Origin of the sequence: Nonomuraea polychroma (genome assembly GCF_004011505.1) — a bacterium.
GTDB classification, from domain to species: Bacteria; Actinomycetota; Actinomycetes; order Streptosporangiales; family Streptosporangiaceae; genus Nonomuraea; species Nonomuraea polychroma.
In genome coordinates this window covers 2,512,702-2,570,372 of record NZ_SAUN01000001.1, presented here as the reverse complement: position 1 = coordinate 2,570,372, position 57,671 = coordinate 2,512,702, and the positions used below count along the sequence as shown (strand labels likewise).

The 57,671-nt window shown below is 68.4% G+C and carries 38 protein-coding genes; 12 read left to right on the top strand and 26 right to left on the bottom strand.

Annotated features, from left to right (window positions below; translation table 11 throughout):
• Positions 1 to 19: 19 nt before the first annotated feature.
• From EDD27_RS11320 to EDD27_RS11305, 4 genes are all read right to left on the bottom strand, one after another.
• Positions 20 to 1,381 carry an ABC transporter substrate-binding protein gene (locus EDD27_RS11320; protein ID WP_127932368.1) on the bottom strand — a complete coding sequence of 454 codons (1,362 nt, stop codon included), beginning with the start codon at positions 1,379 to 1,381 and terminating at the stop codon, positions 20 to 22.
• 177 nt (positions 1,382 to 1,558) lie between these two features.
• Entirely contained in the window at positions 1,559 to 3,724 is a 2,166-nt protein-coding gene (locus EDD27_RS11315; RefSeq protein WP_127932367.1) for an alpha/beta hydrolase, read from the bottom strand.
• A 182-nt stretch (positions 3,725 to 3,906) separates the two neighbouring features.
• Positions 3,907 to 4,896: a LacI family DNA-binding transcriptional regulator gene (locus tag EDD27_RS11310; protein ID WP_206641358.1), complete on the bottom strand. Its 990-nt coding sequence runs from the start codon at positions 4,894 to 4,896 to the stop codon at positions 3,907 to 3,909.
• 245 nt (positions 4,897 to 5,141) lie between these two features.
• A complete protein-coding gene (locus EDD27_RS11305) occupies positions 5,142 to 6,185 on the bottom strand; it encodes a LacI family DNA-binding transcriptional regulator (RefSeq protein ID WP_127932365.1) in 1,044 nt (347 codons plus the stop codon).
• A gap of 270 nt (positions 6,186 to 6,455) precedes the next feature.
• Here EDD27_RS11305 and EDD27_RS11300 point away from each other — a divergent pair, with 270 nt between their 5' ends.
• The gene (locus EDD27_RS11300) at positions 6,456 to 8,093 is read left to right on the top strand and encodes a GH39 family glycosyl hydrolase (protein ID WP_127932364.1); all 1,638 of its coding nucleotides are present in this window, start codon (positions 6,456 to 6,458) and stop codon (positions 8,091 to 8,093) included.
• 41 nt (positions 8,094 to 8,134) lie between these two features.
• On the opposite strand, the gene EDD27_RS11295 is transcribed toward EDD27_RS11300, so the two are convergent.
• The 5 genes from EDD27_RS11295 to EDD27_RS11275 all read right to left on the bottom strand — a co-directional run bounded on the left by EDD27_RS11295 (position 8,135) and on the right by EDD27_RS11275 (position 15,883).
• Positions 8,135 to 10,855: a glycosyl hydrolase family 95 catalytic domain-containing protein gene (locus tag EDD27_RS11295; protein ID WP_241563974.1), complete on the bottom strand. Its 2,721-nt coding sequence runs from the start codon at positions 10,853 to 10,855 to the stop codon at positions 8,135 to 8,137.
• Positions 10,856 to 10,938: 83 nt separating this feature from the next.
• Positions 10,939 to 11,961: an ABC transporter permease gene (locus tag EDD27_RS11290; RefSeq protein WP_127932362.1), complete on the bottom strand. Its 1,023-nt coding sequence runs from the start codon at positions 11,959 to 11,961 to the stop codon at positions 10,939 to 10,941.
• The gene (locus EDD27_RS11285) at positions 11,954 to 13,432 is read right to left on the bottom strand and encodes a sugar ABC transporter ATP-binding protein (protein ID WP_127932361.1); all 1,479 of its coding nucleotides are present in this window, start codon (positions 13,430 to 13,432) and stop codon (positions 11,954 to 11,956) included. The genes EDD27_RS11290 and EDD27_RS11285 overlap by 8 nt, the downstream gene beginning before the upstream one ends.
• Before the next feature lie 28 nt (positions 13,433 to 13,460).
• Positions 13,461 to 14,528, bottom strand: coding sequence for a sugar ABC transporter substrate-binding protein (locus tag EDD27_RS11280; RefSeq protein WP_127932360.1), 1,068 nt, complete (start codon positions 14,526 to 14,528; stop codon positions 13,461 to 13,463).
• Positions 14,529 to 14,569: 41 nt separating this feature from the next.
• A complete protein-coding gene (locus EDD27_RS11275; RefSeq protein ID WP_206641357.1) occupies positions 14,570 to 15,883 on the bottom strand; it encodes an L-fuconate dehydratase in 1,314 nt (437 codons plus the stop codon).
• 310 nt (positions 15,884 to 16,193) lie between these two features.
• On the opposite strand from EDD27_RS11275, the gene EDD27_RS11270 reads away from it, so the two are divergent.
• The gene (locus tag EDD27_RS11270; protein ID WP_127932358.1) at positions 16,194 to 16,940 is read left to right on the top strand and encodes a FadR/GntR family transcriptional regulator; all 747 of its coding nucleotides are present in this window, start codon (positions 16,194 to 16,196) and stop codon (positions 16,938 to 16,940) included.
• A 179-nt stretch (positions 16,941 to 17,119) separates the two neighbouring features.
• Here EDD27_RS11270 and EDD27_RS11265 read toward each other — a convergent pair whose 3' ends face one another.
• A complete protein-coding gene (locus EDD27_RS11265; protein ID WP_127932357.1) occupies positions 17,120 to 17,890 on the bottom strand; it encodes a FadR/GntR family transcriptional regulator in 771 nt (256 codons plus the stop codon).
• A gap of 132 nt (positions 17,891 to 18,022) precedes the next feature.
• Between EDD27_RS11265 and EDD27_RS11260 the strand changes: the two genes are divergently transcribed.
• The 5 genes from EDD27_RS11260 (at position 18,023) to EDD27_RS11240 (ending at position 25,343) form a co-directional block, all read left to right on the top strand.
• A complete protein-coding gene (locus EDD27_RS11260) occupies positions 18,023 to 19,291 on the top strand; it encodes an ABC transporter substrate-binding protein (RefSeq protein ID WP_127932356.1) in 1,269 nt (422 codons plus the stop codon).
• A 4-nt stretch (positions 19,292 to 19,295) separates the two neighbouring features.
• On the top strand, positions 19,296 to 20,279 hold the full coding sequence (locus EDD27_RS11255) for a carbohydrate ABC transporter permease (protein ID WP_127932355.1): 984 nt from the start codon (positions 19,296 to 19,298) through the stop codon (positions 20,277 to 20,279).
• Complete coding sequence (locus EDD27_RS11250; protein ID WP_127932354.1) at positions 20,279 to 21,106, top strand: carbohydrate ABC transporter permease; 828 nt, start codon at positions 20,279 to 20,281, stop codon at positions 21,104 to 21,106. Before EDD27_RS11255 ends, EDD27_RS11250 begins: the two co-directional genes overlap by 1 nt.
• A 1-nt stretch (position 21,107) precedes the next feature.
• Positions 21,108 to 22,292, top strand: a complete 1,185-nt coding sequence (locus EDD27_RS11245) for a mandelate racemase/muconate lactonizing enzyme family protein (protein WP_127932353.1) — start codon at positions 21,108 to 21,110, stop codon at positions 22,290 to 22,292.
• Positions 22,293 to 22,385: 93 nt separating this feature from the next.
• Positions 22,386 to 25,343 carry an NEW3 domain-containing protein gene (locus tag EDD27_RS11240; RefSeq protein WP_127932352.1) on the top strand — a complete coding sequence of 986 codons (2,958 nt, stop codon included), beginning with the start codon at positions 22,386 to 22,388 and terminating at the stop codon, positions 25,341 to 25,343.
• Positions 25,344 to 25,416: 73 nt separating this feature from the next.
• Here the strand turns inward: EDD27_RS11240 and EDD27_RS11235 are convergent, their stop codons facing one another.
• The 4 genes from EDD27_RS11235 to EDD27_RS11220 all read right to left on the bottom strand — a co-directional run bounded on the left by EDD27_RS11235 (position 25,417) and on the right by EDD27_RS11220 (position 30,333).
• Positions 25,417 to 25,572, bottom strand: coding sequence for an RICIN domain-containing protein (locus EDD27_RS11235; protein ID WP_127932351.1), 156 nt, complete (start codon positions 25,570 to 25,572; stop codon positions 25,417 to 25,419).
• Between the two features lie 66 nt (positions 25,573 to 25,638).
• The gene (locus tag EDD27_RS11230; protein ID WP_127932350.1) at positions 25,639 to 26,886 is read right to left on the bottom strand and encodes a CE1 family esterase; all 1,248 of its coding nucleotides are present in this window, start codon (positions 26,884 to 26,886) and stop codon (positions 25,639 to 25,641) included.
• 212 nt (positions 26,887 to 27,098) lie between these two features.
• On the bottom strand, positions 27,099 to 28,955 hold the full coding sequence (locus EDD27_RS11225; protein WP_241563973.1) for a family 43 glycosylhydrolase: 1,857 nt from the start codon (positions 28,953 to 28,955) through the stop codon (positions 27,099 to 27,101).
• A 46-nt stretch (positions 28,956 to 29,001) separates the two neighbouring features.
• Positions 29,002 to 30,333 carry an extracellular catalytic domain type 1 short-chain-length polyhydroxyalkanoate depolymerase gene (locus EDD27_RS11220; protein WP_127932349.1) on the bottom strand — a complete coding sequence of 444 codons (1,332 nt, stop codon included), beginning with the start codon at positions 30,331 to 30,333 and terminating at the stop codon, positions 29,002 to 29,004.
• A gap of 528 nt (positions 30,334 to 30,861) precedes the next feature.
• Between EDD27_RS11220 and EDD27_RS11215 the strand changes: the two genes are divergently transcribed.
• The 5 genes from EDD27_RS11215 to EDD27_RS11195 all read left to right on the top strand — a co-directional run bounded on the left by EDD27_RS11215 (position 30,862) and on the right by EDD27_RS11195 (position 40,644).
• Positions 30,862 to 32,322 carry an endo-1,4-beta-xylanase gene (locus tag EDD27_RS11215; RefSeq protein WP_127932348.1) on the top strand — a complete coding sequence of 487 codons (1,461 nt, stop codon included), beginning with the start codon at positions 30,862 to 30,864 and terminating at the stop codon, positions 32,320 to 32,322.
• Positions 32,323 to 33,225: 903 nt separating this feature from the next.
• Positions 33,226 to 35,940 (top strand): beta-L-arabinofuranosidase domain-containing protein, encoded by a 2,715-nt coding sequence (locus EDD27_RS11210; RefSeq protein ID WP_127932347.1) that lies wholly within the window; start codon positions 33,226 to 33,228, stop codon positions 35,938 to 35,940.
• Positions 35,941 to 35,945: 5 nt separating this feature from the next.
• Entirely contained in the window at positions 35,946 to 37,958 is a 2,013-nt protein-coding gene (locus tag EDD27_RS11205; RefSeq protein ID WP_206641356.1) for an RICIN domain-containing protein, read from the top strand.
• A 15-nt stretch (positions 37,959 to 37,973) separates the two neighbouring features.
• On the top strand, positions 37,974 to 39,428 hold the full coding sequence (locus EDD27_RS11200) for a non-reducing end alpha-L-arabinofuranosidase family hydrolase (RefSeq protein WP_127932346.1): 1,455 nt from the start codon (positions 37,974 to 37,976) through the stop codon (positions 39,426 to 39,428).
• A gap of 193 nt (positions 39,429 to 39,621) precedes the next feature.
• Positions 39,622 to 40,644: a LacI family DNA-binding transcriptional regulator gene (locus tag EDD27_RS11195; protein ID WP_127932345.1), complete on the top strand. Its 1,023-nt coding sequence runs from the start codon at positions 39,622 to 39,624 to the stop codon at positions 40,642 to 40,644.
• Between the two features lie 44 nt (positions 40,645 to 40,688).
• Here the strand turns inward: EDD27_RS11195 and EDD27_RS11190 are convergent, their stop codons facing one another.
• The 12 genes from EDD27_RS11190 to EDD27_RS11140 all read right to left on the bottom strand — a co-directional run bounded on the left by EDD27_RS11190 (position 40,689) and on the right by EDD27_RS11140 (position 56,744).
• Positions 40,689 to 41,384: a DedA family protein gene (locus EDD27_RS11190; protein ID WP_127932344.1), complete on the bottom strand. Its 696-nt coding sequence runs from the start codon at positions 41,382 to 41,384 to the stop codon at positions 40,689 to 40,691.
• 160 nt (positions 41,385 to 41,544) lie between these two features.
• Entirely contained in the window at positions 41,545 to 43,008 is a 1,464-nt protein-coding gene (locus tag EDD27_RS11185; protein WP_206641355.1) for a sensor histidine kinase, read from the bottom strand.
• Positions 43,005 to 43,685 carry a response regulator transcription factor gene (locus EDD27_RS11180; protein ID WP_277750702.1) on the bottom strand — a complete coding sequence of 227 codons (681 nt, stop codon included), beginning with the start codon at positions 43,683 to 43,685 and terminating at the stop codon, positions 43,005 to 43,007. The genes EDD27_RS11185 and EDD27_RS11180 overlap by 4 nt, the downstream gene beginning before the upstream one ends.
• 87 nt (positions 43,686 to 43,772) lie before the next feature.
• Positions 43,773 to 45,719, bottom strand: a complete 1,947-nt coding sequence (locus EDD27_RS11175) for an ArnT family glycosyltransferase (RefSeq protein WP_127932342.1) — start codon at positions 45,717 to 45,719, stop codon at positions 43,773 to 43,775.
• A complete protein-coding gene (locus tag EDD27_RS11170; protein ID WP_127932341.1) occupies positions 45,716 to 46,957 on the bottom strand; it encodes a bifunctional glycosyltransferase family 2/GtrA family protein in 1,242 nt (413 codons plus the stop codon). The genes EDD27_RS11175 and EDD27_RS11170 overlap by 4 nt, the downstream gene beginning before the upstream one ends.
• A 159-nt stretch (positions 46,958 to 47,116) precedes the next feature.
• Complete coding sequence (locus EDD27_RS11165; RefSeq protein WP_127932340.1) at positions 47,117 to 48,376, bottom strand: glycosyltransferase 87 family protein; 1,260 nt, start codon at positions 48,374 to 48,376, stop codon at positions 47,117 to 47,119.
• A 142-nt stretch (positions 48,377 to 48,518) separates the two neighbouring features.
• Entirely contained in the window at positions 48,519 to 49,685 is a 1,167-nt protein-coding gene (locus tag EDD27_RS11160; RefSeq protein WP_206641354.1) for a sensor histidine kinase, read from the bottom strand.
• The gene (locus EDD27_RS11155; RefSeq protein ID WP_127932339.1) at positions 49,682 to 50,386 is read right to left on the bottom strand and encodes a response regulator transcription factor; all 705 of its coding nucleotides are present in this window, start codon (positions 50,384 to 50,386) and stop codon (positions 49,682 to 49,684) included. Before EDD27_RS11155 ends, EDD27_RS11160 begins: the two co-directional genes overlap by 4 nt.
• Entirely contained in the window at positions 50,358 to 51,545 is a 1,188-nt protein-coding gene (locus tag EDD27_RS11150) for a glycosyltransferase (RefSeq protein WP_241564796.1), read from the bottom strand. The genes EDD27_RS11155 and EDD27_RS11150 overlap by 29 nt, the downstream gene beginning before the upstream one ends.
• Entirely contained in the window at positions 51,446 to 52,435 is a 990-nt protein-coding gene (locus EDD27_RS56425) for a DMT family protein (protein WP_241563972.1), read from the bottom strand. The genes EDD27_RS11150 and EDD27_RS56425 overlap by 100 nt, the downstream gene beginning before the upstream one ends.
• Positions 52,432 to 53,088: a DUF998 domain-containing protein gene (locus EDD27_RS11145; protein ID WP_164903573.1), complete on the bottom strand. Its 657-nt coding sequence runs from the start codon at positions 53,086 to 53,088 to the stop codon at positions 52,432 to 52,434. Before EDD27_RS11145 ends, EDD27_RS56425 begins: the two co-directional genes overlap by 4 nt.
• Positions 53,089 to 53,267: 179 nt before the next feature.
• Positions 53,268 to 56,744, bottom strand: coding sequence for a ThuA domain-containing protein (locus tag EDD27_RS11140; RefSeq protein ID WP_127932336.1), 3,477 nt, complete (start codon positions 56,742 to 56,744; stop codon positions 53,268 to 53,270).
• Between the last annotated feature and the right edge of the window lie 927 nt (positions 56,745 to 57,671).

The following is a 57,671-nucleotide window of genomic DNA, read 5'->3' as shown; positions in this document are numbered from 1 at the left end:
AGACGGCCCACCCTTTCCGTCACTGAACGGTGAAGCCTTGCTCTTTGGCGTAGCTCGCCACGTCCTCCTGAAGCCGGTCAGCGGCCTGCGCACCGGTGACGGAGCCCTCGATGAGCGCACTGACCTGCTTCGTCATGGCGTCGAAGTAGTACTGGCCGAACGGGCTGTAGGTGACGCCCTTGTAGGCGTTGGCCGCGGGGACGTAAACCTCCTTGTTGGCCTGCTGGCCATCGAAGAACGCCACCTTCAAGTTCACGAACTCGGGGTCGTTGAGCGCCTTGAGGTTCAGCGGGAAGATGATCTGGTTGGTCCAGCCGTGGGTGAGCGACTCCTTGTCGGCGTAGAGGCCGTACGCCACCTTCGCCGCGAGTTCGGGGTTCTTCGCCTGGCTTGTCACGGAGAAGGCAGACCCGCCCCAGTTCACCTGCACCGGGTTGGCGGGATCCCACTGCGGGAGCGGCGCCACCGCGAACTTGCCGGTGTCCTCGCCCTTGCCGACGCCGGCGCCGGTGAGGTAGCCGGGCGCCCAGGCCGCCGAGATGTACGTCGCGTACTTACCGTTGATCACACCGGAGATGTACTCCGGTGTGAACTGGTCCTCCGTCCCGACCAGTTCCTTCCGCGCGAGACGCCCCCAGTAGTCGAGCACGTCCTTGGAGGCCTGGTCGTTCAGCTTGACGCCGATCGAGCTCTGCTGCGCCGGGTCGTAGGTGAACGGGGCCGCGCCCTTCTGGATCTGCAGCGCCATCGTGAGCGCCGACACATTCGCGGCGAAGTCGCCGAACGCCGGACCACCCGCGTCCTTCATCTTCTGGGCCGCCTGCTCGTACTCGGCCCACGTCTTCGGAGGCGTGATGTCGTACTTCTCGAAGATGTCCTTCCGGTAGATCATCGCCATCGGACCACCGTCGACCGGCACGCCGTAGACCGCGTCACCGACCGAGACGTCCTTCCACGCGCCCTCGCTGTAGTCGGCCTTGACGGCGTCGAAGCCGTACTTCTTGATGTCGACGAGCGCGTTCTGGATCTGGAAGGTCGGGATCCGGTCCATCTCGATCATGATCACGTCGGGTGCGCCAGTGCCCGCCGAGATGGCCGTCTGGAACTTGTCGTACTCGTCACTGCCCTGGCCGACGTTGGTCCAGCAGACCTGCACCTCGCCGTTCTGCTTGTTGAAGTTGTCGACGACGAGCTGCATGTTGGGGTACCAGCCCCACATCGTCACGACCGGCAGATTCTTCTTGGGGATCGTGTTCGTGCAGTTGCTCGCGCCGCTGCCGCTCGCGGTGTTCGCGCCCCCTCCCCCGCCGGAGGAGCAGGCCGCGAGCGCGGTGGCGGCGGCGAGCATGGCCGCCGCAGCAGAGAGCCATTTCTTGTTCATTGGCATGTTTCCCTTGGGGATCGCGGCGCACGAAGGTTCATGCGCCGCCGTTGGAACCGAGCGATCGGCCGGGACGGGGCACGGGTGACGCGACGCGCGCCCCGTCCTTCGGCCGATCCACATGTGAGCGCTAACGCAGCCCGCATCCCTCGGCGAAGGCCGGGCGGACGGGCTCGCCTAGCGCTTGAACAGGCGTGGCGCCAGGTCGATGAGGTTCTTCTGCCACACGTCCCAGCCGTGCGGGCCCGGAGTGACCCCGTCGAACTCGTAGCGGATACCGAGGTTGTTCAGGGTGGTCAGGGACGTCATGAACGACGGGTAGACGAAGTCCGTCTGGTCGCCGACGTACAGGCGCAACAGCTTGGTGCCGCTGTTGATCGCCTCCGCGTCGACGCCGGCGGCACTGCCGAACCCGGCCGAGAACGCCGCGACGTAGGCGAACCGGCCCGGGAAGGCCTTCAGCACGCCGAACGTCTGCCCGCCACCCATCGACAGGCCGGCGAGGGCCTGCTGCGAGGGGTCGTCGGAGACGTTGTAGCGGGCGCGGGCCGCCGGGACGATGTTCTGCAGCAGTTCCTTGTTGAAGTCGGACACGTTGCCGTTGCCCATCACGACCACCATCGGCACCAGGTCCCCGTCGAGGAACTGGTGGTCGAGGATCTGTTTGGCGCGTCCCATCTCCACCCAGTCCGTGTAGCTCTGGCCGCCACCGTGCTGGAGGTAGAAGACGGGATACGGCTGCGCACGGTCCGGGTCGTACCCCGGCGGGGTCCAGACCAGCGCGGTCCGGTCCTGGTTCGCCACACTGCTCCGGTACGTCATGCTCTCGACCTTGCCGCCCTGACCGGCGGGAACGTCCGTGAGCAGGCGTGCCTCGTCCCCCTTGACGAGGAAAGTGCTCCAGGTCGGCTCGGAGGTCACCTTCGTCGGGTTCGACGCGTCCTTGACCGAGACCCGGTCCACCATCAGCCGGTAGTAGTAGAACCACGGGTCGAGCGGGCCCACGGTCGCCCGCCACCGGTCGCCCTCACGGGACAGCCGGATGCGCAGCCAACTTCCGTTGGGCGCCCAGTTCGCCCACACCTTGACGCGCTCGGCGGCAGCGAAGTCCGTCGTGGTCTCGAAGGTGACGAAGCCGTCCTCGGTGACGAACGGCGTCGGGGTAGTGCCGGGGGCCGGCGGGGTGAACTCGCCCTTCAGCTTCCCGTGCCCGGCGCTCGGACCGTGATCCGAGACCCTGCGGAACAGCCGCGGCGCGAAATCGATGAGGTTCTCCTGCCAGGCGTTCCAGTTCGCCCCGGCGTCGGGGTTGACCCCGTCGAATTCGTACGTGATCCGGGCGCGGTCCAGCGCCTTCGTCAGGCGGTAGGTCGCGTTGTACGCAGGATCCGTCACGTTCCCCGTGTACAGGCGCACCAGCTTGACGTGGCGGTTGATCGCGTTCGCGTCCACCCGGCCGACACCATCCGTCAGGAGACCGGAGAACGAGCCGGCGTAGGCGTACTGACCCGGGTGGGTCAGAGCGGCGCGCAGCGCCTGCGTCCCGCCCTCGGCCACCCCGGCGATCGCCTGATGCGCCGGATCGCGATGGACCCGGTAGCGGTCGGCGACCGCCTTCCGGAGATCCTTCAAACCGTCACCGTCGCTGATCACGACCACCATCGGCTCCATGGCCTTCTGGAGCGACAGGTTGTCGAGGATCTGCTTGGCCCGGCCGAGGTCGAGCCAGTCGGTGGCGCTCCCGCCGTCGCCGGACTGCAGGAACAGCACCGGGTAGGCCTTGGGGCCCTCGGCCGCGTGCCCCGGCGGCGTCCATACCTGAGCCGACCGTTCCTCGTGCTTGGTCCGGTAGGTCAGGGTCTCGACCTTGCCGCCCTGCCCCTGAGGGGCGTCCGCCAGCAGGCGCACCGCGTCGCCCGGCACGAAGAAGGTGCTCCGGAGAGGTTGGGACGTCACGCTGGTGCTGTTGGTCGGATCTTTCAGACCCTTGGTGTCATCGCCCGTGACCTGGTAGGAGTACAGGCCCGGCTTGAGCGGGCCGAGAACCCCCGACCAGACGTCGCCCCGGCGGGTCAGGCCGAACTCCGCCCAGGCGAAGGAGGGACCGAAGTTGCCCTCGATGACGACCTGTGAAACCTGGCCCGCGTTGGCCTCGACGTAGGCCGCTGGGACGCTGAACGACGCGTAACCGTCCTCGGAGACATTCAGCCACGGCGTGTCCGCCGCCGCCGGCCGCGGCGCGAGCAACACTGCCGCGATCGCCATGACGCCGGCGGCGATCGCCGCTGCGAGCCGGCGCGCGCCCTGAGGGCGTGACCTGCCGTGATAAAGTAAAGAAGGCATGCGAAAACTCCCTTAATGGCCGGCCACGGTTGATGCCCGACTGGCCGGCCTGATTCATGCGGTGGATAGTTTGTGGTTGGTGTTCGCACCTCCATCCGTCGAGGGGTCGGCTTGCCCACCTGACGTTCGTTGCCGCGAACGTCAGGTGCGATGGGACGCCGTGCCTGTGAGTGGCGCCACGGTCACATAGGGCTCCTCGGCGCCGCGGTGGAGCCGCGAACCACCAGGCGGGTCGGGAGCACGATCTGGCGCGGGCCCTCCCAGTCGCCGCACACCAGCGACTTCAGCATGCGCGCGGCCTCGTACCCGAGCCGGTACATCGACTGGTCCACGGTGGTCAGCCCCGGCTCGGCCAACGCGGACTCCGGAATGTTGTCGAAGCCGACCACCGACAGGTCGCCGGGCACGCTGAGCCCCAAGTCGTTCGCGACCTCCAGGGCCTTCAGCGCCATTCCATCGCTCGCCGCAAAGATCGCCGTCGGACGGTCCGCCCTGTCCAGCAGCGCCCGCGCGAGCGGTGCCGCAGACTCGGGATTGAAGCTTCCTCTTGCGATCAGCTGCGGATCGATCGGAACGCCGGCCTCGGCCAGCGCCCTGCGGTAACCCGCCTCACGCGACCACGCGGCCTCCAGGCTGGCGCGGCCCGCGATGAAGCCGATGCGCCGATGCCCCAGGCCGAGGAGGTGCTCGACCACCGCGGTGGCGCCCGCGAAGTTGTCCGCCGTCACCGACGGCACCGTCGAGCCCCTCGCCGGATCGATGACCACGACCGGAGTGCCGCTCCGCACCTCGCCCGAGGGCGTGACCACGATGCACCCATCGGTGAGCGTGCCCGACAAACGCGCCAGGTGCCGCTGCTCCCAGCCGTCCGAGTACGTCCCGTAGAGGTCACTGTTGGCGTAGATGATCAGGTCGAAACCCGACTGACTCAGCGCATCCATGACCCCCTTGAGCACCTCGGCCGTATAGGACTGGAAGCTGTGGGTCACCAGACCCAGGACGTTGGTACGGCTGCGCCGCAGGCTCGTCGCCACCAGACTCGACTCGTAGCCGAGCTGCTCGATGGCCGAACGGACTTGCGCGATGGTGCTCGCGCTGACGCCGTAACGCCCGTTCACCACCCGCGACACGGTCGCGGTGGAGACGCCGGCTAAGCGTGCGACATCACTCATCGTCACCGGCGCGCCGCCCTGGGCCATGCCGCCTCACAGGTTGCAATCGTTATCGGTTACGTTTGCAGCGTCACGGTAAGCGATGACGATGGCAGAAACAAGACCTTTTCGGCCGACCGTTCATCAGGTAGAAACGTTGGCCGGATCGCGCGGTCCGGGCCAGGTTCGCCGCGCCATGACCCCGAATACCGCTGCTGAGCTGGAGGTTCGCCGGGGCGATCAGGCCGCTCTGCGGTGCTCGCGGATCAGGATGACGGGACGGGGCCCGTCGAGTCGCGGACGCTGAGGGTCGTCGCCAGTTGGAGGTGCCTGGAGGCGGGCTGGACACCGTCCGCCATGCTGAGGACGGTCTCGACGGCCATCCGGCCCATGCCGACGAGAGGTTGCCGGACGGACGTGAGCCGGGGCGTCGTCCACTCGGTCTGTGGTGTGTCGTCGAACCCCGTGACCGACAGCTCGCTCGGGACGGTGATGTGAAGCTCCTTGGCCGCGGCGAGGACCCCGACGGCGATCTCGTCGTTGCCGGCGACGATCGCGGTCGGCCGCTCGTCGAGCGCAAGGAGGCCATGGCCGTGCCGGAGTCCCGCCTCGACGGAGAACGCCTCGTGGCGGATCAGTGCGCGGTCCAGCGTGATGCCGGCCGAGTCGAGCGCGGCTTGGTAGCCGTGGAAGCGTTCAAGTGAGGGGGCAGAGCCCAGGGGGCCGCCGATCCAGGCGATCCTGCGGTGGCCGAGCTTGATGACGTGCTCGGTCGCCGAGCGACCGCCCGCCCAGTTGGTGGAGCCGATGCTGACGAGACGTGATTCGGTCGTATCGATGGGGTCGATCGTCACGACGGGCACCTCGAGATCCTCCGCGGCGAAGAGCATCGAGTCGGGCACGGCGACGGCGAGCGCGATGATGCCGACGACACCGGACGCTTTCTGCTCCTCCATCCAGGCGCGGGCCGCCGTACGGCTCGTGCTGATCGGCTCGTCGGGCGGCAGGCGAAGGAGGAGCTCGGCCTGCGCCGAGGTCGCGGCCACGAGGATGCCCCTGAGCACCGTCCCGGCGTAACGGGACTCCACGATGTCGACCACGGTGACGAGGGTGCGGTCTCGCGTTTGCTCGTGTCGCACCGCCGTCGGCTTGTAGCCGAGCTCGGCCATGGCTCCTAGCACCAGGTCGCGCGTCTTCGCCCCGACATCGCTGCGTCCGTTGAGAACCTTCGAGGCGGTCGCCGGCGAGACGCCGGCCAGTCGGGCGACATCCGCCAAGGTGGCTCGCTCGGAACGACCTCGCCGTCGCATGAGGGCTCCCTTCGGGCTTCGAAATTATTTCGAAACCTACCACGAACCCTTCTCGCCAGGCCTTCCCTCTCGTCCCCCCGTTGACACAGAACAGGCACGACACCTAATGTCCTCACAACAACGAACAAGTTGCGAAATATGTTCGTAATCAGCTCAGGACGAGAGGCAGTCTGCAGCGGTACTGGCAGTCGGGCCTGTCGCTAGGCGCCGTGAAGGGCTAGCACCGCCCTCCCCCATCCCTTGAACGATTTCGTGAAGAGAAGTGAGACCATGAAGAGCGACGGTGCGTTCGAACCCCGGTTCCGGATCGACGGTGAGCTGCGTGACGAGAGTGCGCTCCCGCACATCTGGAGCGAGTGTGTCGGCGCCGGGCGGGCGAACGAGGCACTGCGCGCGGACTGGCAACAGCAATTCGCCGAGGTCGTCACCGCCTTGGGAATCCGGTACATCCGCTTTCATGGCGTCTTCCACGACGACATGTTCGTCTACCGGGGCAGTTACGGCGGCGGTTTCGGCCCGAACACGCCCCTTGCCTCGCCCGTGTACACGTTCAGCTATGTGGACAAGGTGTTCGACTTCCTGGTGGACCGCGGTGTCCGTCCCTTCGTCGAGCTGGGTTTCATGCCGCGCGAGCTGGCGACGGCGACCGAGACCGTGTTCTGGTGGGGCGCCCACTGCAGCCCGCCCAAGGACATGGCGCGCTGGGTCGAGCTGGTCACGAGGTCGGTCGAGCACTGGATCGACCGGTACGGCCTCGCCGAGGTGCGGGAGTGGCGCTTCGAGGTGTGGAACGAGCCCAACTTGGTCCCCCACTTCTGGACCGGCACGAAGACCGAATACTTCGAGCTCTACGAGCAGACCGTGCGGGCGATCAAGAAGATCGATCCGGCCTTGAAGGTGGGCGGGCCCGCGACGAGCGTCTTCGTGCCCGACGACCGCTACAAGGGCGAGACCGAGGACCGCTCCGCGATGCTCGAGACAGCCGGCGCGGCCGACGTGGACGCGCTCGACTGGCGCCCGGTCTGGATCGAGGACTTCATCGCCTGGTGCGCGGAGCGCGAGCTCCCGATCGACTTCATCTCAACCCACCTGTACCCCACCGACTTCGCGTACGGCGCCGACGGCGAGGGCGTGCACATCACCCGGTACGCCGATGCCACGTTCGACGACCTGACCCTGCTGCGCAAGCTCGTGCAGACCAGCGCGTATCCCGATGCGGAGATCCACATCACCGAGTGGTCGACGTCGCCGTCGGCCCGCGACTTCATCCACGACACGCTGTTCGCGGCGACCTACATCACGCGGGCGTACCTGAAGTGCGCGACCCTCGCCGACTCCATCGCCTACTGGACCTTCACTGACGTGTTCGAGGAGGGAGGCGCCGGCATCGGACCGTTTCACGGCGGATTCGGCCTCGTGAACGAAGGGGGCATCCACAAGCCCGCCTTCCACGCGTTCACGATGCTGGAACGGCTCGGCGACCGGCTGCTCCTCACGACGTCCGACGGGGTCGTGACCCGTGACAGCCGGACGTCGGCCGTGTCCGCGGTGTTCTTCAACTACCCCGAGGACATGGCCATGAGGGGTCTCGGCTCGGAGAACGCGTACGCGGCGACACGCGCGCTGGCGGAGATGGGGCCGAGCCGGAGGATCCACCACTCGATCGGCGGCCTGGAGCCTGGCACCACGTTCCTCGTCGAGGTCCTGGACTGGGAGCACGGGAACGCCGCCGAGGCCTGGTACCGGCTCGGGTCCCCCCTCAACCCGTCCCGGGCCGAGAGCAAGTACCTGAGCAAAGTCGCCGACACACTCCTCAGGTTCACACTGACCGTGCCCGACAACGGTGTGCTGAACCTCGATGTCGAACTGACGCCCTGGGCGGTGATGTCGTTGAGTCAGTCGGCATGACCGCGTCACGGGCTCTCCGCCGGCGTCTTGCCGACGCTCTCCTACGGCGTCGTCTCCCGGCCGTCCGACACCCGGACCGTGGCCTTCGCCGACGTGCTCCAGTCACGGCCGCCGGCCTTGCCGGTCAGGACCGTGGCGCCCGTGGGCTCGTCCGCGCCCGGGGTGACCTTGAACTCGGCAGTGCGTTCCGAGCCGGGACTCAGGGGCCCCAGCACGACCTGGGCGGGCGTGACGCTCCACCCGTCCGGAGCCTCGACGGACACCGTGGCCGAAGGAGCCAGCGGCATCTCGATCGCCCGGACGGTGACGGTGACCTTGGCCTCCTGACCCGGGATCACCTCGGCTGGTGCGCCGAGCCGGACCTTCTGCAAGCTGTACGCGCGATAGGTGTGGCCGGCCTTCCCGGCGAGCTCGATCAGGTCGGGACCGACCTTCCTGGTGCGGGCCTGGCCGCCGCGCACGGCGTCGACCACCTTGTAGCGCCCGGTGAACATCTCGGCGCGTACTCTCACGGTGCCGTCGCGATCGGGCGTGACCAGGAACTCGTCGGCCTGCCCTTCGCTCCATGCCGCGCCGACGGTGTGACCACCACGACCCCGAAGGCCCGCCACCCGTCCCTTCGGCCAGGCCGCCGGCAGCGCCGGCAGCAGGTGCAGCTCACTGTCGTGGCTGTGCAGCAGCATCTCCGCGATGCCGGACGTGGCGCCGAAGTTGCCGTCGATCTGGAACGGAGGGTGCAGATCGAACATGTTCGGCGCGAGCCTGGCCGGTGTGACGAGGGCGCGGACCAGGTCGTGCGCCCGCGTACCCTCCTCCAGCCTGGCCCAGTAGTTGATCTTCCAGGCCAGCGACCAGCCCGTCCCGTCGTCGCCGCGCAACTCCAGCGTCCGGCGCGCGGCCTCGAACAGCTCGGGTGTGTCGCGCTTGGTGATCTGATGGCTGGGATGCAGGCCGTACAGGTGTGAGACGTGCCGGTGGTTGCGCTCGGTCTCCACCCAGTCGTGGAGCCATTCCTGGATGTTGCCGCGGGAGCCGATCTTCATCGGCGCCAGCCGCTCGCGGGCGGTCTCGACCTCGGCCCGGAAGTCCGCGTCCACGCCGAGCACCTTGCTGGCCTCGGCGCAGCCGTCGAACAGGTCACGCAGGATCTGCATGTCCATGGTGGGGCCGGCGGCCACGCTGGCATTCGGGTGGTGGCTGAGCTCGGGTGAGTTGGACGGGTTCGTGACCAGCCAGCCGAGTTCCGGCTCCGGCACCAGGGTGTCGAGGAAGAACTGGGCGGCGCCCTTCATGGCCGGGTAGTTCGCGCGCAGGAAGCCGGCGTCGCCGGTGAACAGGTAGTGATCCCAGATCAGGGCGGCCAGCCAGGCGCCGCCGGTCTGCCACATGCCCCAGAACGCGCCGTCGACGACCGAGGTGGCCCGCCATGCGTCGGTGTTGTGATGGGTGACCCAGCCGCCCGCCCCGTACTGTGCCTCGGCGGTGCGGGCGCCGGTCACGGTGAGGTCCTTGATCATGTCGAACACCGGCGCGTAGCACTCGGACAGGTTCGTCGAGTCGGCGGGCCAATAGTTCATCGGCAGGTTGGCGTTGATGGTGTACTTCGAGTCCCACGGCGGGCGCATCTGGTCGTTCCAGATGCCCTGCAGGTTGGCCGGCTGGGTGCCGGGCCGTGAGGAGGAGATCAGCAGGTATCGGCCGAACTGGAACAGCAGCGCGGCGAACTGCGGGTCGTCGGTGTCCGCATGCTGCGCGATGCGGACGTCGGTCGGCTGGTCGGCCGCCGCGGTGCGGCCGAGGTCGAGCGTCGTGCGCCCGAACAGGCGCTGGTAGTCGGCCACGTGCCGGCCGCGCAGCTTGTCGTAGGGCCGCTTCATGGCGGCGTCGAGGTGCTTCCGCGCGATGCCCTGGTAGTCGCCGCCGACATCCTGGTAGTTCACGTAGCTGGAGCCGATGGAGATCAGCAGTGTCACGCTGTCGGCGGCGGACACCTGCAGAGTGCCGCCGGAGCTGGTGACACTGCCGCCTTCGGCGACGGCCCGGGCCAGTGCCAGGAAACGGACCGAGCCGGTCACTCCGTCCATGTCCCCCGAGACGCCGTCGAGTGCCACGGTGGTCGCGTCCGGGCTGGAGCGTGTCGTCCGCTGCGGGCTGTCGAACGTCGCGGAGAACGTGATGGAGCCGGGCCGGTCGGCGGTCAGGCGGATGGCGATCACCTGGTCCGGCGCGCTCGCGAACACCTCGCGCCGGTACCGCACGCCGTTCAGGACGTAGGTCACGGAGGTCGTGGCGGTGGTGAGATCCAGCTGGCGATTGTACTCCGACACCCCGGCTGCGCTGCCGAAGCCGAGCCGTAGATTGCCGACGGGCTGGTAGGCCAGCTGGCCTGCGGGCTTGCCGAGCATCGTCTGGTTGATCAGGTCCTGGGCCTGGATCCACTGGTTCTCGAAGACCAGCCGCCGGATCTCCGGCAGCGCCTGCGCACCCTTGGGGTTGCTCTGGTCGTACGGTCCGCCCGCCCAGACGGTGTCCTCATTGAGCTGCAACCGTTCGGTATCGACGTTGCCGAACACCATGGCGCCCAGGCGGCCGTTGCCGATGGGGAGAGCGCGGAGCCAGTCGGTGCCGGCGGCCTCGTCGTACCAGAGCGCCAGGTCGTTGGCGGCGCGCACCTCAGGGGGTGGCGTCGAAGCGGCTCGGGCGACCGCCGTCCATTGCGTCGGCAGCAGGAGCGCGCCGGCCCCGGCTGTTCCGGCCTTCATCAGCTGCCTTCGTGTCAGGTGGTGTTCGGACATGGCTGTTCCCAATCGGTCGGGGGGTGCGGTGCTCGGGACGCCGCGGCGAGCTATTCCTGGACCTTGCCTCCGGTGAGGCGGGACAGGACGAGAGCGACGATGATGATCGCGCCGTTGAGGGCCTGGATCCACTGGGCGGGCACGCCGGCCAGGGTGAGGACGTTCTGGATCATGTAGAGGAGGAGGATGCCGGTGAACGCGCCGAACATCGTGCCCTTACCGCCGTTGAGGCCGACGCCGCCGATCACGGCCGCGGCGAACACGGTGAAGATGGCGCCGTCGCCCTGCGCGGCCGCCACAGAGGCGAGGTGTCCCGACATCAGCAGGCCGCCGAGCGCGGCCAGCAGGCTGGCGCCCACCAGGGCGGTCCACAACACCCGGTCGGTACGGATGCCGGCCGCCTTGGCCGCGTCCACGTTGCCGCCGATGGCGTACAGGGCGCGGCCGTACTTGGTGAAGCCGAGCAGCACGATGCCGGCGGCGAACAGCAGCAGGCAGAGCCAGATCGAGGCGGGCACGCCGAGCCACAGGGCCGAGCCGAGATAGAGCATCGACGCCGGCAGGTTGAAGAAGGTCTGGCCGCCGGAGATGCCGGTGAGCAGGCCGCGCAGCACGATGAGCATGCCGAGGGTGACGATGAAGCCGTTGAGCCCGAACCGTACGATCAGCAGCGCGTTGATCGCGCCGATGAGCACGCCGACGGCCAGGGTGACGGGGATCGACCAGACGCCCGGCAGCAGTCCGAGCCCGGCGCCCGAACCGGCGGCCACGGTCAGCCACGCCGCCACGCCCGGCGCGAGACCGAACGTCGACTCCAGTGACAGGTCCATCTTGCCGGCGACCAGCACGATGGTCTGGGCCAGGACCAGCAGTGAGATCTCCGACATGGTCTGCAGGATGTTGATCAGGTTGTCGCCCTGCAGGAAGATCGGGTTGACGATCTGGCCGACGACGGCGATCGCGATGATCGCGGGGATCAGGGCGAAGTCGCGCAGCCGGGCCAGTCGTATCCGTGGCCGGTCCCGCTCGGGTGCCGCGCTCTCGGTGGCGGGCGTGAGAGTTTTCTCAGGCATCGAGCCGGACTCCTTCCATGGCCGCCACCACGTCGTGGTCGTGCCATCCGGCGGCCATCTCGGCGACGACACGGCCCTGGAACATCACCAGCAGCCGGTCGCACAGCCGCAGGTCGTCGAGTTCGTCGGAGGCGATCAGCACGCCGGTTCCTCTGGCGGCCGTTTCCTCGACCTTGCCGAGCAGGAACTCCTTGGACTTGACGTCCACCCCGGCGGTGGGGGTGATCAGCACGAGCAGCCGGGGATCGGAGGCCAGCGCCCTGGCCATGACGACCTTCTGCTGGTTGCCGCCGGACAGGCCCATCACGGGCAGGCCGGGACCGGGGGTCTTGATCGCCAGGTTGGCGATCAGGGTCCTGGCCAGCCGGTCGCGCCGCCGGTTGCTGATCAGGCCGGCCTCGCCGAGCTGGTCGGGGACGGTCATGGTGGCGTTGTCGGCGATCGACATCATCGGGACGAACCCCTGGTGGTGCCGGTCGCGGGGGACGAAGCCGACACCTGCGGCAAGCGCGTCGGGCACGCTGCCGGGACGGGGAGCGCGCCCGGCGACCTCGATCGCGCCCGAATCGGCCGCGCGCAACCCGACGACGGTCTCGGCCAGCTCGGTTCTGCCGCTGCCGGCCGCGCCGGCCAGGCCGACGATCTCGCCGGACCGGATCTGGAAGTCGATCTCCCGGTAGGCGTCGCCGTACGTCAGGCCGCGCACGCCGAGCACCACACCGGCGCCGCCGGGCACGGCCGTCCGGGAGGACGCCTCTGCCAGGCCGGCGGCCTCTCCCGCCATCGCCGCCACCAGCTCCGCGTGCGGCAGATCCGCCACCATGGTGGTCAGGATGTGCCGGGCGTCGCGGAAGACCGTGACCGTGTCGCAGATCTCGTAGATCTCCTGCAGGTGGTGGCTGATGAACAGGAAGGTCACTCCCTGTTCCTGCAGGGTGCGGATACGGGTGAACAGCCGGGCGATGGCGGCCGCGTCGAGCTGGGCGGTCGGCTCGTCGAGGATGATGAACCGGGCGCCGAACGACAGCGCACGGGCGATCTCCACGAACTGCCGCTGCTCGACGTCCAGTTCGCCGGCCGGCAGGCGCACGTCGACGTCCACTGACCAGGTGGCGAGCAACTCGGCCGCTTTGCGCCGCAGGGCGGCCCAGCGGACCAGTCCGAGCCGGTTCAGGTCGTGACGGTGCAGGTAGAGGTTCTCCGCCACGGTCAGCTCGGGGATGATCGTGGACTTCTGGTAGACGCAGGCCACCCGTTGCCGCCAGGCATCACGGTCGGCCAGGCGCGGGGCAGGCTCGCCGCCGAAGCGCACCTCGCCCTCGTCCGGCGCCTGGAGCCCGGTGAGGATCGATACCAGAGTGGACTTCCCGGCTCCGTTGCGGCCGACGAGCGCGTGGGTCTGGCCGGGCATGATGCGGATTCCGGCGCGGTCCAGCGCGACGGTCTCCCCGTATCTCTTGGTGACACCCATCGCCTCGACGAGAGGCGTGGCCGCCTGGTCACCCGCCAAGGTTGTTGCCCCAGAGCGAGGAGTCGCCCGGCTTGACGCTCGCCACGCCTGCGTAGGTCCCGCCGTCGGCGGTGACCAGGGGCGCGGAGAGCTGGTCCTCCAGCAGGCCCGGGCGCACCTGGATGATGGTGCTGTCGTGGTCGGTCGGGCCCGGCTTGAACGTCTTCCCGTCGATGGCGGCCTTGGTGTACTGCAGCGCGTACTTGGCGTACTGGTCGGCCGGCTGGGAGACGGTGGCGTCGATGTTGCCGGCGGCGATCTCCTTCAGCTCCTGGGGGATGCCGTCGTTGGAGATGACGAAGACGTGCTTGGGATCGTCCGGCGGAACCAGGAGGCCGCGCTGCTGGAGCACCTGGAGGGTGCCCGACAGGGCGAAGCTCGACTGCATGTAGACACCCTTGATGTCGGGGTTGGCGGTGAGCTGGGTCTGGAGCTTCTGCGAGGCGACCGCGCCGTCCCAGTTGGTGGCCTCGCCGAACACCGTGATGCCGGGGTAGCTCGCCTTCATGCAGGTGTTGAACGCCTCGGTGCGGTCGCGGCCGTTGATGGAAGCCAGGTCGCCCTGGAGCATCACGACCTTGCCCTTGCCGGACAGCTTCTCGCCGAGGAACTTGCACGCCTTCTCGCCGTACGCCCGGTTGTCGGCGCGTACCACCATGAAGGCGTCGCCCTGCTCGGGACGGGTGTCGACCATGACGACGGGGATCTTCTTGGCGTTGAGCTGCTGGAGGGTGGGGGCCACGGCGGCGGTGTCCTGCGGCGCCAGCACGACGCCCTTGACGCCCTGGCTGATGAAACTCTGCACGTTGGCGGTGAGCTTGGAGATGTCGTTCTGCGAGTTGGAGGTCTTCAGCTCCAGGCCGGTCTCGGCACCGAACTGGGGGACGTACTTGATGAAGGAGTTCCAGAAGTCGGTGTCGGAGCGGGGATAGTCCACCCCGACGACCGGCTTGCCGCCTCCTGAGGCGGCCGTGCCGCCGCCTCCGCCGCCCCCGCAGGCGGTGGCCAGGCCGGCCGACAGGGCGACGGCCGCACCTAAGGCGAGTCCTCGTTTCATGACTGTTCCTTCCCTGTGCTGGGTGGGGGCTGGGGAGCGCATCACACCGCACCCGCCGCGACGGCGGCCCACTGGGGGCCGTGCGGGTAGGCGTACTCGGCGCGGGATGCCGGATGCATCTCGGCGCCCCCACCCGGACGTGCGGGGGCGAGGTATCGGCCGTCCCGGATCACGACCGGGTCGGTGAAGTGGTCGTGCAGATGGTCGATGTACTCGATGACGCGGTCCTCGGCCGTGCCGCTGACGGCCACGTAGTCGAACATCGACAGATGCTGGACCATCTCGCACAGGCCGACGCCGCCCGCGTGCGGGCACACCGGCACCCCGAACTTGGCGGCCAGCAGGAGGATGGCGATGTTCTCGTTGACCCCGGCGACTCTGGCGGCGTCGAGCTGCAGGATGTCGAGCGCGCCCGCCTGCAGGAACTGCTTGAACATCACCCGGTTGTGGGTGTGCTCGCCGGTGGCGACCTTGATGGGCGCCACCTGCTTGCGGATGGCGGCGTGGCCGAGCACGTCGTCGGGCGAGGTGGGCTCCTCGATCCAGTACAGGTCGAACTCGGCGAGCGGGGCCAGCCACTCGATCGCCTGGCCGACGTTCCATGCCTGGTTGGCGTCCACGGCGATGCGCACATCGGGGCCGACCGCCTCGCGGGCCAGCCGTACGCGCCGGACGTCCTCGGCCAGGTCGGCGCCGACTTTCAGCTTGATCTGGCGAAACCCGTCGGCGACCGCCTCCTCCGCCAGCCGGACCAGCTTGTCGTCGGTGTACCCGAGCCAGCCGGGAGTGGTGGTGTAGGCCGGGTAGCCCTCGGCCAGCAGGCGTGCGCGGCGCTCGGCACGGCCCGGCTCGGCGCCGCGCAGGATGGCCAGCGCCTCCTCCCGGGTGAGCGCGTCCTCCAGGTAGCGGAAGTCGACGACGTCGACGATCTCCTCCGGCGGCAGCTCCGACAGCAGCCGCCACAGCGGCTTGCCCGCCCTGCGCGCACGAAGGTCCCACAGAGCGTTGAGCACGGCTCCGGCCGCCATGTGAATGACGCCCTTCTCCGGGCCGAGCCAGCGCAGCTGGCTGTCGCCGGTGAGCCGGCGGGACACCCCACCCAGATCGCCGAGCACCTCGGCCACCGGCCGCCCGGTGACCAGCGGCGCCAGCGACTCCACGGCGGCGACGGCGATCTCGTTGCCGCGCCCGACGGTGAAGGCGAGCCCGTGCCCTTCCTGCCCGTCACCGGTCCGCACGATCACGTACGCGGCTGAGTAGTCAGGCTCGGGGTTCATGGCGTCGGAGCCGTCGAGGTGCCGTGAGGTGGGGAATCGGATGTCGTGGGCCTCGATGGCGGTGATCAGCTCGGCCACGACGGCCGCCCTTGGTGATGTAAACGCACGAAGGTGTCCCTCCATGGGATGTTTCGGGCAGGTGAAGCGGCCTTCACCACACCGACATGGGATGTCTTTGTAATCCTCGCGAGGGCGGCGTGTCTAGACCTCCCAGGGAATATCTGCAAAATCGCGCATCAACCGTCCTGGCAGCGCCCGATATGATGAGCAGACAACCCATGTCTGCTCATCCATAAGTCCAAATCTTCCTCGGACATAGGATGTCTGTTATGTTTCCCAGCGTGACGCCTGTGCCGATCGAGCGACTCCCTGCCTGGAGGTCGCCCGCATGTCCCTGACCGACGAGGCGATCTCCCGCATCCGGGCCCTCATCCAGTCGGGCGAGCTGCCACCGGGGGCGCGGCTGCCGCCGGAGCACCAGCTCGCCGCCCAGCTCGGCGTCTCCCGCAACCCGCTGCGCGAGGCGGTCAAGGCGCTGGTCGTGGCCCGGGTCCTTGACGTACGGCGGGGCGACGGCACCTTCGTGACCAGCCTGGAGCCGCGGCTGTTGCTGGAAGGGCTGGGACTGGCCGTCGAGCTGCTGCGCGACGACACCCTGCTGGAGATCGTCCAGGTACGGCGGATGCTCGAGCCCGCGGCGACCGCCCTCGCCGCGTCCCGGATCTCCGCCGAGCAACTCGACGAGATCGGCGAGCACCTGAACGCGATGCGCGCCGCCTGCGATGACGTGGAGAAGCTGAACCACCACGACGCCGCCTTCCACCGCGCCGTCGTGCGGGCGACCGGTAACGAGACGCTGTCCACCCTGCTCGACGGAATCTCCGGCCGCACGCTGCGGATGCGGGTGTGGCGCGGCACGGTGGAGGCAGGCAGCTCGCACAAGACCGTCGCCGAGCACGAGGCGATCTACCACGCCCTGGCCGCCGGCGACGCGACGCTCGCCCAGGCCGCGGCGCTCATGCACATCGGCACGACCGAGACCTGGCTGCGCTCGGTGTTGGGAGACGTCGAGGACTCCCGTGACCGGGGTGTGAATGTCGAGGGCGCCCAGCTCGGCGAGGAGGAGACACGATGAAGGCCGGTTGCTGCCGTCGGCCACGATGAGGGGCGGGAGTAGCGACCAGGCCCCGGCACATGGTGCGGCCAGGGCGATCGCGCCGGTGAAGGGTGCTGCCAGGCGGTGGAGGCGGCGATGAGCAGGGCGCAAGGCCGGGACGGCCGAGGCCCGGCGTCGGGCGAGAGCGCGACGGCGCGCTAACGTTGCAGGCGCACGGGGGCGCTGGGTGCGTTGCGCCGGACGAGCCAGGCCTCGGTGATGTGCGTGAACATCGCTTCGCTGGCGCCATCGGGGTCATGGGCGGCGATGCGTTCATAGATCCGGCGATGGCCCTGGTTGGACGCCACGCACAGGGCGCGTTCCGTCTTGCCCATGTATCGGGCGGTGTTGATCACTTGGCTCTCCAGCGCTCGCACCACGCCCCGGGCGATGCGGTTGCCGGACGCCTGCATGATCGTGTCGTGGAAGGCGCGGTCGTGGTCGGCATACGTGACGTGGTCGTCCACGAGCTCGTCCATCCGGTCCACCAGAGCACGCAGCCGCTCGGTGGTCTCCTCGCCCGCCACGCGGGCGGCGAGGTAGGCCATGTCGGACTCGAGCAGACGGCGTGTGACGACGAGATCGTCGAGAATCCCCAGGCTCTCGTCCATGTCGATGGTCGCCGCGAGCACGAGCTCGTCGAGCATGTCCCACATCGTGCGCGGGGTCACCATGGTCCCCGCGCCCTGGCGGACCTGCACGAGTCCCTTCTCCTGGAGGATCTTCACGGCCTCGCGGACGACGGTCCGGCTCACCGAGAAGGTCTCGCACAGCACGGGCTCGGGGGGAAGGGGCGTGCCGGAGGGGTGCACGCCGCGGACGATGCGCTCGACGAGCTCCGCCGTCACCGCCTTGGCGAGACTGGCCGGCCGTCGGACCCATGCAGGCGACGCGGAGACGCTGCCGGGCGATTCCTGCGATGCCGTCATATCCCCTCCAGTGACCTGCTGGGACAGCGCCGCGTCAGTATATGGCATTCCTGTTGACGTCATACGTCATACGAGTTACGTTTCCCGCAAGACGGCCGAGGACACCGGCCGCGTTCTGGAGAGTGATCAGCCATGAGGCAGCGAACACTATGGTCGGTCGTCCTCGTCACGGGACTGGCCGTGGCCGGCTGCGGAAGCGCCGCACCGACGCAATCCTCCTCCGGGGAGTCCAGGAGCAGGATCGTGGTCTGGGACTGGAAATCCGGCGAACCGGCCGTGGCCTCCTACCTTGAGAAGGCCAAGGCCGACTTCGCCAAGAAACATCCCAATGTCACCGTCGAGTTCGTGGCCCAGCCGTTCGATCAGTACTACACGCTCTTGGGCGCGGCGACCCAGTCGGGAAAGGGCCCCGACGTCATGCTCTTCAACGGCGGCGGCCAGCTCCGCGACCGGGTGGACACGCTCCTGCCGCTGGACCAGTACGTTGCCGAGGACAGGCAGCGGCTGGCGGGCTGGGACGCCTTCAGCAAGGACGGCAAGATCTACGCCGCCCCGGTGACGCTGCAGGGCCACCCGATCTACTACAACAAGACGATCTATCAGAAGGCGGGGCTGGATCCGGCGAACCCGCCGAAGACGTGGAACGAGTTCGTCAGTGGCTGCGCCGCCATCAAGAAGACGGCCGGCGCCAGGTGCTTCGCCCTCGGCAACAAGGAAGGCTTCGGGATCCAGTTCTTCATGTCGGGACTCGGACCGGGCATCCTGACGCCCAAGGAGTACGACGACTGGATCTCCGGTAAACGCGACTGGACCTCTCCCCATGTGAAGGAGATCTTCGCCCTGTGGAAGAAGGTCAACGACGACGGCCTGAACAACGACGGGGCCAACTCCACCGCGCTGTTCAACGACGCCTTCGCCGTCTTCAACACCGGTAAGGCCGCCAACATCATCGGGCTGATGTCGGATATCGGACACTGGAAGGACTTCGGCGAGTTTCTGGGCGCCGACCAGGTCGGCGTCATGACCGCCCCGGTGGTCACCGACGGAGCCGCATCCGTGCTCCCCTACGACGGCGGCATCGGTTACGGGGTCGCCAAATCGACCAAGAATCCCCAGCTGGCCGCGGACCTGGTGCGATCGCTGACCTCGACCGGCGCGCTGACCGCCTTCTACACCGGCGCCGGCGCGATCACCTCCGACACCACGATCGACGTGTCGCAGGGCGCCCCCGCCGTGGCGGCGATCGTGCCCCAGATCAAGAGCGGCAAGCCCGCACTGCACGTCGCGTTGTCCAGCAAGACCCTCGACCTGATGGGCCGGCTGTCCCAGCAGCTCCTGAGCGGGTCGGCGAGCGTCGATGACGTGGTGAAGCAACTGGCCGCTTCCGACAAGGCGAGTTGATCGCGTGCCGATCGGAGGCTCGTCACCGGCTGTCCGCTCGGCGCAGGCGGAGCGGACCGCCGGAGCAGAGGTCGAGCAGCCAGGGCGCCACGGCACCGGGAGGACCTCGCGGCGCGTCCCCCGCGGGGCGCGGGCCGAGCGTCTCGCGCCCTTCGTCCTGGTGGCTCCGGCCGTACTGATCATCGTGGCGCTGCGGTTGTGGCCGCTCCTGCTGGGCGTCAACTTCTCCTTCACCGGCGACGGCGAGCGCAACGGGACCTTCGTCGGCTTCGACAACTACGCCGAACTGCTGAACGATCCGTTGTTCCGCACCGCGCTGCGCAATGTCGGCTTGCTGGTGATCCTGCTTCCCGTCGCGGTGGCGATCCCCGGCCTGCTGGCGACCTTCATCTACCTGCGGGTGCCCGGGCATCGGGTCTTCCGCGGCGTCTACTTCTTCCCGGCCGTGCTCTCGCCGGTGATCGTCGGTGCGATCTTCAACCTGATGCTCGGCTTCGACGGCCCGCTGAACACCGCCCTGGCGCAGATCGGCCTCGGCCCCATCGACTGGCTCGGCGACCCGGGCATCGCCATGTTCACGGTCGTCGGCGTGCACATCTGGGCGACGTTCGGGATGGCCCTGGTGGTGTTCCTCGCCGGATTCTCCACGCTGGACGCCGCGCTCCTGGACGCCGCCCGGATGGACGGCGCGTCACTGCCCCAGATCATCTGGCATGTCATCGTCCCGGGCCTGTCCCGCACCATCCAGTTCGTGTTCGTGACCACCATGATCGGAATGCTGACGTCCATGTTCGGCCTGCTGTACGTCATGACCAGCGGCGGCCCTGAAGGTTCGACATACTTGCCGGAGTTCTACGTCTGGATCCAGCAGGGACAGATGAACCGCCCGGCACTCGCCTCGGCCGCATCGACGGTGCTGTTCCTCATCATGCTCGTGGTCGGAATCCTGCAGGTGAGCGTGCTCCGCCGTGCGGGGAGGGAAGACTGATGCCCGGCAAGCGCTTGGGCAGGTGGGTGGCCGCCGTCCCGATGGCGCTCCTCGCGCTGGCGACCATCTATCCCCTCGTGTTCACCACCAACGTCGCCATGAAGACCCGGCGGGAGTACATCCTCGACCGGTTCTCCCCCACGACCTCCCTGCACCTGGAGAACATCGCTGCGGCGTGGAACAGCGTCGGCATGGCGCGCTACTTCGCCAACTCGCTCATCGTGGTGACGGTCTCGGTGGTCCTGCTGCTGCTCTTCGGGTCGATGGCCGGCTTCGCGCTGAGTCAGTTGCGGTTCCGCGGCTCCTCGGCGTTGTTCCTGGGCTGCCTTGCGGCGCTGTTCGTCCCGTTCCAGGTGATCATGGTGCCGCTGGCCCGGATCATGACGGACAGCGGCCTCATCGACACCTACCCGGGACTCATTCTGGCCTACGTCGCACAGTTCCTCCCGTTCACCATCTTCCTGATGACGAGCCACTACAGGACCATCCCGGTGGAGATCATCCACGCGGCAAGGATCGACGGGAACTCCACCTACGGCGTCTACCGGCGGATCATGATCCCGCTCGGTGCTCCGGCCCTGTTGTCGGTCGGCATCCTCGATGCCCTGTTCTGCTGGAACGACGTGCTCATCGCCCTGCTGATGATGCCCTCGCCAGAGCATCGCACCCTCATGGTCGGGGTCACCTCGCTGCGCGGGCAGTACTCGGACAACATCCCCCAGTTCGCCTCAGGAGTTCTGATCGCCGCGATACCCGTCCTGTTGATCTATCTCTTCCTTCAGCGTCAGATCGCCGACGGTGTCACCGCCGGCTCCACGAAGGGCTGACATGCGTATTTCGGGGTATCGCACGCTGACGACGGTGCATGAATGGGGCCGCCCCGTCGGTGACGCCAACGGCGTCTACGCCGACGGGAACGTGCCGGTGCCGATCATCATGGTCGACACCGACGAGGGGATCACCGGGGTCGGCCTCGGGCCGCACACGCACCTCGACACCATCTTCGCCGCCGTCGAAGGCGAGGATCCGCGCGGCGTGACGGCGCTCTACGACCGCATGCTGCGGCAGACCTTCAAGGCCGGCCACGCGGGCGCCGTGTTCGGGACCATCGGCGCGCTCGACACCGCTCTGTGGGACATCAAGGCGCAGGCCGCCGGCGAACCGCTCTGGCGCCTGCTGGGCGGTCGCGACCGGCGGGTTCCCGCCTACGCCTCCGGCCTGGACATCAGCCTGACCGACGAGGAACTCCTCTCCCTTTACCAGGTCTACGCCCGGCACGGGCTGCGGGCGGCCAAGATCAAGGGCGGCCTCGACATCGACCGCGACCGGCACCGCCTGACACTGGTACGAGAGGTCCTGACCGAGGCCGGGCACGGATCGCGACCGGGCCTGATGCTCGACGTGAACGAGGCCTGGACCCGCAAGCAGGCGGTCCGGCACGTCCGCGAGCTCGAACGCACACTGGATCTCACGTGGATCGAAGAGCCGGTCCGGCGGTGGGACGCCGAAGGCCTGGCCGTCGTCGGCCGCGGGGTCCGTGCCTCGGTCGCCACGGGGGAGAATCTCACCGGTCTCGAGCAGTATCGACCGCTGCTGGCCGCGGGAGCCGTCGACATCGTCCAGATGGCCGCCGTCTGGGGGATCACCCATTTCCTGCGAGTATCCGCTCTGGCACACGCCCATGACCTGCCGGTCAGTCCGATCGGCACCACCCCGATCGCCCTGCTGCACGCCGCGACGTCGGTACCGAACCACCTGATCAGCGAGCTGCAGGACCTGCAGCCACCACTCGGCGTGTCCCTCGACCTGACCGTCGAGGACGGCGCGTTCATCCTCGGAGACTCCGCGGGCCTGGGCGTCACGATCGACGAGGACGCCGTCACCTCGTTCACCCGTCGGCCGGACGACGGCATGACGGCCGAGACCCCCAACGTCCGGCCCGAGCACGCCGGACGGCGACTGCTGGCGGTGGCCGATCACGGCGCCGCATCGCATCGCCAGCTCACCCCCTAGTCGTAGACCCTCACGACCGGACGGCGAGGTGAACTCGCACCGTTCGCCGCCTCCCGTCCTTGCCACCTACGTGCCGGAAGAAAGGGAACACGCGTGCGTCCGTCACTCGTGCTGCACAGACGAACATCGGCTGCGGCGTCGGCCGCCTTACTGATCGCGGCCGGACTCATCGTCGGCCCGGTCGCCGCCCGGGCGGAGGCCACGGCCCGGGGAGACCAGACGATCGTGGTCGCGCCCGCCGGGGCCAAGAACGCCGACGACAAGGGCCCGGCCAGCGCCGGACGGCCGCTGGCGACCCTGGAGGAGGCACAACGGCGGGCGCGCCAGGCGGCCGCGGAGGGCAACCGCGACGTCACCGTCGAACTCCTCGACGGCACCTATCGGCTGACCGCACCGCTGCGGTTCGACGCCGCCGACTCCGGCCGGAACGGGCACACCGTGACCTGGAAGGCCAGGCGCGGAGCCAAGCCCGTGCTGACCGGCGCCAAGCCCGTCACCGGCTGGGTGCTCGACGACGCCGCGACGGGCGTCTACAAGGCCCAGGTCGGCACCGGATTCGACAGCCGGCAGCTCTACGTCGACGGCGTCATGGCACAGCGGGCACGCACCAAGCTGGCCCGCGACGACATCAAGCTCAACGCGACCGGCTTCACCGTCAACAACCCCGGTCTCGCCTACCTGGCCACGCTGCCCGACCAGAAGCGCATCGACTTCCAGGCGATGTTGTCGTTCACCAACCGTTTCGCGCCCGTGCAGAGCATCTCCGGCTCCACGGTCGTCATGCAGCAACCAGCCTGGGACAACAACACCTACGGTTACGACACCATCCAGTCTCCGTTCCGCACGCCGACCTTCTTCCTGCTGAACTCCAGGAAGTTCCTGGACGAGCCCGGCGAGTGGTACCTGGACACGAGTGCCGGGACGCTCTACTACAAGCCGCTCGCCGGGCAGGATCTCTCACGTGCGCGCGTCGAGCTGCCGCGGCTGGAGTCGCTGCTGCAGGTCGGCGGGACGTACGACGAGCCTGCCCGCAACCTGCGGTTCGAGGGCCTGACCTTCACCGGCACCACATGGATGCACCCCAGCACTGCCGACGGATACGCCAACCAGCAGACCGGCACGTTCATCAGCGGCGTTCAGCCGCACCGGCCGACCGACGCGTTCACCTCGTGCGCGGTCGGCTGCAAGGGATTCGAAGGAGCGCGCAACGGCTGGGCACAGGCACCCGCCGCGGTGCAGGTGTCAGCCGCGGAGAATGTCAGCTTCGCCGGCGCCACCTTCGTGAACCTCGGTTCCGTCGGGCTCGGCATCGGCAACGACGCCAACGCCCACGCCAGCGGCGTGGGATTGGGCGCGCACAAGGTGACGGTCACGGGAAGCACCTTCACCGCGAGCGCCGGCGGCGGCATCGTGGTCGGCGGTGTACGGCCCGACGCCCACCACCCCTCCGACCCGCGCATGGTCAACAGCGACATAAAGATCAGTGACAACCGGGTCTACGCGACCGCGCTCGAATACCAGGACCAGGACGCGATCTTCGCCAGCTACGTCACGCGGCTGACCATCGAGCACAACTACGTCTCGGACATGCCCTACACCGGCATCGGCGTCGGTTTCGGCTGGGGCGCCAACGACCCGGGCGGCAGCCCCGAGTACATCAACCGCGGGCTCTACGACTTCCAGCCGATCTACGACACCCCGACGACCTCGAGCGATGTCCGCGTGGTGGGTAACCACGTGCGCAACGTCATCCAGACGATGAACGACGCCGGCTGCATCTACACCCTCTCCGCGATGTCCCGCAGCACGATCGACGAGAACTACTGCGAGAACAGCGGGCAGCTCGGCCTGTACTTCGACGAGGGCTCGCGGTACCTGTCCGCGAACCGCAACGTGTTCGTCAACACCGCGGGGCAGTGGGCGCATGCCAACAACCAGAACGGCAACCACACCGGCAACCTCACACTGACCGGAAACTTCGCGACCAACCCGGCCATCACCGGCATCGTCAACGGCCAGCGCGGCAATGTCACACGCGACAACACCGCCATCACCTCCGGCAATCTCCCGATCGCGGCCAGCGAAGTGATCCACAAGGCGGGTCCGACCGGCCAGTACCGCGGTCCAGCCGACCCGCAGCGCCCGCCGGTCGGCGCCTACCTCGTGGCCGAACCGGTCAGCGTGAGCGCCGGTGGTACGAGCACGGTCACCGCCACGGTCGCGAACATCGGTGACAGCCCGGCTTCCGGCCTGCGTGCCCGGATCACCGTCCCCGAGAGGTGGCAGGCCGTGCCCATCGGCGAGCCGCTGAAGCCGGACCTCCCCGCGGGCGCCTCGGCCACCGTGTCGTGGAAGGTCACGGCGCCCGGGTCGGTCACGACCCCGGTCGACCGCGCGCCGGTCACGATGTCACTGACGTTCCAGGCAGGCAGGACCGAGTACGCGCTGAAGAGGTCGCTGACACTGACCGCGCTCAACCCGCTGACGTCCCTGAAGGGGTACGGCTCGGTGCCGAGCCGGTTCGCCGAAGCCGGATCCGCGTACGCCATCCTGACCTCCGGCACCGACATCTGGCAGGACGGCGGCGGGTCATTCGACGAGTACGGCGCCATCTACCAGGACGACGCGGTCGGAACCACCGCCACGGTGACGGCCCGGGTCACCGAGATGGACAACACCAACTCCTGGGCCAAGGCGGGTGTCGTCATCCGCAACGATCTCACCGCCGCCGCGTCGTCGCCCGGGTACGCCGTCATGGTCGTCACCCCCGGCAACGGGGTCGCCTTCCAGTGGGACTCCAACGGCAACGGTTACCTCGACTCGTTCAGCGCAGTCTCTGGGACCAAGGCGCCGGCCTGGGTCCGCCTCGTCCGCTCCGGCAACGAGGTCAGCGGCTACTACTCCACGAACGGCACCGATTGGATCAAGGTCGGCCCGACCGCCACCCTGCCCGGCATCGCCGGAACGCAGGACGCGGGGTTGATCGCGACCTCTCACGCGGCCGGCGTGACAGGCCAGTTCAGCTTCAGCGACTTCAGAGTGAGCACGTAGGGAGTGCACCTCGTGGACACCTTCGCCGGAAGCGGAGGACCGCCTCCGGCGAAGGTGTTTCTCGCCATGTTCCTCAGGTCCGGGTCCAGCGCTGGTCGACGCCGCCGTCGCAGTCCCAGATCTGCGCCTGCGTACCGTTGGTCTGCGAGGCGCCGGCGACGTCCAGGCACCGCCCCGAGACGACAACCGGGTCAGGCAAGGCTCCGGCGTTGGCTGGCGCCGCCGTCACAGGACCAGAGGCTGAGCTTGGTGCCGTTCGCGGTGGCGTCCGGCCCGTCCATACGCCCTCACCTGATCAGGAGGCGTCGCAGGTAAGGGTGGGTGTGGCCGCGGCCCCATTGGCGGTGAAGCCGAACGTGGTGGTGCCGTCGGGGGCGATGGAGCCGTTGTAGGCCTCGTTGCGGACGGTCACGCCGGCTCCGGAGCCGGAGCGGACGCCGTTCCACAGGCTGCTGATCGTCTGCCCGCCCGGCCAGGTCCAGCCGACCGTCCAGCCGTTGACGGGGGTGTTGCCGGCGCGGACGGTGACGGTGGACTGGAAGCCGCCGGACCAGGAGTTCACGGTCTGCATCGTGGCCGTGCATCCACCGGGGACCGGCGTCGGACTGGGCGACGAGCCACTCCCGAACTGGGAGAAGAACTTCCACACCTCTGCCTTGGTCCAGGTGTTGACGCCGCTGTCGGTGTAGGTGCCGTCCACCGGGGCGGGCGTGTGACCGTTGTCGTACGCGGCCCAGACGACCGGATAACCGGCCCGGCACCCCGAGTAGGTGGTGACGATGTGGCTCCGGCTGCCCGAACTCGGCTCGGGCGGGTTCTGCGCGGTACAGCCGTTGTTGCGGACGAACCTGTCACGCAGCGCCCGTCCCTGCGAGATGTTGAGCACCGTGTCCCCGATGCCATGCAGCCCCATGTACGCGATGGGCTGAGTCCCGCCGCTGCACCCGCTGAGCTGCGCGCCGGAGAAGACCGCGACCGCCCGGAAGACCGTCGGCCGCGAGCACGCGAGAGAGAAGCTCATCCCGCCGCCGTAGCTGAAACCGGTGGCGAAGCGCTGCGAGGTGTCGACACAGAGATCCGACTCGATGAGCCGGATCATGTCGTCGACGAAGGTGACGTCCTCACCGTTGGTATTCGCCCAGCCGTTGTTGAAGCCTTGGGGCGCGACGAAGATCGCGCCGTTGTTGGACAGCTGCCTGAGTCCGTAGAAGGACCAGGGGTACCCGCTGCTTCCGCCCGAGTCGACGTCGGCGGCGGTGCCGCCCCGCCAGTGGAAGCCGAAGATCAACCGGTAGGGGGTGTTGTTCTGGTAGTTGTCGGGAAGCCGCAGGATGAAGGAGCGGTTCTTGCCGCTGGTCTGGATCGACTGCGTGCCGCTCCTCAGCGTCGGGGTCTTGCCGCATCCGGCGGTCGTCGCAAGGGTGCCGGCACCCGCGGATGCCGTGGCTCTGCCGACGTCGTTGCTCATCGCCGCACGACCCGTGACCAGAACGAGAAGTGCCGCGACCGCGATCGCTCCTAAGAAGAATCTGTGCCTTGACATCACATGACCTCGCTCGTGGTGCGGATACCGATGCATCTGGACAGAGAAGCCATTCACGTCCTCCTGATGAGGCGGGAGTGTCGGTCGGCCGGCATGCGCGGGTCGGAGCCGAGTCGTGACGGCCCTCACCCGGGCGATCGCGCCGCCTCCTGCCGCGACCGCGTGGTCGGTGGTCGTGCCGGAGCGGCGCGTGCGCGACAGCCGGCTTGGGACTACTGGAATGAGGCGTCGTCGATGGAGAAGCCGTCGGTGCCCGCGGCCGTCTCGACGTAGAAGGTGGCGCCGGTCAGCGTTCCGCTCCATGACACGGTCGCCGTGCCGGTGAGCTGGGTCCAGCCGCCGGAGTTCACCGCCGTCACCGGTGTGAGCTGGAGATAGCTCGTCGTGCCGTTGGCGGTGACCGCCAGGGTCGCCTTCGCGCTGGGCGTGCCGCTCTGCGACCGCACCCAGACGCTCGTGGTGTAGCTCTTGCCGTTGGTGAGCTTGGTGGTCACATCCTGGGTGGTGCCATTCCATGACGCCGTGCGCCCGGTGATGGACAGCGCCCGCGCGCCGCCGTGCACCGGGTCGGTGACGGACGACAGGGCTCCGCCGGACGCACCCCAGCCCGTCGTGCCGCTCTCCATGTCGCCGTTGGTCAGCAGGTTCCCACCGGTTGCGGGGCCGCCGGTGAACTGCCACCAGTTGACGTTGAACAGGTTGCCGCTCCCGCCGGTGTACTTGAAATACAGGTCGTGGGTGCCCGTCGCGCCGTTCACCGGGCAGGTGACGGTCGTCCACGTCTGCCAGCCGCCGGTCCCCGGCACGGTGCAGGTCCCCACCAGCGTGCCGTTGACGCCGTCGAGGTGGAGCTCGATCCGGCCGCCGCTGGTCGCGGAGGCCACCCGTGCGCTGAAGGACGTCGCGCCGGAGCCGAAGGCGACGCCCTTGACCTTGATGTAGTCGCCGTTCTCGATCCAGCCGACGTTCATGCCGCCCTCGCTGGAGGGTTCGGTCTCCACGCCGGACTCCCAGGCGATCGACTCGGCCTCCTGGCGTACGTAGGGGTTCAACGTGCCCACCTGGGGCGCTCCGGTCGTGGTCATGTTGATCGTGGGGATGGTTCCGTCGGCGTTGTAGCTGAACTTCTCCACGGCCACCGAGCGGGTGAAGCCGCCACCGCCCGGCAGGGCGCCGTTGTGGTAGAAGAAGTAGGACCCGCCGTTGAAGTCGATGATTCCGGGGTGGTTCGTGAAGCTGCTGCCCTGCGTGGGCATGACCGTCCCGCGGTAGGTCCAGGGCCCGGTGGGGCCGGGGGCCGTCGAGTAACCGATGAACTCCGAGCAGCATTTCGCCGCGAAGACGTTGTAGTAGAGGCCGTTGCGCTTGTAGACCCAGGGCCCCTCTTCGTACAGGGTCGGACGGCTCGTGTTGCCGGTTCGGGTGCCGAAGCCAGCGGTGGTGAGCGGGATCTGGGTGGGGCTGCCCGAGTACGAGATCATGTCGGCGTTGAGCCTGACGTACCACAGATTCGGATTACCCCAGTACAGGTAGGCCTGCCCGTTGTCGTCGATGAAGACCGTGGGGTCGATCTCACCGTTCCTGACCAGCGGGCGCCCGATGGCGTCGGTGAACGGCCCGGTGGGGCTGTTCGAGACCCCGACGCCGATGGCCATCTGGCCGCTCGCCCGGTCTTTCACCGGTACGTACCAGTAGAACTTGCCGTTCCTGTAGACGGCCTGGCCCGCCCACGCGTCCGCGCTCGCCCAGCTGAAGGTGGCGACGCTCATCGGCGAGCCGTGGTCGGTCCAGTTCACCATGTCCGCGGACGACCAGACCCGCCACTCCTTCATGGTGAAGTACGTCGAGCCGTCCTCGTCGTGTCCCGTGTAGAGGTACACCCGGCCGTTGTGCACCAGTGGAGCGGGGTCGGCGGTATAGATCGTCTGGACGATCGGATTGTCCGCCCTGGCCGTGCCCGGGATCACCGTCACGGCGCAGAGCAGCGCCACGATCGCCAGCACACCGAGCCTCGCCATGACGCCGAGCCTCGCCATGACGCCGAACCGAAGGGGGGATGCGACTTTCATGGTCACCTTCCGAAGTCGGGCCGGCATGGGTGCGAGCCGCGGTGTGTCAGGTGCGGGTCCAGCGCTGGTTGGCGCCGCCGTGGCAGGAGTAGAGCTGGATCCGGGTGCCGTTGGCGGTGCCTTGGCCCACGGCGTCCAGGCACAGCCCGGACTGCGCCCCGGTGATGGTGCCGTCGGCGTTCAGGCGCCATTTCTGGTTGGCGCCGCCGTGGCAGGAGTAGATCTGGATGCCGGCGCCGTTGCCGGTGCCGCCCGCGTCGAGGCACTTGTTGCCATAGACCCTGAGCTCGCCGGCCGAGGTGGCGGCCCACTGCTGGTTGCCGCGCCCGTTGCAGTCCCACAACTGCACCGCGGTGCCGTCAGCGGTGGCGGCGCCGGGCACGTCCAGGCAACGCCCGGAGCCGACTCCCTTGATCTGCCCGGCGGGTGGTGGAGTGGGCGTCGTGGTGGACGAGCCGCCGTCCAGGCCGAAGAAGCGGATGGCGTGCGCGGCCATCCCTGGTCGCGGCAGGTCGTGGCCGGCTCCGGTGATGGTGTACGCCTCGACCTGCCCGGAGCCGAAGACTCGCCGGGTCCATCCGGATTGCGGGCTGTCGGTGGAGGTGGGGGTCTGGCCCAGCCCGTGCACGTTGATCCACTGGTCGACCTCCTCCTGCAGCATCGTGTAGGGCAGCACGGAGTCGGCGGTGCCGTGCCAGGCCATCACGCGCGGGCGGGGCCCGGTGTAGCCGGGGTAGGCGTTCCTGACCAGGTCACCCCACTGCTGCGGCGTCTTGTCCCCGCACCCGGCGGGCCCGAGACAACCGTAGGGAACTCCCGCGAACGGCGCGCCGGCCTTGAACACGTCCGGGTACGTGGCGAGCAGGTTGAGGGTCTCCATCGCGCCGGAGGAGAAGCCGGTGGCGAACACCCGCTCCGGGTCACCGTTGTAGCGTTGCAGCACATGGGTCGTCATGGAGACGATCGACACCGGGTCACTGCCGCCACCGTGGCGCAGGGCCTCGTTCGACCACACGTCGAAGCAGTTCGACATGCCGTTGGCGCTCTTGTTCGCCTGCGGGTAGATGACGACGAAACCGTGCCGGTCGGCCAAAGAGGCGAACTCGGTGCCCTGGTGGAAGCCCGGGGCCCAGCCGTTGCAGCCGTGCATCGCGACCACAACCCCCGGGCGGGATGCCACTCTGTCGGGGACGTAGAGGTACATCCGCAGACCGCCGGGGTTGGCGCCGAAGCTCGTCACTTCGGTCAGGACCGCCGCCGACGCTCCCGGCGCAACCGTGAGGAACACGGACAGGGCGGTGGCCACTGCCGTGATCAGAGCCGCCAAGGCGGCTCCGATGCCCACGCACCTTCTCGTACGCGGTTCGCTTCGCTTCATGGGTTCGCCTCTCCGCTGTTAGCGGTAACAACTGCTGGCCTGGTCGAGCTCCCTCTAGGGCCGGTGGAGGTGGTGGCGGGACGGAGCAAACACGAGGCAGAAAGGTACTGTCAAGAGCGCCTTAACGTGCAGAGGGCCGGCGGAGGCGGCACCCGAGCGCGCTCACCTCGGATTTCCGAGCCTGACCGCAGTCGACCAGCGGAGAGCGTCGCCATGAAACTTTCATTCGAACTCCACCCGAAGAGCTCCACCGAAACTTTCAAGGGCCTCAATTCACACCTTGAGCCAGCACAAGCGATGCAGGCAGGATAGGCGCCACCGAAAATTTTCACTCTATCCTTGACAATTTTCGGTGAGCTTCCCACACTGAGTGCCCGAGGTGATCTCCCCTACCGGCTCGGTGGTGCTCAGCAGGGGGACTGCCGTCCCGACGCCTGTGGTGTGCGTCCCGACCGGGGCGCGGTGTCGGGTCCCGCGGCTGTGTCCCGCACGAACCCTTCCCCATGATTCGCATACGGAGGCTCAAGCATGCGTGTCAACGACATGTCCCCACCTGCCGCCCGGCGGCCGCTCCGCGGGCGTCGGCCGGCGCTGATCGCCGGCGCGCTCGGCGCACTCGGCCTGATCACGGCCCTGGCGACGGCGATTCCGGCCAATGCCGCGGAGAGCACGCTCGGCGCGGCGGCCGCGCAGAGCGGCCGCTACTTCGGCACCGCCATCGCCTCGGGCAGGCTGGGCGACTCGCAGTACACGACGATCGCCAACCGCGAGTTCAACATGGTGACGGCCGAGAACGAGATGAAGATGGACGCCACCGAGCCCAACCCGGGGCAGTTCAACTTCTCCGGCGGAGACCGGGTCTACAACTGGGCCGTGCAGAACGGCAAGCGGGTGCGCGGGCACACCCTGGCCTGGCACTCCCAGCAGCCGAACTGGATGCGGCCGATGGAGGGGAGCTCGCTGCGCCAGGCGATGATCAACCACATCAACGGCGTCATGGGCCACTACAAGGGCAAGATCTATGCCTGGGACGTGGTCAACGAGGCCTTCGCCGACGGCAACTCCGGCGGCCGGCGTGACTCCAACCTCCAGCGCACCGGCAACGACTGGATCGAGGTGGCCTTCCGCACCGCGCGCGCCGCCGACCCGGCCGCCAAGCTGTGTTACAACGACTACAACATCGACAACTGGTCCTGGGCCAAGACGCAGGGCGTCTACAACATGGTCAGGGACTTCAAGGCCCGCGGCGTGCCGATCGACTGCGTCGGCCTGCAGTCGCACTTCAACAGCAACAGCCCCTACAACAGCAACTACCGCACGACCATCCAGAGCTTCGCCGCGCTGGGGGTCGACGTGCAGATCACTGAGCTGGACATCCAGGGCGGCTCGGCCACCACGTACGCCAACGTCGTCAACGACTGCCTGGCGGTGCCGCGTTGTACCGGCATCACGGTCTGGGGAGTTCGCGACAGCGACTCCTGGCTCGGCGCAGGCGCCGCCCCGCTGCTCTTCGACAGCAACGGCAACAAGAAGCCCGCCTACACCGCGGTGCTCAACGCGCTCAACGGCGGCACCACGACGCCGACGCCCGGCGGGGGCGTGGGGCAGATCAAGGGCGTGGCCTCCGGCCGCTGCGTGGACGTGCCCAACTCCAGCACCACCGACGGCACCGCGGTGCACCTGTGGGACTGCCACGGTCAGAGCAACCAGCAGTGGACGCAGACCTCAGCAGGGGAATTGAAGGTGTACGGCAACAAGTGCCTGGACGCCGGGGGCACCGGCAACGGCGCCAAGATCCAGATCTACTCCTGCTGGGGTGGCGACAACCAGAAGTGGCGCGTCAACTCCGACGGCACCATCACCGGAGTCCAGTCCGGGCTGTGCCTTGACGCCGTCGGCGCCGGCACCGGCAACGGCACCGGCCTGCAGCTGTACAGCTGCCACGGCGGCAGCAACCAGAAGTGGACCTACAACGCGGGCACCGCGTGAGCTTCACCGACTGCTCACCTGGGGCCTGGGCCTGCTGACCCAGAACCGCTCCACCTGCTGACCGCACCCCCGGTGCGACCCTCCCTCGGCCCCGGTGGGGAGACCGAGGGAGGGTGAGCCACGCCCGTCCGAAGCGGCCGGGCGTGGCTCAATAACGGTTTCTCACACTCCCAAGCGGTCCAGCGGCCGTGGCACTCATCTCCCGCGGGGATTCGGCCGACGGTAACGAGCGGCGGTTGAGGCCGGTGCCAGGCCGAAGGCGACTGCGCCTATGTCGCATGGCCACGACTCCGAGGCAGCAACTTAACTCTTGATCGGTCGCAAATTACCCTATTGCCAAGGGGTAACTTCTGTGAAACTTTCACTTGCACGAGCAGTGCGGCGCGATCTCCTTGGAGGCAAAACTCCAGGCGGGAAGGCGTTCCGATGGCAACGCCCAGGTCGGCGAGGGGTCTCCCTCGTTGACGCCGGGCCGGATCGTCGGATGTACTCCGCGACAACGCGCTCAACGGAGGAGGCCACACAGCTCTCTGCAGGATCCGTTGTTAGCGCTAACAGGTTTCGTGGCCCATCTGCGATCTAGTCAAGGAGCCCTGGATGTCCCCCCTCATCCCCGGCGACGGCGCAGGACACACCGTTCGCTGGTATGCCATGGTCGCCACAGCTCCATATCGGTCAACGGCTCCATGCGCATCGCGTCCACCCGACCAGGTCCTCGTCGAGCGCCGCGACCGCCAAGACCCCGATCTGAGCGATCTCACCAGCGAAATGTGAACGCTAACAGATCGTCCGAGAGCGGCGTCTCCGCGCCGACACCCATGGGCGGCCTCTCCGAGTGCCTGACCCGGTGAACACGTGACCGGCGGTGGCCGGTCATCGCCCCCCATATCCAAGGAGCTCGGCATGTCCTTGAGCCGTCGTCAGCTTTTTCAGGTATCAGGCGCGACCGCCGCGCTCTCGGTCGCCGGCATATCCCCCGCTCTGGCCGCACTCCCCTGGGCCAGATCCGACATCGGCGTCTCGGCTTACGAGTTCGACCTCGGCCAGGTCCGGCTGACCTCCGGCCGCCTGCTGGACAACCAGAACCGCACTCTCAACTACCTGCGCTTCGTCGATGTCGATCGGCTGCTGTACGTCTTCCGGGCCAACCACCGGCTGTCCACCAACGGCGCGGCGGCCAACGGCGGCTGGGACGCGCCGAGCTTCCCGTTCCGATCCCACATGCAGGGCCATTTCCTGACGGCGTGGGCGCAGGCCTACGCCGTGCTCGGCGACACCACCTGCCGGGACAAGGCGAACTACATGGTGGCCGAGCTGGCCCGATGTCAGGCGAACAACGGCGCCGCCGGATTCACCAGCGGCTACCTGTCCGGTTTCCCCGAGTCGGACATCACGGCCGTGGAGAACCGCACCCTGACCAACGGCAACGTGCCGTACTACTGCATCCACAAGACCCTGGCCGGGCTGCTGGACGTCTGGCGGCTGATCGGCAACACCCAGGCCCGGACCGTGCTGCTGGCCCTGGCCGGATGGGTGGACGCCCGCACGTCGCGACTCAGCTCAAGCCAGATGCAGGCCATGCTCGGCACCGAGTTCGGCGGCATGAACGCCGTGCTGACGGACCTGTACCAGATGACCGGCGACTCCCGCTGGCTGACCACGGCCCAGCGGTTCGACCACGCGGCCGTGTTCGACCCGCTGGCCGCAGGCCAGGACCGGCTCAACGGGTTGCACGCCAACACGCAGGTGCCCAAGTGGATCGGGGCGGCCCGGGAGTACAAGGCGACGGGCACCACCCGTTACCGCGACATCGCCGCCAACGCCTGGTCCATCACCGTCGGCGCGCACACGTACGCGAACGGCTCCAACAGCCAGGCCGAGCACTTCCGCGCCCCCAACGCGATCGCCGCCCACCTGACCAGGGACACCGGCGAGGCGTGCAACACCTACAACATGCTCAAGCTGACCCGGGAGCTGTGGCTGCTGTCGCCGACCCGGGCCGACTACTTCGACTATTACGAGAACGCCCTGCTCAACCATCTGATCGGGCAGCAGAACCCGGCTGACGCACGCGGGCACGTCACCTACTTCACGCCGCTCAACCCCGGCGGACGCCGGGGCGTCGGCCCGGCCTGGGGCGGCGGCACCTGGAGCACGGACTACAACTCCTTCTGGTGCTGCCAGGGCACCGGGATCGAGACCAACACCAAGCTGATGGACTCGATCTACTTCCACAACGGCACCACCCTGTTCGTGAACCTGTTCACGCCCTCCACGCTCAACTGGAGCCAGCGCGGCATCACGGTCACCCAGACAACCTCCTACCCGGCCGGCGACACCACGTCGCTGCAGGTCACCGGCAACGTGAGCGGATCGTGGACGATGCGCATCCGCATCCCGGCCTGGACCCAGGGCGCGACGATCAGCGTCAACGGCGTCCAGCAGAACATCGCCACCGCGCCGGGCACCTACGCCGACCTCACCCGGTCGTGGGCGTCGGGCGACACCGTGACCGTGCGGCTGCCCATGCGGGTGGTCATGAAGGCCGCCAACGACAACCCCAACGTTCAAGCCGTCACCTACGGCCCGGTCGTGTTGTCGGGCGACTACGGCAACACCGGCCTGTCGTCGGCCCCTGCCCTGACCCCCTCCTCGATCACCCGGACCAGCACCTCCTCCCTGGCCTTCACGGCCACGGCCAACGGAGCGTCGGTGCGGCTGGGCCCCTTCTACGACGCTCACGACCACAACTACGTCGTCTACTGGAACACCGGTGGCCAGGGCGGCACGGGCGCGGCGAGCTTCCGGCTGGTCAACGCGGCCAGCGGGCTGGTGCTCGGCATCCAGAACATGTCCACGGCCGACGGCGGCCTGGCCCTCCAGTGGACCGACAACGGTACCGCCGACCACGACTGGGTCCCGGTCATCGACGGCAGCGCCCTGCGGTTCCGCAACGTGCACAGCGGCAAGGTGCTCGGCGTCGAGAACATGTCGACCGCTGACAACGCCCGGGTGCTCCAGTGGGGTGACACCGGCACCGCGGACCACCGCTGGACGATCACCGACGTCGGCGACGGCTCCGTCAAGATCCGCAACGTCCACAGCTCCAAGCTGCTCGGCATCCAGAACGGCTCGACCGCCAACGGCGCCCAGGTGGTCCAGGACTCCGACAACGGCAGCCCGGACAACCAGTGGCGGTTCGTGCCGAACGGCGCGCGGCGTATCCAGAACGTGGGCACCGGGATGGTCCTCGGCGTCACCGACATGTCCACGGCCGACGGCGCGCTCGTCGTCCAGTGGGGCGACACCGGCACCGCCGACCACCTCTGGACGGCGATCGTGGACAGCGGCGGCTACCTGAGGCTGCGCAACTCCAACAGCCAGAAGGTGCTGGGCGTGGAGAACATGGGCACCGCCGCCGGGTCGCGTGTCGTGCAATGGGCCGACAACGGCACCAACGACCACCGCTGGCGGCTGCGCTACGGGTCGGGCGCCGCCTTCCGCATCCAGTGCGCCAACGGCGGCCGGGTCCTCGGCCTCGGCGGCACGTCCCAGGGCGCGCAGGTCGTGCTCGCCGACGACAACGGCGCGAACAACAACCTCTGGAGGTTCCTGTGAGGCGCGTGCTCGCGGTTCTCTCATCACTGCTTCTCGCGGGCGTGTTCCTCACGCCCCAGGCGTCGGCCGCGACGGTCGACACCAACACGTGGTACGTGCTGGTCAACCGCAACAGCGGCAAGGCCTTGGACGTGTACAACCTGTCCACCGCCGACGGCGGCCGGATCACCCAGTGGACCCGCAACAACGGCAACCACCAGCAGTGGCAGTTCGTCGACTCCGGCGGTGGCTACTACCGGCTGAAGTCCCGGCACTCCGGCAAGGTCCTGGACGTCTACAACTTCTCCACCGCCAACGGCGCGAACATCGTCCAATGGTCCGACCACAACGGCGCCAACCAGCAATGGAGACTCGCCGACTCCGACGGCGGCCACGTCCGGCTGATCAACCGCAACAGCAACAAAGCCCTCGAAGTGCAAGGCGCCTCCACCGCCGACGGCGCCAACATCGTCCAGTACGACGACTGGGGCGGCACCAACCAGCAATGGCAACTCATCCCCGTCGGCAGCAACCCTGATCCGGGCAGCAACTACACCAACCCGGTCGTCTGGCAGGACTTCGCCGACGGCGACATCATCCGGGTCGGCGACGCCTACTACTACTCGGCCTCGACGATGCACTATTCGCCGGGCGCGCCGATCCTGCGCTCCTACAACCTGGTCGACTGGGAGTACGCCGGCCATTCGGTCCCGAGGCTCGACTTCGACTCGAGCGCCTACGACCTCAACGGCGGCCGGGCGTACGTGAAGGGCATCTGGGCCTCGACCCTGAACTACCGGCCCAGCAACAGCACCTACTACTGGATCGGCTGCGTCGAGTTCAACCGGACCTACGTCTACACCGCCTCCGCCGTCGACGGCACGTGGACCAAACGCTCGCGGATCAACAACTGCTACTACGACGCCGGCCTGCTGATCGACACCAACGACACCATGTACGTCGCCTACGGCAACGGCACCATCAGCGTCGCCCAACTCTCGGCCGACGGGCTCAGCCAGGTGCGCGCCCAGCAGGTGTTCCAGACCCCGAGCAGCGTCGGCACCTTGGAGGGCGCCCGCTTCTACAAGCGCAACGGTTACTACTACATCTGGCTGACCCGCCCCGCCAACGGCCAGTACGTGCTCCGCTCCACCTCGCCATGGGGCCCGTACGAGATGCGCCAGGTCCTGCTCGACATGCCCGGCCCCATCCCCGGCGGCGGCGTCCCCCACCAGGGCGGGCTCGTCCAGACCCAGAACGGCGACTGGTACTACATGTCGTTCGTCGACGCCTACCCCGGCGGCCGCGTCCCCGCGCTCGCACCGATCACCTGGACCAACGACTGGCCGACCGTGCAGACCGTCAACGGCGGCTGGGGCGTCAACTACCCCAAGCCGAACATCCAGACCAGCCGGACCGTGGCGTCCATGATCGGCCCCGACACCTTCTCCTCGGGTAGCCTCGGCCACCGCTGGGAGTGGAACCACAACCCCGACACGAGCCGCTTCTCCACCGGCAACGGCCTGCGTCTGCAGACCGCGACCGTCACAGGCGACCTCTACAACGCCCGTAACACGCTGACCCACCGCATCCAAGGCCCGTCGTCGACGGCGACGATCGAGCTCGACTACTCGCAGATGGCGGGCGGCGACCGCGCCGGGCTGGCCATGCTGCGCGACCAGTCGGCCTGGATCGGCGTCAAGCGCGACAACGGCGTCGACCGGGTCGTGATGACCAACGGGCTGACCATGAACAGTTCGTGGCAGACCACCGGCACCGGCACCGAGGCGGCGAGCGCGAACATCTCGGGCGGCCGGATCTGGTTGCGGGTCAGCGCCGACATCCGGCCGGGTTCCGGCAGGCAGGCCCGCTTCTCCTACAGCACCGACGGCAGCACCTTCGTGAGCCTCGGCCCGGCCTTCACATTGAACAACGCCTGGCAGTTCTTCATGGGCTACCGCTTCGGGATCTTCAACTACGCCACCCAGTCCCTCGGAGGGGCGGTCACCGTACGCCGCTTCGACCTCACCACCCCCTGACAGAAAGGCACAGACGTGAAATTCAGATCCCTGGCCGTCCTCGCGACGCTGGCCACCTTATTGGCGAGCCTGTTCGTCGCCCTTCAGACGCAGTCCGCCAGCGCGGCCACCGTCGACACCACCGCCTGGTACGTCCTGGTCAACCGCAACAGCGGCAAGGCCCTGGACGTCTACAACCTCGCGACGAACGACGGCGCCCGCATCACCCAGTGGAGCAGGAACAACCAGAACCAGCAGCAGTGGCAGTTCGTCGACTCCGGCGGCGGCTACTACCGCATCAAGTCCCGCCACTCCGGCAAGGTGCTCGACGTCTACAACTGGTCCACCGCCAACGGCGGCGCGATCGTGCAATGGTCCGACACCAACGGCACCAACCAGCAGTGGCGGCTGGCCGACAGCTCGGACGGCCATGTGCGGTTCATCTCGCGCCACAGCAACAAGGCCCTGGAGGTCCAGGGCGCCTCCACCGCCGACGGCGCCAACATCGTCCAGTACGACGACTGGGGCGGCGCCAACCAGCAGTGGCAGCTCGTCAAGGTCGATGGCGGCGGCAACCCGGGTCAATGTGATCTGCCGTCGACGTACCGCTGGACCTCGACGGGCCCGCTGGCGCAGCCGAAGTCGGGCTGGGTCTCGCTCAAGGACTTCACCGTCGCCCCCTACAACGGCAGGCACCTCGTCTACGCCACGACGCACGACTTCGGCACGAGGTGGGGCTCGATGAACTTCAGCCTCTTCACCAACTGGTCCGAGATGGCCTCGGCCAGCCAGAACACGATGAACTCCTCGACTGTCGCGCCCACGCTCCTCTACTTCGCCCCCAAGAACATCTGGGTGCTGGCCTACCAGTGGGGCGGGACCGCCTTCTCGTACAGGACCTCCAGCGACCCCACCAACCCGAATGGCTGGTCAGCGCAGCAGGTGCTTTCCACCGCGAGCATCTCCGGCTCCGGCACAGGCCCCATCGACCAGACGCTCATCGGTGACAGCACGAACATGTACCTGTTCTTCGCCGGGGACAACGGCAAGATCTACCGGGCCAGCATGCCCATCGGGAACTTCCCGGGCAGCTTCGGCAGCACAGCGACGGTGATCATGAGCGACACGACGAACAACCTGTTCGAAGCCGTCCAGGTCTACAAGCTCAAGGACCAGAACAAATACCTCATGATCGTCGAAGCGATCGGCTCGCAGGGCCGCTACTTCCGCTCATTCACTGCCACCAGCCTGAACGGTTCGTGGACGCCCCAGGCCGCCACCGAGAGCAACCCCTTCGCCGGCAAGGCCAACAGCGGCGCCACCTGGACCAACGACATCAGCCACGGCGAACTGATCCGCACCAGCGCCGACCAGACCATGACCGTCGATCCCTGCAACCTCCAATTGCTCTACCAGGGACGCAGCCCCAACTCCGGCGGCGACTACGGCCTCCTGCCCTACCGACCGGGTCTGCTGACACTGCAGCGCTAACGGCGTGACACGGGTCCGGCTCGGATGTTCCTGACGTTCATGGCAAAGGCGTATGCCCCATCGGGTGAGCGCCACCACACGCGATCAGGTCCGGGTGGAGCCGGCGTGGCGGGCTCGGTGCAAGGCCGAGCCCGCCCGGGTCATGCAGAAATGTCAGCGCTGCCTCCCCGCACTCCGTGACTAGACTGCCGCCATGACCACGGAGTCGTCCCCTCTCACCATCGCTCAGCTCGCCGAGCTGGCCGGAGTCTCCACCGCGACGGTCTCCAAGGTCGTGAACGGCCGTTCCGAGGTGTCGTCAGAAACCCGCGCCGCCGTGGAGGAGCTCATCCGCCGGCACGGCTACCGGCGACAGCGCCGCCGTTCCACGCCGACGGCCCTGGTGGAGCTCGTCTTCCACGCGCTGGAGGGCGACTATCCCGTCGAGATCACCAAAGGCGTCGCGGAGGCCGCCCGTAAGCACGACCTCACGGTGGCGATATCGGACCTGCACGGTGACCACACCGCTGCAGACGCCTGGCTGGAGAGTGTGCTGCGGCGCCGCCCGAGCGGCGTGATCGCAGTGTTCTCGGGCCTGACCGAGACCCAGCACGAACAGCTCGCCCGCCGCGAGATCCCGCTGGTCCTGCTGGATCCGGCCGACGCTCCCGCGCGGAACATCCCATCAGTCGGCGCCGGCAACTGGAACGGCGGGCTCACGGCCACCCGCCACCTCCTGGAGCTCGGGCATCGCCGCATCGCCATCATCACCGGACCCGACTCCGCGCTGCCCAGCCGGGCCCGTCTCGACGGCTACCGAACCGCCCTCGACATGGCCGGCGTGCCCGTCGACCGTGAGCTGATCGGCCGGGGGGACTTCCTCATCGAGGGCGGTCTGGCCGAAGCACACCGCATGCTCCGCCTGCCCGACCGGCCAACCGCGATCTTCGCCACGAACGACGGCCAGGCCATCGGCGTCTACCACGCGGCCCGTCAGCTCGGCCTGCGCATCCCGGACGATCTCAGCGTCATCGGCTTCGACGACCTGCCGTCGGTGCGGTGGGCCATTCCACCGCTGACCACCATCCGCCAGCCCCTCGCCAAGATGGCCGGCGCGGCAACCTCGATGCTGCTGACGCTGGCCCATGGCGAGCAACTGCCCCAGAGCCGCGTCGAGCTGGCCACCGAACTCGTCGTACGCGAGAGCACCGGGCCTCCCCTACTCTCAACCGCCTGAGCCGAAGCGCGGCCTCCTAGGGGCAGCACCGTCCGGCGCCCAGCTCACCCACGAGCGCGGGGACGCCGGTCGCCGTGATCTCCTTCACCAGGCTTTCCTCGAGTTGGGGTGCCGTCAAGAACTGCGCGACGAGCCGCATGGCGGCCTTTGTACCGCTCGGCCAGCCGGACCCCGACGAAGACCAGCACCGCCGCCACCACCATGGCGGTCACCACGTTCGTGCCGAGGCCGACGTAGGTCTCGACCCGTGACCAGTTCTCGCCCAGGAAATACCCGGCCAGCACGAAGACGGTGTTCCAGATCAGGCTCCCGACCATCGTCAGCAGCGTGAACGTCGGCAGCGGCATCCGCTCCACGCCCGCCGGGATCGAGATGAGGCTGCGGAAGAGGGGGATCATCCGGCCGAAGAACACCGTCTTGCGGCCGTGGCGCTGGAACCAGGCCTCGCTCTTCTCGATGTCGGACACCTTCACCAGCGGCAGCTTGGCGGCGATGGCCAGCACCCGCTCGCGGCCCAGCAGCGCCCCGACCCAGTACAGCGCCAGCGCGCCGATCATCGAGCCGAGGGTCGTGCACACCAGCACGTCCAGCAGGCCCATCTCGCCCCGGCTGGCGGTGAAGCCCGCCAACGGCAGGATCACCTCGCTGGGCAGGGGTGGGAACAGGTTCTCCAGCGCGATCGCGAGGCCCGCCCCAGGGGCCCCGAGGCTCTCCATCAGTCCAACGAGCCAATCAGTCATGAGGGTGAGACTCAACGACGAACGTGGGAACAGCCTGGGAAAGGGCTGTGATTCATCCGTCAGTGCACCCATAAAGCGTCTCGCCGCCCGATGTGAGCCCACGGACTTGCAGTTGTGCTCGATCCACTGGGGTCCTCGGCGGATGGAACGGTCGCCCGGCCTAGGACCAGGGAAGCAGCACGGTGAAGTGAGCGCCTTCGCCGGGTGCCGTCCTGAGTTCGACGCGGCCGCCGTGGGCCTCCAAGATCGCGGCGGTGATGGCCAGGCCTAGCCCGGTGCCGCCGCGGGTACGGGAGCGGGCCTCGTCGACCCGGTAGAACCGGTCGAAGATGTTCGGCGCGGCCTCCAGCGGCACGCCGGGCCCGTCGTCGATCACTTCCAGTACGACGCGGCCGTGCGATTCCAGGCTCCCCGCGGCGGCCACAGGAGGTCCTGGCTGTTTGGCGGGCATGCCTACGCGGACGCGTACGGGCGTGCCGGGCGGGGTGTGGGCCATGGCGTTGCTGACGAGGTTCGTGATCACCTGGCGCATCCGATGTTCGTCCACCGTGACGCGGACCGGTTTGCCGGCGCTTTCCAGGATCAGTGGCCGCTCCGGGTCGCGGGCTTTGGCGTCGTGCACGGCGTCCTCGACGAGCGTGCGGATGTCCAGTTCGGCCAGGTCCAGCGCGCGTTCCTGGTCCAGCCGGGCCAGCAGCAGCAGGTCGTCGACCAGCCGGCCCAGGCGGATCGCCTCGTTTTCGATCCGGCCCATCAGCCGGTCCACGTCGGCCCGGTCCGGGGCGCCGCCGCGGCGGTTCAGCTCGGCGAAGCCGCGGATCGACGTCAGCGGGGTGCGCAGTTCGTGCGAGGCGTCCATGACGAACCTGCGCAGCCGCGCCTCGGACTGCTCCCGCTGGCGCAGCGCGGCGGAAAGCCTGCCGACCATGGTGTTCAGGGCGCCGCCGAGCCGGCCGACCTCGGTACGCGGATCCGACGCGACCCGCAGATCGAGGTGGCCGCCGGCGATGTCCTCCGCGGTCTTCTCGATCTTGGTCAACGGCCGCAGTCCCAGCCGTACCAGCAAGAACCCACCCACGCCGAGGGCGAGCAGCACGGTGATCCCGACCCCGGCCTCGATCCAGATCAGCCGCGTCACGGTCACCTCGGTGGTCTCCGTCGACTGCGCGGCCACGACGATCCGCGGCCCTTCGGGCGTCGTCCGCCGCGACACCAGGACGCGCCACCCGGCGCCGCCTCGCCTGTCGTCGACCGTGAACGGACGCTCGTCGTACTGGCCGATGGTGGTCGAGTTGATCACCGGCAGTACCGGCCCGTCCGCGGTGACCGGGGCGGACAACTCCGGCGTCCCGTTGTCGTAGAGCACCAGGACCGCGAAGTCCGTGGGCAGACCGTCAGACTGGCGCTGAAGGTCGTCCGGCGACGGCGACGACCCTCCCGGGCGGCCGTCCACCCGCTGCGCGAAATCCCTGAGCTGGTCGTCCATTCGGACGATCATCGAGGTGCGGAGCAGCACGACGCTCGCGACCCCGATGGTGCCCACGCCGACGGTAGCCAGCACCAGCAAGACCATGACCAGGCGCGCCCGTAGTGTCCACGGTCTGCGCCACCGGTTCTTGCTCAACGCTCTTCCCTGGGCAACCGCAGTGAGTAGCCGACGCCCCGGATGGTGTGGATCAGCGGCGGTTCCACCGAGTCGATCTTGCGGCGCAGATAGCTGATGTACGACTCGACGATCCGGCCGTCCCCGCCGAAGTCGTAGCTCCACACCCGGTCGAGGATCTGCGCTTTGCTGACCACCCGCTCGGCGTTGACCATCAGGTACCGCAACAGGTTGAACTCCGTGGGCGACAGCGGCACCAGCCGGCCGGCCCGGTGGACCTCGTGGGCGTCCTCGTCGAGCACGAGATCGGCGTACCGGAAGGTGCCGCCGTCCGGCAGGACGTCGGCGCCGCCGTTGGTGCGCCGGAGGATCGCCCTCAGCCGCAGCACGACTTCCTCCAGGCTGAAGGGCTTGGTCACATAGTCGTCGCCACCGGCCGTCAGGCCCGCGATCCGGTCCGCCACGGCGTCCCGTGCGGTCAGGAAGAGCACCGGCAGCTGGTCCTGCACCGTACGGAGGCTGCGGGCGAGGTCGAAGCCGTCGGTGTCGGGCAGCATCACGTCCAGGATCACGATGTCCGGCCGGACGCGCCGGACCGTGGCCAGCGCTTCGGCTCCGCAGTCCGCCGCGTGTACGGTGAACCCGCTGAGCCGGAGCGCTGCCGACAGCAGCTCCAGGATGTTCGGTTCGTCGTCCACTACGAGGACAGTCGCCTCACCACGCTGCTGATCCACCTGACCAGCGTCGACGACGAACCTGGGAACTTCCTGAGAACGCGCTGTGAGTCATCCGACCGTGCACTCGTGAAGCGTCTCGCCCTCGCCGATCGCGGTGAGCACGGGCTTGCAGTGCTGCTCGATCCACTTGGACCGCTCGATGACCCTGTTGTCGTCCCCCATCCCGCCGCCGGCCAGCCCGCCGATGAGCACGAACCGCAGCCTGCCCGCCCGCACCCACGCGGTCAGCTGGTCCGTCGAGGGCGCGGGGTCGCGGCCGTCGAACCCGCCCATTCCGATGACGGTCTCGTCGGTGGCGACGATGTACGTGTTCGCGGCCTGGGCGCCGCCCTCGACCGCCATCGTGATCTCGGCTCCGGACGAATGTGACGTGGCGTAGTCCAGGACCTTGCGTTGGTCCGCGGTGAGTTCCCCACTGTCCAAGCCAATCGGCATCTCGTTGTCCACCGGCCCCGCGGCCGGCAAGCTCGCGGGGGCGGTGGAGGCGAACGCACTGGCCCCCGACCACACGGCAGGTGCCAGCAATACCGCGACGAGTCCGAGCACGGGTGCCACCCTCGGGATCTTACGCAGCGCCAAGGCCGGGATCGCGGCCAGCGCGACGATCACCACCGCGTACCGCAGCCAGCCGTGCCACGAGGTGTCCCGGGAGATGACCACCCACGCCCACGCCACGGTCACCGCGACGCCGGCGGGCAGCACGAGCCAGGTCCGTCCCTCGGGCTCCCGGTACTTCCGGAAAGCCCACACTGTGCCCGCACCGACGAGTGCTCCGATCGCGGGTGCCATGACGGTGGTGTAGTACGGGTGGAAGACGCCTTTCTGGAAACTGAACACGAGGGCGTACACCAGGAGCCAGCCGCCCCACAGCACCCAGCCCGCGCGGCCGGCGGTGTCGGCCGGGGCGGACCGGCGCCACCGCCGGAAGCCGAGCACCGCCGCCACCACCAGCGCGATCAGCGCCAACGGAAGCAGCCAGCTGATCTGCCCGCCGACGGCGTCGGCGAACATCCGATCGATACCGGACGGGCCGCCGAACGACGGGCCCCCGGGGCCCCCTGGGCCACCAGGCCCGCCGGGTCCTCCGGGGCCACCTCCGCCCGGCGGGGGTGTACCGGTCGCCGCCCCGCCGTTCGCCGTTCCTTCAGCGCCGAACACGCGGCCGAGCCCGTTGTGGCCCAGCACCAGGTCCAGGGCCGTGCCGTTGGTGCTGCCGCCGATGTACGGCTTCTGGCCGGGCCACAGGTCGACCGCCGCCACCCACCACAGTGAACTCGCCACCAGCACCACGGCCGCACTGGCCAGGTCGAGCACCTGACGGCGCCAAGGAGCCTTGTTGCCGACCAGGTAAGCGGCGAAAAGAGCAGGAAGGACGATGTACGCGGCCGCCATCTTCGCCAGGAAGCCGCAACCGACCAGGAAGGCCGTGAACAGCAGCCACTTCGTCCTTCTGCCTGGTTCCACCGCTTTCATCGCCCGGGTGAAGGCGTAGGCCGCCGCGACGAGCGTGAGGAGGAGCATGGTGTCGGTGTTGTTCGTCTGGGTGGTCGCCACGGTGATCGGGGTGAGCGCGAAGATCAAGGCGGCGATCAGCGCGGCGTTCTCCCCCGCCCACATCCGGACCGTCCGGTGCAGCAGGAAGATCGCCGCGACGCCTTCGATCACCTGCGGCAGCAGCACGGACCAGTTGTGGAAGCCGAAGATCCACACCGACACCACCTGCGGCCACAACGCCAGCGGCGGTTTGTCCACCGTGACCACACCGGCCGGGTCGTGCGAAGCGAACAGGAAGTTCGTGAAGTTCAACGACATCGACTTGACCGCGGCGGTGTAGTACGTGTTGCCCCAACTGCCGCTCCACAGCCCCCAGCCGTACAGCGCCGCCCCCAGCACGAGGATCGCGATGAGCGCGTATCGCGGCCGGCGCCTGGGAGGTTGCCCTGCCGGTTCGATGGGCACTGTCTGCTCCGCTTGGCCAGTGTCGGCGGCGGTCATGTGTTTCCCTTTCCCTGGTTGAAAACCCAGCCACGCAGCAGGACGAACCGGCCGGCCGTGCCCAGCACGGACGCGCCGAGCAACACGACCAGCTCGAGGAGACGCGAAGGTTCGGCCACTGCCGAGTGCAGGACCAGCAGCGCGCTCGACGTGAACGCGTAGTAGAGACAGAAAACGATGAGACCTTGCAGGTGCACCCGGCCGGACGAGCCACGGGAGCCGAGGAACGTGAAGCGCCGGTTGGCCTCGGTGTTGACCATCGTGGTGATCACGAGCGCCAGCAGGTTGGCCGTCAACGGGTCCATCGCCGACCGGAAGAGCGCGTAGAGCAGCAGCGTGACCGCCGTGGACAATACGCCGATCGCACCGAACGACAACAGTTGCCAGACCAGACCGGTGTCCCGTCTGGACACCACCGCGTCCGGGTGGGACGGCTTGGGTCCCGGACGCCTTGGCAGGTCAGCGACTCTCGCTGTGCCGCCGGCTTTCGCCCTCGCCACCCGGATCAGGCCGCGAATGTCCTCGATCGCGGTCGACCCGATCTTGACCCGGGTGTCGATGTCCTCGACCCAGTCGACCGGCACCTCGTGCACCCGCAGTCCGTTGTGCTCGGCCAGCAACAGCAGTTCGGTGTCGAAGAACCAGTTGTCGTCCTTGATGTGGTCGAGCAGCGGGCGGATCACGTTCGTGCGCGCGGCCTTGAAGCCGCACTGGGCGTCGGAGAACTTCGCGCCGTGGCTGAGCCGGATGATCGCGTTGTAGCACCGGGAGATCAACTCACGCTTCGGGCCGCGTACGGTCCTCGCGCCCGGGGCCAGCCGCGAACCGACCGAGACGTCCGAGTGGCCGTTGACCAGCGGAGCCACCAGGGGCAGCAACGCGTCCAACCCGGTCGACAGGTCGACGTCCATGTAGGCCACCACGTCGGCGTCGCTCCATTGCCACGCCCTGCGCAGGGCACGGCCACGGCCCTTGTCGTCGAGATGCAGCACGCGGACCTGATCCGTCGTTTCGGCCAGTTCGTCGGCGATCGCCAGGGTGGCGTCGGTGCTGGCGTTGTCGACGATGGTGATGGTCCACTCGAACGGGAACTGTTCCCCCAAGTACGCCTGCAGGACTTCCACGCAGCCGCGCAGCGCGTGTTCCTCGTTGTACACCGGGATCACGACGTCGACCGTGGCGGCTTTTGTCGCACCGGTCAGGTCCGGCGGAGTCGCCGGGGCTGGAATGCCAATCATGACTAAAGGTTTGCCAGGCGCAACCGCCAGGAGGCTGGACGGAACCTCAAAGGAGCCTGGGAGGCGGCGATATTCATACATTCTGGGATGGCAGATTTGTGCCATGGTTTTCCTTCGCCCTAAGTCCTCGACGAGGATCGGGAATGCGTATTCAGCGCATCATGAGTCGGCGTTTTCCGTGTTCTCTGCGCTCCCGGCGCGGGCGTCCCGGCGGAACTCGCGGAATGTCGCCCACAGAACGGAAACGACCGCGACCGCCATGAGCGCGGCGAGGATCCGGAACTCCAGGGTCGGCGCGTACATCTTCGCCATCTCGTCCGCGAGGACCTCGGACGCCGGGTCTCCGCCGGGAGGAGGCTCACCGGTGAACATCTCCCCTGGCGGGCCTCCAGGAGGCCCCGAATCCGCCGCCGGGAACAGCACGGGGAGATAGGCCAGGAGCGAGGCCACCTGGACGAGGACAGGCACGTACCAGAGACGGCGCGGCAGGGAGAACGCGGCGATCACGGCGAGTACCTCGGCCAGGTAGAAGTAGCGCTCGTGCATCGACGGCAGGAGGAACGGCATCAGGACGGCCGAAGTCGCTCCCATCAGCACGATTTTCGCCGTCGTCAGCTGCACCCGGCTGAGCAGTACGCCGAGGCACAGCCCGACAATCACCAGCCCGGTCACCGCGACACCGATGGGCCGGATCAGCGCCGCGTCGGCGCCCGCCGGGAGGAACTGGTAGATCGACGGCGCGTTCAGCGACAGCGCCGAATACGAGCTGGCCTGCTGCGCATATACCGACAGCAACTGTCCCAAGGGCGCTCCGGCCAGCAGCGCCGGCACGTCCAGCAGCAGGACGACCCCGGGGACGGCCAGCAGTGCCCGCCACGGCATCCACTTCTTCAGTACCAGCACCAGGAGCAGCGGGAACAGGAAGACCGCCTGCAACTTGAAGGCCAGCGACAGGCCGAAGAAGAGGCCGGCCGGCCACGGCCGCCGGCGAAGGAGGAAGTACACGCCGCCCAGGCCGAACGCGGCGTAGATGGAGTCGGCCTGCCCCCACATCCCGCTGTTGGTCGCCACGGTGGGGAGGAACAACACGATGAGGGCGGCCAGTGGCGGTAACCAGCGGCCGATGTGGCGCAGCGCGACGATGCGGTAGGTGAAGTACGCCAGTACCAGGTCGAACGCCACCGAGATGATCTTGATTCCGGCGAGCGGGGGTATCGGCAGATAGGTCAATAATGCGATCAGGTACAAATAGGGAACGTTGTAGTCCGCAAAACGGTGCTTGAGGGCGCCGAATCCACCATGTGTGGAGATGAAGTCATACCAGCTTTTGACAAAGAATTTGTAGTCGAAGGACTCGTGGTCGAACATGGCGACTCTGGCCATGACCGCGATCATGGCCGCCGCGGCCACCAGTCCCATTCGGCGGAATGTTCGTTCCCGATTCTCGTCGCTGTCGACGGATTCCGTTTCTACTGACACGCCGCGACCGTAGAGTGCGTTTGTGCGAATGACCTGGAAGTTGTGCGAGTAAACCCTGAGAACCAGTTCTTTGCAACGCCCTTCAGGCGCCGACCGGTGCCAACGGCAGGCGGACGGTGAAGGTCGCCCCTTGGCCCAAGCCCTCGGAGGTGGCCGTGATGTTGCCGCCGTGGGCGCGGGTGATGCCGCGCGCGATGGTCAGGCCGATGCCACTGCCCCCCGCGGGGGCCGGGCGTCCGGGGTGCTCGACGCGTTCGAACCGGGTGAAGATCCGGGTGAGGTCGTGGGCGGCGATGCCGACCCCGTCGTCCTGAACGGTGATCTCCACGTGCGGGGCCGGGCCGTCGCCGGTGCGCACGGTGACCGACACCCGGCCGCCGGGATCGCAGGCACGCAGGGCGTTGCCCAGGAGGTTGACCAGCACCTGGGCGATGCGGCCTGAATCGAGCAGGGCCCTGACCGGCGGGCCGGGGGTCATGGCGAGCGTGACCTGGCCGTCGTCGAACTGAGGACGCAACTTTTCGATGGTGGTCCGCGTCAGGGCCGTCACGTCGGTGAGCGAGTGCCGCAGGGTGAACGCGCCCTCCTCGACCCGGGAGAGGTTGGACAGGTCGTCCGTGAGACGCCGCAGCCGGGTGAGATCGTCGGTGAGGGAGGCGAACATGGCGTCGTCGGGGGTGAAGATGCCGTCGGCCATTCCCTCGATCTGGCCGTTGAGGATGGTGATCGGGGTGCGCATCTCGTGGGCGATCTCCGAGACCAGGCGGGCGCGGCGCCGCTCGATGTCGGCGAGTGCGGCGGCCAGCCGGTTGACGTCCTCGACCAGTGCGGCGAGTCCCGGCTCGCGGGGAACGTTGAGGACGTCGTCGTAGTGCCCGTCGGCGAGGCGGTGGGTCGCCGCACTGACCTGGCGCAGAGGCCGGAGCAGGAACCGGGAGAACACGAGGGACAGGGCGAGCGCCGAGATCATGCCGACGGTCAGTGCGGGCAGGACCATCTCAAAGGCGATGTTTCCTTCGTCCTGGCTGGCCAGCGCGGCCACCAGTGCTTCAAAGTCGGTACGCCCGGTGACGGGCGCCGGCTGCCCGATCACGCCGGAGGTGGCGTCCATCACCACGAGCGACACGACCAGGACCGTCATGTGGGACAGCGTCAGGCGGATGGTCAGCGGCAGCGCCGGCAGCCGTCGTACCGCGCTGCGCAGCGCGCCGGCCCACGCGGTCCTCCGGTGACGGGGCGGGCGGGTCATACGGCGGGACGGGCGAGGAAGCGGTAGCCGATGGCGCGCACCGTGCCCACGAACCGGGGCGCACTCGCGTCGTCGCCGAGCGCGCGCCGCAGCGTGCGGATGTGGACGTCCACCACGCGTTCGTCGCCGAAGAAGTCGCTGCCCCATACGTGCTCGATCAGCCCGCGGCGGGTGAACACCCGGCCCGGCGCGCGCGCCAGGGCCACCAGCAGGTCGAAGTCGAGCGCGGACAGCTCCACCGTACGGTCGTCGTCGCAGGTGACCGTACGCGTGCCGGGGTCGATGACCAGGCCGTCGAAGCGCAGCGTCCGTTCCGCCGCGGCCTGGGCCGGGCCTTCCGCGCGGCGCAGGATGGCCCGCGCCCGCAGGGCGAGTTCACGGGCGCTGAACGGCTTGGTGACGTAGTCGTCGCTGCCCGCGGTGAAGCCGATGACCCGGTCCACCTCCTCCGTCCGGGCGGTGAGCAGGATCACCGGAACCTGGCGGGTCGCCCGGATACGGCGCAGCACCTCGAACCCGTCCAGGCCAGGCAGCATCACATCCAGCACGATCAGGTCAGGCCGCTCGCGGACGGCCGAGGCGAGGCCGGACGGGCCGTCCGCCGCCTCCAGGACCTCGAAGCCGTCCGCCTCCAGATAGCCGCGCAGCGTCATCCGGATCTTGGGTTCGTCGTCAACGACCAGAATGCGCTGTGTGCTCATGGTTCTCCCTGCCACGGGCCGTCGTGAGCTTGGCCGCTTCCCGATAGAGCATTTCGAACGTGTCCAGGGTGAGCCCGATATCGTGGCGGGCGACGATCTCACGGCTGGCTTCGCCCATGCGCGTCCGGCCTTCGGGGTCGCCCAGGATCGAGCCGAGGGCCGCGGCCAGGGCCGGGACGTCGCCAGGCGGGAAGAGCAGTCCGTTGCGTCCTTGGTGCACCAGATGGGGCAGCGCCGTGGCGTCGGCGGCGACGACGGGCTTTCCGGCGGCCATGGCCTCCATCGTAGCCAGGCTCTGCAGTTCGGCGGTGCCGGGCATGCAGAACACGTCGCAGCGGGCGTAGGCGTCCAGGACCTCCTGGTCGCCGACCAGGCCGTGGAAGGTGACGCGGTCGGCGACGCGGAGTGCGCGGGCCAGGTCCTCCAGCTCACGGCGGCGGGAGCCGTCGCCCACGATCTCCGCCGTGACCGGGAGCCACGTGGGCAGCAGCGGCAGGGCGCGCAGGAGTTCGCCCACGTTCTTCTCCGCGTCCAGCCGGCCCACGAACAGCACGCGCAGTCCCTCGCCCTGATTCTTCGCCGTGTGCTGTGCGAAGCGGTGCAGGTCCAGGCCACAGGACACCGGGAGGACGGCGTCACCGACGAGGCCGTGCCTGCGCATCAGCCGCACGGCGCTGGGGGTGGGGGCGGTGACGACCTGGGCGCGGTGGAAGACCCGTACGAAATCGCGCCAGGCCAGCCGGCACGTGGGGGCGGCGAGCCAGCCGGGAAGGGAGGTGTAGCCGACGAGGTTCTCCGGCATGAAGTGGTTGGTCGCCACCACCGCGATGGCCGCGCGCCGCGCGGCTCTGATCAGTGTCCGGCCCACGGCGAAGTGGGACTGGACGTGGACGACGTCGGGTGCTATCCGCTCCAGCAGCCGGGCGGCCGAGCCGCGGATCTGCCAGGGCAGGCAGACACGGAAGGTCGGATGGAAAGGGGTGCCGTGTGAGGGGAGCCGGTGCACAGTCGGACCGTCGGGCGTGACGCGCTCGGGACCGGCGCCCGTGGCGGGGCAGATCACGTGGACCTCGTGGCCTCGGCCGGCGAGTCCGGTGGCCAGGCGGTGGGCGAAGTTCGCGGCGCCGTTGACGTCGGGCGGATAGGTGTCCGCGCCGATGACGATACGCCGGATGGGACTGCCGGACATGAGGTGCTCCTGTCGTGCGGAAACGGAGAGGAAGGGGGCAGCCGGGTGGGGATGTCGTGGGAGAGGCCGACGACCCCGCCGATCGCGACGGCGGCGAAGGCCAGCCCCAGGGCGGCGGTCGGCAGAGTCAGGCCGGGGGCCTCGCCGAGCAGGCCGATGCCGATGGTGACGGCGACCAGTGGGTCCACGACGGTGAGGGTCGCCACCGTGCTCTCGGGCGGACCGTCGGCGTAGGCGCGCTGCACGAACCAGAAGCCGGCCAGGACCGTCGCCGCCAGACCGGCGAGCGTGCCGAGCAGGGGCGCGCTGATGCCGTGCGAGACGAACTGCTCCGTCGCGGCCCGGATCAGCGTAGAGGTGCAGCCGTAGGCCGCACCCCCGCCGATGCCCAGGACCAGGCACCGGGCCCGGCCCCTGAGCGGATGGGCGACCAGCAGGCAGACGGCCATCACGGCGAAGACCAGCGCACCGGCCTGGATCTGCGCCGCCGCGGGGACCGGACGGGGGACGGTGTTCAACGCGGCGAGCACCGCGAAGCCGCCCGTCCCGACGAGGATCGCCGCCAGCGCACGGCCGGTGTCCCACCGCAGCGGGGCGCGTCGCATCCGCAGCGCCCACACCACGCTGATCACGATCCCGAGCACCCCGGCCGGCTCGACCACGGTCACCGGAGCCAGCCGCAGCGCGATGACCTGCAACACCGCCCCCGCCGCCAGCAGCGCCAGCCCCGCCAGCCAGCGGGGCCGCCGTACCGCGGCCGCCAAGGACGCGCCACCCGCCGACGCGCCGTGCTGCAGCCAGGTCCCGGCCGTGAAGCAGCAGGCGTTCAGGACCGCCAGGCCGATGGCGAGCCAGGTCATCTGCCCTCCCGGCTGGCCAGGACCACGCCGGCCAGCATGAACAGCAGGCTCATCTCCAGAGCGAGGGTGACCCGCTCGGCCAGCCCCAGCCAGGCGCCGATCTCCTGGACCGCCGGGGTCGGGTCCGGGGCCGTGGCGCACAGATGCGCGCACATGAAAGCGAGGCAGCCCGCCACACTCGCCCAGGAGGTACGGCGCAGTGACCGCGCCATCGTCTGCCAGCCGGGCCGTCGCCCCAGCCGCCGGGCGATCAGGAGTGTGGCGGCCGGTAGTGCCGCCACGGCTCCCCCCGCCGCGTACCGGTGCACCAGCCCGCCTATGGAAGGGACGCCCGGCGGATCGGTCCGGAAGACCGCTGCGATGAACAGCCCGCCGCACCACGCGCCCAGCAGTACGATCGCCGGCGCGCCGACCGGCAGCCTGGACCGTACGAGTCCGGCGACCAGCGCCGTCGATCCCATCGAGAGACAGGCCACGGTCCCGGCGAAGACCTGGTCCGCGCCGTCGCTCAGCGCGTAGTCGCTGAACACGTTCCGGACGGTGTCCACCTGCTTCGCCCAGCCGAGGTGCAGGGCGGCGGCGCCGACCAGCGCCGCGGCCAGCCCGGCATGAGCCGCGACCACGAGTTTTCGGGTGAGGGGAAAGCTGTCCACACCACGACAGCGAACCGGGGCATCATGTGGCGCGTACGACTTCGACCGTGAAGCTTCCGTGAAGCAGGCGCCGTGTTCGGCGGAACCTTGGCCGCCCACTCGGCACGGCACGCCGGCCAGGCCGCGGAGCCGGTCCGCAGGAGGCGGGCCGGCTCCGGGGTTCGGGCGTCACATGGGGATCAGACGCGGGTCCACTTCTGGTGGTTCTGGCCGTTGCAGTCCCAGATCTGCGCCCTGGCGCCGTTGGCGGTGCCGGCGCCGCTGACTTGCAGGCACTTGTTCGCCCCGACGGCGGTGATGGTGCCGTCGGCGTTGAGGCGCCACTTCTGGTTGTTCTGGCCGTTGCAGTCCCAGATGATCACTGCGGTGCCGTTCGCCGTGCCGGCCCCGTTCACGTCCAGGCACTTGCCGCCGTAGACCCGCAGCTCACCGGCAGCGGTCGACGTCCACTGCTGGTTGGGCTGCCCGTTGCAGTCCCAGATCTGCACCTGGGCGCCGTTCGTCTGCGAGGCGCCGTTGACGTCCAGGCACCGGTTCGATCCCACACCCCGCAGAGCGCTCGTGCTGTCCGAGGGCCCACCCTGCCCGACGCCCCTGCCGTTGAAGGTGAACGAGTCCACGTCGAACGAGTTCGCCGACGGCGCCTTGAACACGACGTAGACATTACGGGTGCCACCGGGGTCGGTGACCCGTACCGCGGGCAGGGACACGTAGGTGTTCCATCCCCCGGTCGCCGGCACGGGGCTGGAGGCGATGAGCGCCCCGGTCGGCGAGTCGGCGCGCAGCTCGATGGACGCCCCGGTGCTGGACGGCGCCGAGACACGGAAGGACACCGTGTCGATCCCGGACAGGTTGATCGGCCTGAAGGAGATCCAGTCGTTGTTGGAGATGTCACCGATGCGCCTGCCGCCCTCGGCTCCGGGCTCATCGATGATCCGGATTCCGGACGAGCCGGTGAAGTGCTCGGCCTGCTTGTGCTTGGGCTGCAGGGTGATGCCGGTGCTGCCCTTCAGGCCGCCCTTGTCGGTGTAGTCGGCGGACAGGACGTAGTAGACGTTGGAGGCGTCGTCATGGCCGGAGGCGGTGGTCGTGACCGTTCCGGAGCAACCGGTGTACTGACCGGTGTCGTGGGAGTGCTGGTCATGGCCGAGCGCGGTGATCACGTTGACCTTGGTGCAGTCGACGGCGCCGTCCTCGGGGTCGGTGACGTTCACCGTGTAGGCCACCTGGTCGCCGAAGTCGATGAACCCGCCGTCGGGCGGAGCCGAGAAGGCGACGTTGGGGCGGGTGTTGCCGACGACGATGGACAACGTGACGCTGCCCGTCTTCCCGCCGGAGTCCCGTACGGTCAGCTTGACCGTGTAGGTGCCGTTGGTGGTGTAGGTGTGGGACGGGTTGGCGCTGGTGGAGGTCCCGCCGTCGCCGAAGTCCCACGCGTAGGTGATCGCGTCGCCGTCGGGGTCGGATGAGCCGGCGGAGGAGAACGCCACCGTCAGCGGCGCCGCGCCCGAGTCGGGGTTGGCGATCGCCTTGGGCAGGGGTGCGCGGTTTCCGGCTACGTAGTCGACGCGGTAGATGCTGTCATCGGTGTTCGCGTGGCCGAAGCCGTTGCCCCAGTCGGCCATGTACAGGGCGCCGTCCGGACCGAACTTCATGTCGATCGGCGCACGCGGGGCGAGCTGTGCCACAAAGGGGTTGATCTTCAGGAGGTTGCCCGAGGAGTCCAGGCGGAACTCCTTGACGAAGTTGCGGCTCCATTCGTAGAAGAACGGCGTGCCGTCGAAATACTCGGGGAACTTGCGGTCAGAGCTGCTGGCCGGGTCGTAGCGGTAGAACGGGCCACCCATCGGGCCGGCACCGCCGCAGCAGTCGATCTCAGGGAACTCGGCCGAGGCGTGGTAGTTGTACCAGACGGTCGCGGCCTTGGCCGCGGGCAGGTTGGTCAGGCCGGTGTTGTTGGGCGAGTTGTTGACCGGCGCCGAGCAGTTGAACTTCGCGCCGGAGGTGTTGGTGGCGAAGTTGTAGTCGTTGTACGGGATGTTGTTGGCGACGCAGTACGGCCAGCCGTAGAAGCCCGGCTGCTTGATCAGGTTCCACTCGACGGTGCCCTCGGGACCGCGGTTGGGGTTCGCGGCTCCCGCGTCGGGGCCGTAGTCAGCCACCGAAATCCAGCCGGTCACCTTGTCCACCGAGAAGCGGAACGGGTTGCGGAAGCCCATCGCGTAGATCTCCGGCCGCGTCTTGGCGGTGCCGGGCGGGAACAGGTTGCCGGACGGAATCGTGTAGGTGCCGTCGGGCTCTGGGTGGATGCGCAGGATCTTGCCGCGCAGGTCGTTGGTGTTGGCCGAGGACCTCTGGGCGTCGTAATGCTCCCGGCCCGGCCGCTCGTCGATCGGGGTGTAGCCGCTGGACGCGTGGGGATTGGTGTCGTCACCGGGACCGATGTACAGGTTGCCGCCCGGGCCGAACGCGAGGTAGCCGCCGGTGTGACCGGGCTCGTCGACGTTGCGGTACGCCGGAACCTCGATGATCTTCTTCTCGCTCGCCAAGTCGAGGCTGGTGCCGTTGAAGGTGAACCTCGACACCCGGTTCACCTCACCGCCATTGGACGGCGAATAGTTGACGTAGATCCAGCCGTTGGTGGCGAAGTTCGGGTCCAGCGCCAGCCCGATGCCGCCGTCCTCGCCGCCGTCGTACACCGGCAGGGTGGCGATGACGCGCGTCCCCCCGCCATTGGCGGGGATCATGTTCACCTTGCCCGAGCGCGAGATGTAGAAGACCCTGCCGTCGGCGGCCACGTCCAGTTCCATCGGCTGGTCCGGTGCGCCGTCGAGAGTCACCTTCTGGAACCGGGCCGCGACCGTGCCGCCACAGTCACCCGGCTCCGCTCCCGCCGCCCACTTCACCCCACCCAGCAGGTGCTGTTTGAACAGCGGCTCCGAATAGGAGGACGCCTGGTGACCCATCGCGGTGGCCCACACCCGGCCGCCCTCCGGGTTGTGACACCAGGAGATCGGGTGGTCGGCGCCCATCTTGCTCGGCCCCGCGTCATAGGTGGTCTCATCCGCGGTCACCAGCACGTGCACCGAGCCGCGCATGTTCTTGTCGAAGTTGTACCACTCCTCCGGACGCACCCACCGATCCGGCAGCCCCTTCGTGGAGGGGTGAACCTTGTCGGCCACTTTGGCGGTGCCCTGCACGGTCGCCGAATGCGCGGTCATGTGCGCGCCGGCCAGCACGACTTGGTCCCACCAGGGGAACTGCGCCTCGATGTTCATGTCGGTGGCGTTGTGGACCGCGACGATGCCGTGGCCGCTGCGCACATACGCCTGAAAGGCCTGACGCTGGGCGTCGTTGTCCCACACCATGCCGTTGGTCTGGAACATGATCACCGCGTCGTAGGTGTTCAGGGTCGCGGTCGTGAAGACGGCCGAGTTCTCGCTGTGGTCGAGCTGGAAGTTGTTGTCGGTCGCCATCTGCTGGAACATCGCGACACCGGCGGGGATGGAGTCGTGCCGGTAGGCGCCACTGGCGGTCTCGGTGAACAGCAGCACCTTGAACTGCGGAGCGGCCGCGTGCGCCACCAGCGGCACCGCGGACAGCAACAGCCCTAATAGGGCTGCGATTAAGACGGGTAGCAAGCGTGATGTTCGCATGAAGGGTCTCCTGGGGGTACCGGAAACGGTCGGAGTCGAAGGGTGCGAAGGCATGCCTCGTCTCGGCTGGCGTGAGGGTCGTGGGGTCAGGTCGTGAAGGTGCGGAGGAAGCCGAGGCGTTTGGTGGCGAGGGCGCCCTGGGCGGTCCGGCACACCTGAAAGTGGGCGATCCTGGCGTCCGCCGGCCAGACGGCCCGGAGGCGTCGACTCGCGTCCCAGTGGCATCCTGAGCACGACCGACGCGCCGAGTCCGAGGGCCCTGCGCCCGGCCACCCCGACGATCTGCCCCGCGCGCAGGTCGAGGCGCGGTGGTGGCCCGGGCACGTCCCCGAGCACGGTGATCCGGTCGGCGAGCTCGAAGATCTCGCGAAGCCGGTGCGAGAGGTACAGGACCAGCACGTGGCCCACCCATTGATCCGGGGGGCCGGACCGGGGGCGGGAGGCGCCGCAGCGGTGAGTCTCCGTGCCGTACGGGGTGAGGAGACATGCACGGGGATCTCCTAACGGGCGGGTGGGAGTCGTGCCGGGCCCGGCGCGCAGCTCGCCGGGCCGGTCATCGGCGAGGACGCCAGGGTGGCTGGACGGCGCGTGGCGCGGCGGACGCCGAGCCTGACCATGCGACAGAAGTCGAATCGATTCGGAGACGAAAATAGGTCTGCCTAACAGACCTGTCAAGCATGCTTATCTGCGGGAATCAAAGACCGTCTTTCCTGTTCCACTGGTCCAGCGTCCCGCTGCCCTTACCAGAAACCTGCATTAACACACGATGCCGACACTGCCGCGCCAATCTCAGCGCTCTGAACCCGGCAGAAATTAGCGCTATACATCCAACGGTAAGTCCTATGATGAGTATGAAACTTTCAGGCTCTGTACCGAGCGCAGACTCCTCGACCACTTCCCACGGTTGGGGTGCTGCCAGCCCGCGGG

Bases quoted from the DNA above. Each gene is read 5' to 3' on its own strand.
- EDD27_RS11155 (WP_127932339.1), bottom strand. From the start codon at position 50,386: ATGAGCACACAGCGCATTCTGGTCGTTGACGACGAACCCAAGATCCGG.
- EDD27_RS11305 (WP_127932365.1), bottom strand. From the start codon at position 6,185: ATGCGACGGCGAGGTCGTTCCGAGCGAGCCACCTTGGCGGATGTCGCC.
- EDD27_RS11160 (WP_206641354.1), bottom strand. From the start codon at position 49,685: ATGACCCGCCCGCCCCGTCACCGGAGGACCGCGTGGGCCGGCGCGCTG.
- EDD27_RS11295 (WP_241563974.1), bottom strand. From the start codon at position 10,855: ATGAAGGCCGGAACAGCCGGGGCCGGCGCGCTCCTGCTGCCGACGCAA.
- EDD27_RS11175 (WP_127932342.1), bottom strand. From the start codon at position 45,719: ATGACCGCCGCCGACACTGGCCAAGCGGAGCAGACAGTGCCCATCGAA.
- EDD27_RS11230 (WP_127932350.1), bottom strand. From the start codon at position 26,886: ATGTCAAGGCACAGATTCTTCTTAGGAGCGATCGCGGTCGCGGCACTT.
- EDD27_RS11245 (WP_127932353.1), top strand. From the start codon at position 21,108: ATGCGTATTTCGGGGTATCGCACGCTGACGACGGTGCATGAATGGGGC.
- EDD27_RS11225 (WP_241563973.1), bottom strand. From the start codon at position 28,955: ATGAAAGTCGCATCCCCCCTTCGGTTCGGCGTCATGGCGAGGCTCGGC.
- EDD27_RS11170 (WP_127932341.1), bottom strand. From the start codon at position 46,957: ATGATTGGCATTCCAGCCCCGGCGACTCCGCCGGACCTGACCGGTGCG.
- EDD27_RS11265 (WP_127932357.1), bottom strand. From the start codon at position 17,890: ATGACGGCATCGCAGGAATCGCCCGGCAGCGTCTCCGCGTCGCCTGCA.
- EDD27_RS11290 (WP_127932362.1), bottom strand. From the start codon at position 11,961: ATGCCTGAGAAAACTCTCACGCCCGCCACCGAGAGCGCGGCACCCGAG.
- EDD27_RS11320 (WP_127932368.1), bottom strand. From the start codon at position 1,381: ATGAACAAGAAATGGCTCTCTGCTGCGGCGGCCATGCTCGCCGCCGCC.
- EDD27_RS56425 (WP_241563972.1), bottom strand. From the start codon at position 52,435: ATGACCTGGCTCGCCATCGGCCTGGCGGTCCTGAACGCCTGCTGCTTC.
- EDD27_RS11260 (WP_127932356.1), top strand. From the start codon at position 18,023: ATGAGGCAGCGAACACTATGGTCGGTCGTCCTCGTCACGGGACTGGCC.
- EDD27_RS11315 (WP_127932367.1), bottom strand. From the start codon at position 3,724: ATGCCTTCTTTACTTTATCACGGCAGGTCACGCCCTCAGGGCGCGCGC.
- EDD27_RS11220 (WP_127932349.1), bottom strand. From the start codon at position 30,333: ATGAAGCGAAGCGAACCGCGTACGAGAAGGTGCGTGGGCATCGGAGCC.
- EDD27_RS11300 (WP_127932364.1), top strand. From the start codon at position 6,456: ATGAAGAGCGACGGTGCGTTCGAACCCCGGTTCCGGATCGACGGTGAG.
- EDD27_RS11270 (WP_127932358.1), top strand. From the start codon at position 16,194: ATGTCCCTGACCGACGAGGCGATCTCCCGCATCCGGGCCCTCATCCAG.
- EDD27_RS11285 (WP_127932361.1), bottom strand. From the start codon at position 13,432: ATGGGTGTCACCAAGAGATACGGGGAGACCGTCGCGCTGGACCGCGCC.
- EDD27_RS11310 (WP_206641358.1), bottom strand. From the start codon at position 4,896: ATGAGTGATGTCGCACGCTTAGCCGGCGTCTCCACCGCGACCGTGTCG.
- EDD27_RS11250 (WP_127932354.1), top strand. From the start codon at position 20,279: ATGCCCGGCAAGCGCTTGGGCAGGTGGGTGGCCGCCGTCCCGATGGCG.
- EDD27_RS11140 (WP_127932336.1), bottom strand. From the start codon at position 56,744: ATGCGAACATCACGCTTGCTACCCGTCTTAATCGCAGCCCTATTAGGG.
- EDD27_RS11215 (WP_127932348.1), top strand. From the start codon at position 30,862: ATGCGTGTCAACGACATGTCCCCACCTGCCGCCCGGCGGCCGCTCCGC.
- EDD27_RS11280 (WP_127932360.1), bottom strand. From the start codon at position 14,528: ATGAAACGAGGACTCGCCTTAGGTGCGGCCGTCGCCCTGTCGGCCGGC.
- EDD27_RS11190 (WP_127932344.1), bottom strand. From the start codon at position 41,384: ATGACTGATTGGCTCGTTGGACTGATGGAGAGCCTCGGGGCCCCTGGG.
- EDD27_RS11210 (WP_127932347.1), top strand. From the start codon at position 33,226: ATGTCCTTGAGCCGTCGTCAGCTTTTTCAGGTATCAGGCGCGACCGCC.
- EDD27_RS11195 (WP_127932345.1), top strand. From the start codon at position 39,622: ATGACCACGGAGTCGTCCCCTCTCACCATCGCTCAGCTCGCCGAGCTG.
- EDD27_RS11165 (WP_127932340.1), bottom strand. From the start codon at position 48,376: ATGGGACTGGTGGCCGCGGCGGCCATGATCGCGGTCATGGCCAGAGTC.